57 protein-coding genes, 3 pseudogenes and 2 riboswitches (2 of these 62 only partly in view) are annotated in these 55,745 nt (G+C 61.7%); of the genes and pseudogenes, 33 read left to right on the top strand and 27 right to left on the bottom strand.

Going from position 1 to position 55,745, the window contains the following annotated elements; genetic code table 11:
• From OB2597_RS01105 to OB2597_RS21165, 3 genes are all read right to left on the bottom strand, one after another.
• Positions 1-1,587 carry the 5' portion of a ThiF family adenylyltransferase gene (locus tag OB2597_RS01105; RefSeq protein ID WP_009803660.1) on the bottom strand. 699 nt of this gene lie to the left of the window's left edge, so only the first 1,587 of its 2,286 coding nucleotides appear in the window; the start codon lies at positions 1,585-1,587; the stop codon falls past the left edge of the window.
• Positions 1,587-2,717 (bottom strand): ComEC/Rec2 family competence protein, encoded by a 1,131-nt coding sequence (locus OB2597_RS01100; RefSeq protein WP_009803659.1) that lies wholly within the window; start codon positions 2,715-2,717, stop codon positions 1,587-1,589. The genes OB2597_RS01105 and OB2597_RS01100 overlap by 1 nt, the downstream gene beginning before the upstream one ends.
• A 69-nt stretch (positions 2,718-2,786) precedes the next feature.
• Positions 2,787-3,008 (bottom strand): DUF2188 domain-containing protein, encoded by a 222-nt coding sequence (locus tag OB2597_RS21165; RefSeq protein ID WP_009803658.1) that lies wholly within the window; start codon positions 3,006-3,008, stop codon positions 2,787-2,789.
• A gap of 161 nt (positions 3,009-3,169) precedes the next feature.
• Here OB2597_RS21165 and OB2597_RS01095 point away from each other — a divergent pair, with 161 nt between their 5' ends.
• The 9 genes from OB2597_RS01095 to panC all read left to right on the top strand — a co-directional run bounded on the left by OB2597_RS01095 (position 3,170) and on the right by panC (position 11,660).
• Complete coding sequence (locus OB2597_RS01095) at positions 3,170-3,487, top strand: helix-turn-helix domain-containing protein (protein ID WP_035367104.1); 318 nt, start codon at positions 3,170-3,172, stop codon at positions 3,485-3,487.
• The gene (locus OB2597_RS20770) at positions 3,488-4,057 is read left to right on the top strand and encodes an ImmA/IrrE family metallo-endopeptidase (RefSeq protein WP_050759169.1); all 570 of its coding nucleotides are present in this window, start codon (positions 3,488-3,490) and stop codon (positions 4,055-4,057) included.
• A gap of 623 nt (positions 4,058-4,680) precedes the next feature.
• Complete coding sequence (locus OB2597_RS01085) at positions 4,681-4,998, top strand: Dabb family protein (protein WP_009803655.1); 318 nt, start codon at positions 4,681-4,683, stop codon at positions 4,996-4,998.
• Positions 4,985-6,166 (top strand): aminodeoxychorismate synthase component I, encoded by a 1,182-nt coding sequence (locus OB2597_RS01080; protein WP_009803654.1) that lies wholly within the window; start codon positions 4,985-4,987, stop codon positions 6,164-6,166. Before OB2597_RS01085 ends, OB2597_RS01080 begins: the two co-directional genes overlap by 14 nt.
• A 172-nt stretch (positions 6,167-6,338) precedes the next feature.
• On the top strand, positions 6,339-7,391 hold the full coding sequence (gene nadA, locus OB2597_RS01075; protein WP_009803653.1) for a quinolinate synthase NadA: 1,053 nt from the start codon (positions 6,339-6,341) through the stop codon (positions 7,389-7,391).
• 4 nt (positions 7,392-7,395) lie between these two features.
• A complete protein-coding gene (locus OB2597_RS01070) occupies positions 7,396-8,967 on the top strand; it encodes an L-aspartate oxidase (RefSeq protein WP_009803652.1) in 1,572 nt (523 codons plus the stop codon).
• Positions 8,964-9,824 carry a carboxylating nicotinate-nucleotide diphosphorylase gene (nadC, locus tag OB2597_RS01065; protein ID WP_009803651.1) on the top strand — a complete coding sequence of 287 codons (861 nt, stop codon included), beginning with the start codon at positions 8,964-8,966 and terminating at the stop codon, positions 9,822-9,824. Before OB2597_RS01070 ends, nadC begins: the two co-directional genes overlap by 4 nt.
• Before the next feature lie 124 nt (positions 9,825-9,948).
• Entirely contained in the window at positions 9,949-10,779 is an 831-nt protein-coding gene (gene panB / locus OB2597_RS01060) for a 3-methyl-2-oxobutanoate hydroxymethyltransferase (RefSeq protein ID WP_009803650.1), read from the top strand.
• A complete protein-coding gene (gene panC, locus OB2597_RS01055) occupies positions 10,773-11,660 on the top strand; it encodes a pantoate--beta-alanine ligase (RefSeq protein WP_009803649.1) in 888 nt (295 codons plus the stop codon). The genes panB and panC overlap by 7 nt, the downstream gene beginning before the upstream one ends.
• A gap of 15 nt (positions 11,661-11,675) precedes the next feature.
• Here the strand turns inward: panC and OB2597_RS01050 are convergent, their stop codons facing one another.
• Positions 11,676-12,827: an HPP family protein gene (locus tag OB2597_RS01050; RefSeq protein WP_009803648.1), complete on the bottom strand. Its 1,152-nt coding sequence runs from the start codon at positions 12,825-12,827 to the stop codon at positions 11,676-11,678.
• A 99-nt stretch (positions 12,828-12,926) separates the two neighbouring features.
• Positions 12,927-13,043, top strand: a riboswitch (TPP riboswitch).
• A 34-nt stretch (positions 13,044-13,077) separates the two neighbouring features.
• On the opposite strand from OB2597_RS01050, the gene OB2597_RS01045 reads away from it, so the two are divergent.
• Positions 13,078-13,527: an NUDIX hydrolase gene (locus OB2597_RS01045; RefSeq protein WP_009803647.1), complete on the top strand. Its 450-nt coding sequence runs from the start codon at positions 13,078-13,080 to the stop codon at positions 13,525-13,527.
• Positions 13,524-14,330, top strand: coding sequence for a bifunctional hydroxymethylpyrimidine kinase/phosphomethylpyrimidine kinase (thiD, locus tag OB2597_RS01040; RefSeq protein WP_009803646.1), 807 nt, complete (start codon positions 13,524-13,526; stop codon positions 14,328-14,330). Before OB2597_RS01045 ends, thiD begins: the two co-directional genes overlap by 4 nt.
• Here the strand turns inward: thiD and thiE are convergent.
• From thiE to OB2597_RS01020, 4 genes are all read right to left on the bottom strand, one after another.
• Positions 14,319-14,969: a thiamine phosphate synthase gene (gene thiE, locus OB2597_RS01035; protein ID WP_040608786.1), complete on the bottom strand. Its 651-nt coding sequence runs from the start codon at positions 14,967-14,969 to the stop codon at positions 14,319-14,321. The two genes, thiD and thiE, sit on opposite strands and share 12 nt — an antisense overlap.
• Positions 14,966-15,769 (bottom strand): hydroxyethylthiazole kinase, encoded by an 804-nt coding sequence (gene thiM, locus OB2597_RS01030; RefSeq protein WP_009803644.1) that lies wholly within the window; start codon positions 15,767-15,769, stop codon positions 14,966-14,968. The genes thiE and thiM overlap by 4 nt, the downstream gene beginning before the upstream one ends.
• Positions 15,766-17,580: a phosphomethylpyrimidine synthase ThiC gene (thiC, locus tag OB2597_RS01025; protein ID WP_040608785.1), complete on the bottom strand. Its 1,815-nt coding sequence runs from the start codon at positions 17,578-17,580 to the stop codon at positions 15,766-15,768. The genes thiM and thiC overlap by 4 nt, the downstream gene beginning before the upstream one ends.
• Before the next feature lie 106 nt (positions 17,581-17,686).
• A riboswitch (TPP riboswitch) is annotated at positions 17,687-17,805 on the bottom strand.
• Between the two features lie 199 nt (positions 17,806-18,004).
• Positions 18,005-18,415, bottom strand: coding sequence for a HipA domain-containing protein (locus tag OB2597_RS01020; RefSeq protein ID WP_009803642.1), 411 nt, complete (start codon positions 18,413-18,415; stop codon positions 18,005-18,007).
• On the opposite strand from OB2597_RS01020, the gene OB2597_RS01010 reads away from it, so the two are divergent.
• Positions 18,415-19,604 (top strand): IS3-like element ISOba1 family transposase gene (locus tag OB2597_RS01010; protein WP_086000820.1). Its coding sequence is split into 2 segments (ribosomal slippage): positions 18,415-18,667 and positions 18,667-19,604, totalling 1,191 coding nucleotides; the frame shifts between segments, so codons are not numbered across the junction. The genes OB2597_RS01020 and OB2597_RS01010 overlap by 1 nt on opposite strands.
• A gap of 4 nt (positions 19,605-19,608) precedes the next feature.
• Here the strand turns inward: OB2597_RS01010 and OB2597_RS21715 are convergent.
• From OB2597_RS21715 to OB2597_RS00990, 5 genes are all read right to left on the bottom strand, one after another.
• Complete coding sequence (locus OB2597_RS21715) at positions 19,609-20,223, bottom strand: hypothetical protein (protein WP_148234635.1); 615 nt, start codon at positions 20,221-20,223, stop codon at positions 19,609-19,611.
• A 141-nt stretch (positions 20,224-20,364) separates the two neighbouring features.
• Positions 20,365-20,841: a hypothetical protein gene (locus tag OB2597_RS01005; RefSeq protein ID WP_009803641.1), complete on the bottom strand. Its 477-nt coding sequence runs from the start codon at positions 20,839-20,841 to the stop codon at positions 20,365-20,367.
• A 5-nt stretch (positions 20,842-20,846) separates the two neighbouring features.
• Positions 20,847-22,046 carry a nucleotidyltransferase domain-containing protein gene (locus OB2597_RS01000; protein ID WP_009803640.1) on the bottom strand — a complete coding sequence of 400 codons (1,200 nt, stop codon included), beginning with the start codon at positions 22,044-22,046 and terminating at the stop codon, positions 20,847-20,849.
• A complete protein-coding gene (locus tag OB2597_RS00995) occupies positions 22,043-23,029 on the bottom strand; it encodes a CBASS cGAMP-activated phospholipase (protein ID WP_009803639.1) in 987 nt (328 codons plus the stop codon). Before OB2597_RS00995 ends, OB2597_RS01000 begins: the two co-directional genes overlap by 4 nt.
• A 7-nt stretch (positions 23,030-23,036) precedes the next feature.
• A complete protein-coding gene (locus OB2597_RS00990; RefSeq protein ID WP_040608845.1) occupies positions 23,037-23,261 on the bottom strand; it encodes a DUF2188 domain-containing protein in 225 nt (74 codons plus the stop codon).
• Positions 23,262-23,365: 104 nt separating this feature from the next.
• On the opposite strand from OB2597_RS00990, the gene OB2597_RS00985 reads away from it, so the two are divergent.
• Both OB2597_RS00985 and OB2597_RS00980 read left to right on the top strand, forming a co-directional pair.
• Positions 23,366-24,436 (top strand): helix-turn-helix domain-containing protein, encoded by a 1,071-nt coding sequence (locus OB2597_RS00985; RefSeq protein ID WP_050759168.1) that lies wholly within the window; start codon positions 23,366-23,368, stop codon positions 24,434-24,436.
• Positions 24,437-24,444: 8 nt separating this feature from the next.
• Complete coding sequence (locus OB2597_RS00980) at positions 24,445-24,948, top strand: PIN domain-containing protein (RefSeq protein WP_009803636.1); 504 nt, start codon at positions 24,445-24,447, stop codon at positions 24,946-24,948.
• A gap of 37 nt (positions 24,949-24,985) precedes the next feature.
• Here the strand turns inward: OB2597_RS00980 and OB2597_RS00975 are convergent.
• The 5 genes from OB2597_RS00975 to OB2597_RS00950 form a co-directional block, all read right to left on the bottom strand.
• Positions 24,986-26,175, bottom strand: a protein-coding gene (locus tag OB2597_RS00975; protein ID WP_086000820.1) for an IS3-like element ISOba1 family transposase whose coding sequence is annotated in 2 segments (ribosomal slippage) — positions 24,986-25,923 and positions 25,923-26,175 — 1,191 coding nt in all. Because the reading frame shifts where the segments join, the coding sequence is not laid out codon by codon here.
• 60 nt (positions 26,176-26,235) lie between these two features.
• Positions 26,236-26,658, bottom strand: coding sequence for a HEPN-associated N-terminal domain-containing protein (locus OB2597_RS22125; protein WP_009803633.1), 423 nt, complete (start codon positions 26,656-26,658; stop codon positions 26,236-26,238).
• A 59-nt stretch (positions 26,659-26,717) separates the two neighbouring features.
• Positions 26,718-27,458, bottom strand: coding sequence for a peptide arginase family protein (locus OB2597_RS00960; RefSeq protein WP_009803632.1), 741 nt, complete (start codon positions 27,456-27,458; stop codon positions 26,718-26,720).
• 23 nt (positions 27,459-27,481) lie between these two features.
• On the bottom strand, positions 27,482-28,087 hold the full coding sequence (gene scpB, locus OB2597_RS00955; RefSeq protein WP_009803631.1) for an SMC-Scp complex subunit ScpB: 606 nt from the start codon (positions 28,085-28,087) through the stop codon (positions 27,482-27,484).
• Complete coding sequence (locus OB2597_RS00950) at positions 28,084-29,037, bottom strand: DUF1403 family protein (RefSeq protein ID WP_040608778.1); 954 nt, start codon at positions 29,035-29,037, stop codon at positions 28,084-28,086. Before OB2597_RS00950 ends, scpB begins: the two co-directional genes overlap by 4 nt.
• A 432-nt stretch (positions 29,038-29,469) precedes the next feature.
• On the opposite strand from OB2597_RS00950, the pseudogene OB2597_RS00945 reads away from it, so the two are divergent.
• Positions 29,470-30,162, top strand: a pseudogene (locus OB2597_RS00945) (tyrosine-type recombinase/integrase); the annotation flags it as partial.
• Between the two features lie 176 nt (positions 30,163-30,338).
• Positions 30,339-30,895, top strand: a pseudogene (locus OB2597_RS22420) (Fic family protein); the annotation flags it as partial.
• Positions 30,896-31,067: 172 nt separating this feature from the next.
• Here OB2597_RS22420 and repC read toward each other — a convergent pair.
• The 3 genes from repC to repA all read right to left on the bottom strand — a co-directional run bounded on the left by repC (position 31,068) and on the right by repA (position 34,680).
• On the bottom strand, positions 31,068-32,303 hold the full coding sequence (gene repC / locus OB2597_RS00940) for a plasmid replication protein RepC (protein ID WP_009803628.1): 1,236 nt from the start codon (positions 32,301-32,303) through the stop codon (positions 31,068-31,070).
• A gap of 176 nt (positions 32,304-32,479) precedes the next feature.
• Positions 32,480-33,496 (bottom strand): plasmid partitioning protein RepB, encoded by a 1,017-nt coding sequence (gene repB, locus OB2597_RS00935; protein ID WP_009803627.1) that lies wholly within the window; start codon positions 33,494-33,496, stop codon positions 32,480-32,482.
• Positions 33,493-34,680: a plasmid partitioning protein RepA gene (gene repA, locus OB2597_RS00930; RefSeq protein ID WP_009803626.1), complete on the bottom strand. Its 1,188-nt coding sequence runs from the start codon at positions 34,678-34,680 to the stop codon at positions 33,493-33,495. Before repA ends, repB begins: the two co-directional genes overlap by 4 nt.
• 349 nt (positions 34,681-35,029) lie before the next feature.
• Between repA and OB2597_RS00925 the strand changes: the two genes are divergently transcribed.
• Positions 35,030-35,257, top strand: coding sequence for an AbrB/MazE/SpoVT family DNA-binding domain-containing protein (locus tag OB2597_RS00925; protein WP_009803625.1), 228 nt, complete (start codon positions 35,030-35,032; stop codon positions 35,255-35,257).
• Positions 35,247-35,642, top strand: a complete 396-nt coding sequence (locus tag OB2597_RS00920) for a PIN domain-containing protein (protein ID WP_009803624.1) — start codon at positions 35,247-35,249, stop codon at positions 35,640-35,642. Before OB2597_RS00925 ends, OB2597_RS00920 begins: the two co-directional genes overlap by 11 nt.
• Here OB2597_RS00920 and OB2597_RS00915 read toward each other — a convergent pair.
• Positions 35,612-36,298, bottom strand: a pseudogene (locus tag OB2597_RS00915) (recombinase family protein); the annotation flags it as partial. The gene OB2597_RS00920 and the pseudogene OB2597_RS00915 overlap by 31 nt on opposite strands.
• Before the next feature lie 4 nt (positions 36,299-36,302).
• Here OB2597_RS00915 and OB2597_RS00910 point away from each other — a divergent pair.
• Complete coding sequence (locus tag OB2597_RS00910; protein ID WP_238529689.1) at positions 36,303-36,824, top strand: IS1595 family transposase; 522 nt, start codon at positions 36,303-36,305, stop codon at positions 36,822-36,824.
• Here the strand turns inward: OB2597_RS00910 and OB2597_RS21155 are convergent.
• The 4 genes from OB2597_RS21155 to OB2597_RS00900 form a co-directional block, all read right to left on the bottom strand.
• On the bottom strand, positions 36,814-37,344 hold the full coding sequence (locus tag OB2597_RS21155) for an NAD(P)H-binding protein (RefSeq protein WP_084658459.1): 531 nt from the start codon (positions 37,342-37,344) through the stop codon (positions 36,814-36,816). The two genes, OB2597_RS00910 and OB2597_RS21155, sit on opposite strands and share 11 nt — an antisense overlap.
• Before the next feature lie 28 nt (positions 37,345-37,372).
• Positions 37,373-37,693, bottom strand: a complete 321-nt coding sequence (locus tag OB2597_RS22720; protein ID WP_009803620.1) for a class III extradiol ring-cleavage dioxygenase family protein — start codon at positions 37,691-37,693, stop codon at positions 37,373-37,375.
• Positions 37,687-38,037 (bottom strand): DODA-type extradiol aromatic ring-opening family dioxygenase, encoded by a 351-nt coding sequence (locus tag OB2597_RS22715; RefSeq protein ID WP_009803619.1) that lies wholly within the window; start codon positions 38,035-38,037, stop codon positions 37,687-37,689. Before OB2597_RS22715 ends, OB2597_RS22720 begins: the two co-directional genes overlap by 7 nt.
• 218 nt (positions 38,038-38,255) lie before the next feature.
• Complete coding sequence (locus OB2597_RS00900) at positions 38,256-38,663, bottom strand: DoxX family protein (RefSeq protein WP_009803618.1); 408 nt, start codon at positions 38,661-38,663, stop codon at positions 38,256-38,258.
• A 142-nt stretch (positions 38,664-38,805) separates the two neighbouring features.
• Here OB2597_RS00900 and OB2597_RS00895 point away from each other — a divergent pair, with 142 nt between their 5' ends.
• From OB2597_RS00895 to OB2597_RS00875, 5 genes are all read left to right on the top strand, one after another.
• On the top strand, positions 38,806-39,129 hold the full coding sequence (locus OB2597_RS00895) for a winged helix-turn-helix transcriptional regulator (RefSeq protein WP_009803617.1): 324 nt from the start codon (positions 38,806-38,808) through the stop codon (positions 39,127-39,129).
• 192 nt (positions 39,130-39,321) lie between these two features.
• Entirely contained in the window at positions 39,322-39,918 is a 597-nt protein-coding gene (locus OB2597_RS00890; protein WP_040608834.1) for a TetR/AcrR family transcriptional regulator, read from the top strand.
• A gap of 156 nt (positions 39,919-40,074) precedes the next feature.
• Positions 40,075-40,617: a TetR/AcrR family transcriptional regulator gene (locus OB2597_RS00885; protein ID WP_009803615.1), complete on the top strand. Its 543-nt coding sequence runs from the start codon at positions 40,075-40,077 to the stop codon at positions 40,615-40,617.
• Complete coding sequence (locus OB2597_RS00880) at positions 40,604-41,746, top strand: efflux RND transporter periplasmic adaptor subunit (protein ID WP_040608776.1); 1,143 nt, start codon at positions 40,604-40,606, stop codon at positions 41,744-41,746. Before OB2597_RS00885 ends, OB2597_RS00880 begins: the two co-directional genes overlap by 14 nt.
• Positions 41,747-41,778: 32 nt before the next feature.
• The gene (locus tag OB2597_RS00875; protein WP_009803613.1) at positions 41,779-44,868 is read left to right on the top strand and encodes an efflux RND transporter permease subunit; all 3,090 of its coding nucleotides are present in this window, start codon (positions 41,779-41,781) and stop codon (positions 44,866-44,868) included.
• An 88-nt stretch (positions 44,869-44,956) separates the two neighbouring features.
• Here OB2597_RS00875 and OB2597_RS21150 read toward each other — a convergent pair.
• A protein-coding gene (locus OB2597_RS21150; RefSeq protein ID WP_086000819.1) for an IS5 family transposase occupies positions 44,957-45,714 on the bottom strand; the annotation gives its coding sequence in 2 pieces (ribosomal slippage) (positions 44,957-45,393 and positions 45,393-45,714; 759 coding nt in all).
• A 118-nt stretch (positions 45,715-45,832) separates the two neighbouring features.
• On the opposite strand from OB2597_RS21150, the gene OB2597_RS00860 reads away from it, so the two are divergent.
• From OB2597_RS00860 to OB2597_RS00820, 9 genes are all read left to right on the top strand, one after another.
• On the top strand, positions 45,833-47,023 hold the full coding sequence (locus tag OB2597_RS00860) for a CaiB/BaiF CoA transferase family protein (protein WP_009803610.1): 1,191 nt from the start codon (positions 45,833-45,835) through the stop codon (positions 47,021-47,023).
• Between the two features lie 8 nt (positions 47,024-47,031).
• Complete coding sequence (locus tag OB2597_RS00855) at positions 47,032-48,186, top strand: acyl-CoA dehydrogenase family protein (protein ID WP_009803609.1); 1,155 nt, start codon at positions 47,032-47,034, stop codon at positions 48,184-48,186.
• A 106-nt stretch (positions 48,187-48,292) separates the two neighbouring features.
• Complete coding sequence (locus OB2597_RS00850; protein ID WP_009803608.1) at positions 48,293-49,147, top strand: SDR family oxidoreductase; 855 nt, start codon at positions 48,293-48,295, stop codon at positions 49,145-49,147.
• A gap of 38 nt (positions 49,148-49,185) precedes the next feature.
• Positions 49,186-49,992 carry an ABC transporter ATP-binding protein gene (locus OB2597_RS00845; RefSeq protein ID WP_040608773.1) on the top strand — a complete coding sequence of 269 codons (807 nt, stop codon included), beginning with the start codon at positions 49,186-49,188 and terminating at the stop codon, positions 49,990-49,992.
• Positions 49,985-51,904, top strand: coding sequence for an AMP-dependent synthetase/ligase (locus OB2597_RS00840; protein WP_009803606.1), 1,920 nt, complete (start codon positions 49,985-49,987; stop codon positions 51,902-51,904). The genes OB2597_RS00845 and OB2597_RS00840 overlap by 8 nt, the downstream gene beginning before the upstream one ends.
• Positions 51,905-52,792, top strand: coding sequence for a branched-chain amino acid ABC transporter permease (locus OB2597_RS00835; protein WP_009803605.1), 888 nt, complete (start codon positions 51,905-51,907; stop codon positions 52,790-52,792). It begins immediately after the preceding gene.
• A 3-nt stretch (positions 52,793-52,795) separates the two neighbouring features.
• Entirely contained in the window at positions 52,796-53,869 is a 1,074-nt protein-coding gene (locus OB2597_RS00830; protein ID WP_009803604.1) for a branched-chain amino acid ABC transporter permease, read from the top strand.
• 11 nt (positions 53,870-53,880) lie between these two features.
• Positions 53,881-54,693, top strand: a complete 813-nt coding sequence (locus OB2597_RS00825; protein WP_040608829.1) for an ABC transporter ATP-binding protein — start codon at positions 53,881-53,883, stop codon at positions 54,691-54,693.
• A 32-nt stretch (positions 54,694-54,725) separates the two neighbouring features.
• A protein-coding gene (locus OB2597_RS00820; protein WP_040608771.1) for an ABC transporter substrate-binding protein crosses the window boundary here: on the top strand, positions 54,726-55,745 show its 5' portion. 219 nt of this gene lie beyond the right edge of the window; the window shows 1,020 of its 1,239 coding nt (coding positions 1-1,020); its start codon is at positions 54,726-54,728; its stop codon lies off the right edge, out of view.

Raw genomic sequence — 55,745 nt, 5'->3', positions numbered from 1 at the left:
CTCCCGGACGACATGCCTCAGATACTGCGCTTCCAGATCGCGTAGCGTGACGCTGCGATCTATCGGTTCGGCCAGCAGAACGGCGGCATCCCCCGCCGGGCTAAAAAAGATGCTGAACCGCCGAGCCTTGGAATTATGGTCAGAGAGGAATCGCTCCGCCAGCAAAGAAGCGGATGCATCCACGATAATGTCGGCGCCATCGAGCGCAGCATTAACGTCGTCATTTTGCTGCCCTTCAACCCCAACCTGGGCGGTTATCGCTGTAGCCACAGAATCTTCATCGTCAAGAATGCTCGCCAACGCCCCGGCGAGCAATTCAGATTTGCGCCTGGTGACGTCGCCACCGAAGCCGACATGGCGAGCAAGGTTGTGTGGAAGCAGGACGTCATCGTCTATCACGGTCCAGCGGAAACGCCCCTCCCGGGTAAGACAAGGGGCGACATGGGCACCGATCGCGCCCCCTCCGACGATCACGGCCTTGCGTGCATCCGGGATGGCGCGGCCCGCAAGCCGGGTCGCAAGGTCTCGGTCAAAGGTTGCGTGGACTTCTACCGGCAGCACGGCCATCGCTATCAGCGCAGCCTGATCCACAGCTCCGGCGGTCAAAGCGGTAACGAAGCCGGCGGCCCCGCCCTGATCCCTGCTTTCGACCTTGTGAGCAATTCCGAGCGCGACCGCGATGTCACCAACCTTCTCAGCAGTGACGAAGGCCCGAAAATCTGTGCCCTGTTTTGTTCCGTCTGGTGAGGTAATCGGCATCTCGACGACCACGGCCAGGCAGGAATTGATCCGCGCCGCATTGGTGCGCGCGTCGTTCAACCATTCAGCGAGGCGCGTACGCAGGTCGGCAAATAGATCGATCCCACGTGCTGTGAGCAAGTCGGCAAGGCTGCCAAGGTTACCTGGCGCGAACGAAAGCCGCACCATCTGCGCCGGAGGCACTCGATATGCAGCCACCGTCAACGGCAAAGCCAGTGAGCACCCCTCCAGCTTGGAAAGCGGGATCACGCGCATCAGCGTGCCCGTGTCGTCAGGGACAGCGACGAGATCCTGTGTGTTGGCGTTATCGATCAACGCACGAGACATGATGATGTTGTAGCCGGTTCCGAACATGAGCGGGTCGACCGGCTGCCGGGCGTCATGCAATGCGCCCTCGGCAGCTCGCCGAAACCAGGCAAGGATACGCTGGACAAGCTCGGCCGGTGTCCATGTGAGGCGCGCTTCCGCCCATCCTCGGTCATCGATACAGATCGCGCGGGGTGATCCTTCGGCAGTGAGGTTTTGGTGGGCAGTGTCGGGAAAATCGCTCCGCAACACGTAGACGAATGGCATCGAATCGCCGCCAGCGAAGCGAACGCCAATTCGTTCTGTGCGCCGGATTGGCACGACGCTTTGCTGCGGCCTGCCGGTCCTGAACGCGAGTTCTACAAGCTCACCGGCCCCTCCCCTACGGAGTGCGACGATGGCAGCGAGTTCGGCGGCATGCCGGTCGACAAACCGTGCAAACGATGCCGCTGCCGAAGAGGTGAGATCATCGACCTCGATCACTTCGTCGAAGGATGCCGTGAGCCAGGCTTCGACGTCCATTAGCCAGCCCTGGGCGACGCCGCCGCGGCGGTTCCAGCAACCATCGGCGCAGCAAGCGCAAGGGCGAAACCAAATGCCGTGATCTTGTATGCGAAGGGCTTAGGGTCACTCTTCGACGGGTGCTCCATCGTCACGATGAATTCGCCGTCGTGCGCCACAGTGATCCGACGGTGATAGTTTGCAGCCTGCCGGTGCGGGGGCTGGACGTCGTCGTCGGCCTTCGACCCTTTGACGGGGATCGGCCAGGACGGAGAGATGATGTCGCTGCCGGGTTGGCGTTGATCCTCGAACAGCCACTTGACGTCGGGGTCAGGGACAGTCTCGTTCGAGCCACGCTCCGGCCCGAGCGACTTGTAGGAGCAATGGTGCGGCAGCTTCATCAGATCCCAAGCGAGCCTGTCCTCATTGCCGTGCTTCCGGCTGACCTGGACGATCGCAGCCAGCGTCTCGTAATTGACGTCTGAGGCGAGAAGCAGTCTCGTCTTCCGGCCGCCCTCGACAAAGGTGGCCTGCATGACGATTGAATCCTCGTTGCGATCAACGACAGTGTTTTCATCCTGTCGCCAGCCGAACGGGCAGTGCACAAAAAACTCTACCTTCTCTGGTCCAGTCAGTGTGTACCCAGGCACCAGTTTGCCAGCATCCACAATCAAGTGCTTGCGGCTTTCAAAGTCGATCCCTTCCGCCTCCATCCAGGCCTTCAGCCGTTCGGGGCGAGAGAACACTCGAATACCCTTGCCCTGACGCAAACGGTACCGTGCCTCCGCACGGACCAACCGCGCATCATCCTTCAAGTTCTCTTCAAGGATTGCCGCTGCAGGGACCCAAAGCTCCCTGATCTTTACGCGACCCTTGCCTTGGTAGAGCGCAGCATGATCCAGCCAGAAGAAGTCACCGAACCCCTTACAGTGATCGGTGTCAGTGTGCGTGATGCAAACCGCATCGAAGTAGTCGCGGCCCGCTTTATCCAAGTCGCGGCGAAGTGTCGTCGGCAAGTCGCAACGCTGGTCATCCTCATCGTCGTCACAACGCATTGCGGCGAAGTCGATCAGGACCTTGCGCCCATCGGCAAGGTCGAGGCGGGCGGTGTCGGCGTTGCCGAGCGGAAAGAAGTTCACCAGAGCCTGCATTTCACTGTCCTCATATTTTCTTGCCCGAGCAGATTGGGCAGTTGTTGACCTCCGGCCCCGCGTTGGAGCCTAGCCTTTCGGCGGATAGGGATCGTTCCCATAAGAATTGGCATCACGGATCTGGCCATTGGGCCGATGGATGACGACCTCGCCTCGCTCACGGATCGCCGTGGTGCGTGCGGCCGCTGTCGCCTCTGCCTGGGTTGCGTGCGTGGATCCTACCCGGGTAGCGCCCTCACGGCGTGCAGCCCAACCATCCCCGTGGGGGACCACATGAATACGCTTTGACATCGAATTCTCCTTATTTTCCTAGCTCGCCTCGATTCGAAACTGTTGACCACGGCCCTGTGGCATGATTCAAGTGTTTCACAGACTGGTATAGGCCAGAAGCCTTACCAAGTAAACAGTCTTCGCACCACTAGTACCAGTCTACGAAACACTAAGGAGGGCACATGAATATCAACGAACTCGCCCCACTAGTCTTAAGGCGACGGGGAAACATGGGGGTCAGGGCTGCCGCAAAGGAGATCGGGATCAGTCCGACCACACTCACGAGGATCGAAAAAGGGCATGTCCCAGACGTGGGCACGCTCAACAAACTCAGCGAATGGTTGGGGGAGGAGCCTTCGAAGTTCACCGGCGTTGGAGACCTTCAAATCGCATTCAAGAACAGGAAAGCCGTCCCGCAAGCGACCGCTCTCGCACTGGCAGAACTCATCACCCAGGCCTCGCGACAATTCGAACAAGACGTCGAGGCTCGAGGACACTAAGTGGCATTCAGACGAGGGTTCAAATCTCAATGTGAGCGGCGATCGGTCGAGTTTCGAAAACAGTTCGGCCTGTCCGATTACGATGCGCTGTCTGCCGACCGTTTGGCGGAGGAGCTTCGAGTCACCGTTTGGTCCACCGATGACGTCGATGGGATATCGGAAAGCGCCAGGTCGGTTCTGAGCGACGAGACAGATCAATCGTGGTCCGCCCTGACGATGAGATTAGGCGCGGCCCATCTTGTCGTCTATAAACCGGTCTCCTCAAAAGGTCGCCGCAACAACGTGGTGATGCACGAGCTGGCGCACATCATCCTGGGTCACGAACTTGCAAAAGCCTGCATCCTGGAGGACGGCTCTCTTGTTCCGGGTAATTTCGATCAAGACCAAGAAGACGAAGCCGACTGGTTGGCCGGAGCCTTGCTGCTGCCCCGGCCGGCCCTTCTGTCTATTCGTCGTCGGCGCCTGTCGGATCGCAACGCTTGCGAGGAACATCTCGTCAGTCCGGAAATGCTGAAGTGGCGGTTTCGGATGACGGGCGTGGATTACCAGCTGTCGCGCCGCCGCACGTAGCACCGACCTCAACGGAAAGGCAGCGTTCCTTGCAAGTCGAGTGGTGGACACGTGCACCCATAGACAAGTGAATGACCGCGCTAGAAGACAAAGGAGAACCCATATCCAAAGTCGAGGACGAATGAAGATTGGTATATTGGCATGGGGTTCTCTCCAGTGGGACCCACGAACTCTTCAGATCAGTGGCGATTTCTTGTCTGGCGGACCGAACTTGCCGATAGAATTTTCCCGCATCTAGGGCAGACCCGGACCGATGCGACGACAAAACCCAAACAGAACGAGCTGAAGTACGCGGACACCAAGGGGAGCAGGCCAGCGCCATTGGGACCACAAAATGTGGCCTGCAGGAACGGATCGTCCTCATATGCATCCTTGCCGAGGTCGACGTTGAAGCCGTGGTCGCGTTTGGGTGCCGTATCGTAGTCGGCACCAGTCTTCTTGAATGGCGCGACGCCGGTCAGAGAAGGACCAGAAGGCAGGCTAGGGTCAGGTGACACACTCCTTTATGACCCAGCACTATCCGGTTGAACGAAGCGATGCAGACCTTAAAACTCGGTCTGCGGACGACTCCGGGCCACGCGTCGGGAGCATCCGCATGTTCTCAGAAACCAACCGGGATTGCCATGATCCGCCACATCGTCTTTTTCACCGCCATCAACGACGACAATATCGAATCCATCCGAAAAGGGCTCCAGATGCTCACCGGCATCCCACATGCCCAGCACCTCGAAATCTCGCTCAATCGGAAGTCAGATCCGAACAGCAAGGAAATCGACGTCGTTGTCTACGGCGAATTCGCCGATGATGCGGCCCTGGCTGCCTACAAGGCGCACGAAACCTACGCGGAATCGATCCGCCGGGTGAAACCCCTGCGCGAACTGCGCTTCGCGGTAGACTACGATCAAGCCCAGGCCTTGACGGCTCCCGATGGACAGGCCTGAAGCAGCCTATCGCGCGGACGGGCCAAGCATTCTGCTGCGCGATGACCTCGCCGGTACCGAGATGCGGTTCGCCACACCACGCGAGGTGATCCGCGCCGACCATCCGGACGAAGTCCAGGCCGCGCTCGACCGGATGGAACGCACACGTGCGGCCGGGAAATGGTGTGCCGGTTACGTGAGCTACGAGGCCGGTTACGCTCTCGAGCCGAACTTGCGTGACATCATGCCCGGAGGCCGCCGCCTGCCGCTCGTGCTCATGGGGGTCTTCAACGCGCCCGAGACTGGATCGGTCGGGACACGGGCAACAGGCAAGGCGACTTTGACGGATGTCCGGCCAGAATGGTCCTTCGAGGATTACAGGTCGCGTTTCGAAAGGGTCCACCGACACCTTCGCACAGGCGATTGCTACCAGGCGAACCTGACTTTCCCGTTCTCCGCGCGATGGTCGGGAGATCCGATAGCGCTGTTCGAAGAAATGACCGCCAGGCAGCCGGTCCGCTATGCTGCCCTGGTCGACTTGGGTGGGCCAATCATCCTCTCACGGTCGCCTGAACTGTTCTTCCAGGTAGACGCGGAAGGCTGGATCGAGACCCATCCGATGAAAGGCACTATCCGGCGGGGATCGACGCCCGAGGCAGACGCCGCCCTTGCCGAGACCTTGCGACAGGACGGGAAAAACCAAGCCGAGAACCTGATGATCGTCGACCTGCTGCGCAACGATATCTCGCGCATCTGCCAACTGGGCACGCTGCATGTACCCGAGCTGTTCCGGATCGAAAGCTATCCCACAGTGCATCAGATGGTCAGCCGCGTTCGGGCTCAGCTGGCACTGGGGACGACCGTCTCCGATACTTTCACTGCGCTCTTTCCCTGCGGCTCGATCACCGGAGCTCCGAAGATCCGTGCGATGCAGATCCTGCGTGCGCTGGAAAGTCGTCCGCGTGACATCTATTGTGGGGCCATTGGGTTCATCGCTCCGTCCGGCGAGATGCGCTTCAATGTTGTCATTCGCACCCTCACACTGCACGCAGGCGGAGAGGCCGTCTTCAACGTAGGCGGCGGCATTGTGTTCGATTCCGAGGTTCGCTCGGAATACGACGAATGCCTGCTGAAAGCCCGCTTCGCCTCTGGACCGGATCCAAAGTCTTGCCTGCGCACCGACGTCTGAGCCCATAATCGTATGACGGTGGCTTTCGGCACATGTTAGCGTGCGTCATTCAAATAAGACACCCGCACACTTGCCCTAAGGTAAGCCGACCCGTAAACACCTCTTAGCCGACGCCCCCCGCGTGCGGTCGCGCCGTCCACGGCGGCCCGAAGTAACCTCAGGAACTCCGCTTTTGCTCGACCAGATCGCGTTGCGCGCCGAACTCGCCGATCACTACGATCTATCTCCGTCCACCGACATCGCCAAGGCAAATGCTGACATCTACGCCCGGATGGACCGTGTCGTGACGCCCCCCGACTGGGCGGTCTACGCGCCGTATGTCGCCGCGATCAACAAGCTGAAGAAGGAACGCAACGCGGTCATCCTGGCCCACAATTACATGACGCCGGAGATCTACCACGGCATCGCGGACGTGGTCGGCGACAGCCTGCAGCTGGCGATCGAGGCGACCAAGGTCGAAGCCGACGTGATCGTGCAATGCGGCGTTCATTTCATGGCCGAGACGTCGAAGATCCTGAACCCGTCCAAGACGGTGCTGATCCCCGACATGGACGCGGGCTGTTCGCTGGCCGAAAGCATAACCCCCGCCGGCATCGCCGAGATGCGGGCGAAATACCCCGGTGCGCCGGTCGTCACCTACGTGAACACCACCGCCGAGGTGAAGGCGGCATCCGATATCTGCTGCACCTCCTCGAACGCGGTGCAGATCGTGCGCGGGCTGGACGCGGACACGGTCATCATGACGCCGGACAAGTACCTGGCGCAGAACATCGCACAGCAGGTGCCGGAAAAGCGGATCGTCTGGTGGGACGGGTCGTGCATCGTGCACGAACAATACACCGCGCGGGACCTGAAGGATTTCCGCGAATGGAACCCCGGCACCCGGATCATCGCGCATCCCGAATGCCCCCCCGACGTGGTGGCCGAGGCCGATTTCTCGGGCTCGACCAGCGGGATCATCGATTACGTCACGCGGGAACGTCCTGAAAAGGCGATGCTGGTGACGGAATGTTCGATGGCCTCGAACATCTCGGACGCGCTGCCGGACGTGGATTTCGTGGGCCCCTGCAACATGTGCCCCTACATGAAGAAGATCACGCTGGAAAAGGTGCTGTGGTCGCTGCACACGATGCAGGGCGCGGTCGAGGTCGACCCGGCGGTGGCCGACCGGGCGCGTATCGCCGTGCAGCGCATGATCGACCTTTCCGCCAAGCTGGCCGGCTGAGGTGATGACCCCAATCGACACGTCCCGTGTCATCATCGTGGGCGCGGGGCTGGCCGCGCAATATGCCGCGCTGCGCCTGGCGCCGCGTCCGGTTCTGATGATCTCGCCCGAGGCTCTGGGCACCGGCGCGTCATCGGCCTGGGCGCAGGGCGGCGTGGCGGCGGCGATGGACCCCGCCGACAGCGCCGCGGCACATGCCCGGGACACGATCAGTGCCGGTGCGGGCACCGTCGATCCACAGGTGGCCCGTACCGTCACCGCCGAGGCCCGGGCGCATATCCTTGACCTCACCGGGCTGGGCACGCCCTTCGACCGGACCGCGGTCGGCGGCTATGTCCTGTCGCGCGAAGCCGCACACAGTTTTGCCCGCGTCGTGCGGGTCCGGGGCGACCAGGCCGGGGCCGAGATCATGCGTGCCCTGACCACGCAGGTGCGCGACGCCGACCACATCCAGGTTCTGGAAGGCGTGATGGCCACCGCGCTGGTCATGGAAAACGGCGTGGCCCGCGGGGTCGAGGTCACATGCTGCACCGACGGCATCACCCGCCCGATTGCGATCCGCGGCGCGGCCGTCCTGCTGGCGGGTGGCGGGTCCGGCGGGCTTTTTGCCCTGACGACCAACCCGCCGCGCATCCGCGGGCAGGTGATCGGCATGGCCGCCCGCGCAGGGGCGCAGATCGCCGATGCGGAATTCGTCCAGTTCCACCCCACGGCCATTGCCGTCGGACAGGACCCTGCCCCCCTGGCGACCGAGGCCCTGCGCGGCGAAGGTGCCGTCCTGGTCAACCGCCACGGCGAACGCTTCATGCTGGCGGCGCATCCCGACGCAGAGCTTGCGCCGCGCGACATCGTGGCCCGTGCCGTCTATGCCCAGACGCAGGCGGGCCTTGCCCCGGCATTGGACACGCGCGCAGCACTTGGCGCGCGCATCCTGACCGATTTCCCTGCCGTGGCCGCCGCCTGCCGGCAGGCCGGGGTCGATCCGGTGAACACCCCGATCCCCGTCGCCGCCGCCGCGCATTACCACATGGGCGGCATTGCGACGGATGCATCGGGACAAAGCAGCCTGCCCGGCCTCTGGGCCTGTGGCGAGGCCGCCTCGACCGGATTGCACGGGGCGAACCGGCTGGCGTCGAACGGGCTGCTGGAGGCGCTGGTCTATGGCCGCCGCTGTGCGCTGGCAATCGACGCGGAACTGCCGCCCGCGACCACCGAAGCCGCGGACGTCACCCTGCCCGAATTGCCTGCCGCCCCCGCCCCCGACCCGGCGCTGGTCGCCCGGCTGCGGCAAGCGATGACAGATGGCGCCGGCGTGATCCGTGATGCCAAGGGGCTGCGGGACACCCTGTCCGCCATCGCCGAAATCGAGGCCGCGCAACCCGATTGCGACGCCCTTCTCAACATGACGGCAACGGCCACGCTGATCGCCGCCGCCGCCCTGTCGCGCCGCGAAAGCCGCGGGGCGCATTTCCGGTCGGATTTTCCCGCCCCCGCGGGTGAGGCCGGTGTGCGCTCCTTCCTGACCCTTGCGCAGGCCGCGGACATCCGCGCCCAGGCCCGAAAGGAACCAGCATGACCCCGAGATCGAACCCCTCTCCCCTGCCCGACCTGATCCTGGAACCGCTGGTCCGCGCCGCGCTGATGGAGGATTTGGGCACCTATGGCGACATCACCACCCGCACGGTCATTCCGGCCGGAACCACTTATGCGGCACGGCTGAACGCCCGTGAACCCGGGGTCGTCTCGGGCCTGCAAATCGCCGCGCTGGCCTTCCGGCTGGTCGATCCCGCGCTGAAAATCACCGCGCACAAGACCGATGGCGACACCATCACACCCGGCGATCTGCTGATGGAGATCACCGGCGACGCGGCTTCGATCCTGTCGGGCGAACGGGTCGCGCTGAACTTTGCCGGGCGCATGTCCGGGATTGCCACGCTGACCGCCGCCTTCGTCGCGGAAACGCGCGGCACCGACACCCGGGTGACCTGCACCCGCAAGACCACGCCGGGGCTGCGGATCGTGGAAAAACAGGCCGTGCTGCATGGCGGCGGGTTCAACCACCGCTTCAGCCTGTCGGACGCGATCCTGATCAAGGACAACCACATCGCCGCCGCCGGCGGCATCCGCCCTGTGCTGCAGTCGGTCAAGGCACAGGCGTCCCACATGATCCGCTGCGAGATTGAGGTTGACCGGCTGGACCAGCTGGCGGAGGTGCTGGACGAGGGCGGCGCGGATGTGGTGCTGCTGGACAATATGGACACGCAAACCCTTGCGAAAGCGGTGGAAATGACCGCCGGACGCATGGTGCTGGAGGCCTCGGGCAACATGAAGCTGGACCGCATCGCCGAGGTCGCGGCGACTGGCGTGGCTTATATTTCATCCGGTGCGCTGACCCATTCGGCGCGGGTGCTGGACTTGGGACTGGACTTCTGAGCCCACAACCGGCCACGCACATATATGACTGCTTCTCATATTCAAACGCAATAATATTACGCTGCACTTGCGAAATAATGTTGAACCGGGTAACCCCACGGAAGCCTGTCTGAGGAGGACCGACATGAGCCAATCCGCCCCGCAACGCAGCCTCACCGCGTCCGACATCCGTGCGCGCAAGGGGGCTGATCCGCTGGTCTGCCTGACCGCCTATACGACCCCCGTGGCACAGCTGGCGGACGCGGACTGCGATCTGGTTCTGGTCGGTGACAGCGTCGGCATGGTGCTGCACGGGCTGCCCTCGACCCTCGGCGTGACGATGGAGATGATGGTGCTGCACGGCCGCGCCGTCGCCCGTGGCCTCAGCCGCGCGCTGATGGTCGTCGACATGCCCTTCGGCAGCTATGAGGAAAGCCCGGCCCAGGCCTTTCGCAATGCCGCCCACCTGATGGCGGAAACCGGGGCCGGCGCGATCAAGCTGGAAGGCGGCGCGCATATGGAAGAGACGGTCCGCTTTATCGTGGATCGCGGCATCCCCGTCATGGCACATATCGGCCTGACGCCACAGGCGGTGAACGCGCTAGGCGGCTATAAGGTGCAGGGGCGCGGCGCGGATGCGGACCGGATCCTGGAAGACGCCCGTGCGGTGACCCGCGCCGGGGCGTTCTCGGTCGTGCTGGAAAAGGTGCCCGCCGCTCTGGCGGATCAGATCACCGCGGGTATCGACATTCCCACGGTCGGCATCGGGGCCTCTTCAGGCTGTGACGGACAGATCCTGGTGATCGACGACATGCTGGGCCTTTTCGATGCCTTCAAGCCGAAGTTCGTCAAGCGCTATGGCGATCTTGCCAGCGACGCCCGCACCGCCATCCGCACCTACGCCCAGGAGGTCCGCGCCCGCAGCTTCCCGGCCCCCGAACATGTCTTTTCGCAGGAGGAACCAGGCACATGTTGATCATCCGCACCAAGGCCGAGCTGCGCGCCATGACCCAAGACTGGCGCCGCGCCGGAGAGAGCATCGGCGTCGTGCCGACCATGGGCGCGCTGCACGCCGGTCACCTCAGCCTTGTCGACCGCGCCTGCGCCGAAAACGACCGGGTGATCGTGACGCTGTTCGTGAACCCCAAGCAGTTCAACAACCCCGAGGATCTGGCGAAATACCCCAGGACCGAGGACAGCGATGCAGAAAAGCTGACGCCCTATGGCGCGGATATCCTCTATGTGCCCGATGGCGCGCAGATGTACCCCGAAGGCTTCGCCACGACCGTGTCGGTGACCGGCGTCAGCGAAGGCCTGTGTGGCGGGGCGCGGCCGGGGCATTTCGACGGGGTGGCCACGGTGGTGACCAAGCTGTTCCTGCAAACCGACGCCGACCGGGCATATTTCGGGGAAAAGGATTACCAGCAGCTGCAGGTGGTGACCCGCCTGGCCGAGGATCTGGACCTGAAGACCGAGATTGTCGGCTGTCCGACCATTCGCGAGGAAGACGGCCTCGCCATGTCCTCGCGCAACCTCCGGCTCGCCAAAGGGCCACGCGAAATTGCGCCGGTGATCGCCCAGGTCCTGGACGACGCCGCGCGTGTCATCTCCCGCGGCGGACAAGTTGCGCAGGCCCTCGATAATGCCAGGGCGGCGCTGCTCTCTGCAGGGTTCGACACGATCGACTACCTGGAGTTGCGCAGCGACCCCGACCTCAAGCTGATGACCAGGGCAGACCGCCCCGGTCGCCTTTTCCTGGCCGCCTGGCTCGATGGCGTGCGCCTGATCGACAATGTCCCTGTCGCGGGTCTCGCAAGCGTCCCGACTCCCGAAGATCACCCGCTCGAACCGGCCTGACCGGGCCGCCGCCTCTCAGCCCTGTGCCCGCAGCCCGGACCGCGCGAGGGCGGCGATCAGATCCGTCCTGGTGACGATGCCGACGATCCGGCCGTTTTCGAGGACCGGCACCGCATCGACATCACCATCGGCCATCATCGGCAGGAGCACCCCGACCGGAGTCGCCGGTACCGCCCGAGGCCCGGCGACGCTCATGATATCCTTGGCTCGGACCGGCTGCGTGCGATCCTGGTCGATCAGGCGCCGAAACGCCGCGAGATAGCCACGGTCGAGCCGAAGCGCATCCTCGCGCGCTCGGTCGATCAGGTGCATCTGGAAGATCACGCCAAGATAACGCCCCTCGACCCCGGTCACCGGAAGCGATGTGAAGCGATGATGTCTGAACAGGTCCGCAATCTTTGACAGCGGAGTGTCCGGGCCAATGGTCACCAGATTACGCGACATGACGTCGGTCGCCAGAAGCGGACCTGTCCGGTGCGCGGCGGCCTGCAACTCGGCCGCGCCGATCAATCGCGCCAGATCCTCGACACCCAGGTTGAACGACTGGCGATAGCGATCCAGAAGCTCCGTCAGTTCTTCTCGGGACAGCCCGATGCGCTTGGCGGGATCGGGATCTTCGGTGCGGTGGCGACTTGGCTCATCGAACTGGCGGAATGGATATCTGCGCCCCGTGAGCCGCGCGTAGATCGCAGCACAGACGACCAGCGCGAGGGTGCCCGTGGCGACGGGCGCGATCGCGAACCAGAATCCAAGTCGCTCGACCGCCTCCGGGCTCATCGCCGCTGTCATGGCGACCGCACCCGCCGGGGGATGGATCGCGCGACACAGGATGCCGACCGTAATCGTCAGCCCGACCGCAAGGGCGATCCGCAGGACAGGGTCAGCGACCACGGAACAGACCGCCACACCGACCAGTGCCGCAAGAGTGTTGCCCACCACCGCCGACCACGGCTGCGCCAACGGGCTGTTGGGCACTGCGAACAGCAGGACCGACGTCGCACCGAACGGGGCAATCAGGTAAAGGCCAAGCGTCAGGTCGACCACGGGCGACAACAGGAATGCGCCCGTCACCCCAAGCCCGATCAGGGCGCCGATCCCGGCGCGAAGGGCTTCGGCTGGCGAGGGGCGGCCAATAACCGGGCCAAGCGAACGGAACAGGGACTCCATGACTGCTGCCTTGTCTGTTTTGCCCAAAGTTTCAGCAAGCGACGGCAGGCGCAAGCACATCCGCCCGGCATTGAACCGGGCGCTCAGCCTGATAAGCTGCCCCTCACCTAGGGGTGTCCCGCCAAGGGGCTGAGATATCGCTGGCAGATGCAGCGCGGTGACCCTTTGAACCTGATCCGGATCATGCCGGCGAAGGGACAGGATCGCGCAGACCTCTTGCCCTTGCCGGCCTCAGCATGACGAGGCCGACTTGCCACATCAACCGACAGATCCGCGCCCGATCGCGGCGACCATCGCCGTTCTTGTCCGCGACAGCCAGGTGCTGCTTGTGCGCCGGGCCAATCCGCCCGATGCGGGCCTCTGGGGTTTTCCCGGCGGAAAGGTGCATCAGGGCGAACCCCTGTTCGACGCCGCCATCCGCGAGTTGGCAGAGGAAACCGGCGTCGCCGCGGACCCGCTGCGCGTGATCACCGCCCTCGACGCCTTCGACCACGACCCCGCAGGCGTGCTGCGCCGACATTTCATCCTGGTCGCCGTCCTGTGCCGCTGGACCGCCGGAGACCCGGTTGCCGCAGATGACGCGCTCGAGGCCCGCTGGATCGAGATCGCGGCGCTGAAGGAAGGTCACCTCGCGCTCAGCCGCGACGTGGCCGAGCTTGCGGGTCACGCGGCCGCCCTGATGGCAGAGGTGTCGGCATGATCGCCAATGTCCTCACCATTGCAGGCACCGACCCATCAGGCGGCGCGGGCATCCAGGCCGATATCAAGACCTTCTCTGCACTTGGCGCCTATGCCTGTTCGGTCGTCACCGCCGTGGTGGCGCAGAACACCTGCGGCGTGCGGTCCTTTCAGGCCCTGGACCCCGCCTTCGTGGCCGACCAGATCGACGCGGTCTTCGACGACGTGCGGATCGACGCCGTCAAGATCGGGATGATCGCCAACGCGGGCATCGCGCAGGCCGTGGCCGACCGGCTGTTGCATCATGGGGCGCGCAACATCGTGCTCGACCCGGTGATGGTGGCGAAAAGCGGCCATGCGCTGCTGGACCCCAAGGCCGTTTCGGCGGTGCGCGAGCGGCTTGTCCCGCTGGCCGCCGTCATCACGCCCAACCTGCCCGAGGCCGCCGTCCTGCTGGATCGCCCCGACGACTGGAGCGCCCCGACCATGCGCGCCGCCCTGCCCGCGCTGATGGCGCTCGGGTCCGGCTACGTGCTGCTCAAGGGCGGGCATCTGCCGGGCGAGGACAGCACAGATCTTCTGGCCGGCCCCGAGGGCACGCAGGCCTTCCGCGCGCCACGCATCACCACGACCAGCGATCACGGCACGGGCTGCACCCTGTCCTCGGCCATTGCGGCGCTGCTGCCACATCACCCGATGCCCGAGGCCGTGGCCCGCGCCAAGGCCTATCTCCACGCGGCGCTGGCCCATGGCGACCAGCTGGACGTCGGCCATGGCCATGGGCCGGTGCATCATTTCCACGCGCTCTGGGGCTCAGCGCCCTAGCGCGTCGATCTCCTGCCGCAACGCGCGGGCGGCGACCTCGGGGTCGGGCTGGCCGCAGATGGCCGAAACCACCGCGACGCCCCGCGCGCCCGTCTTCAGGACCGCGCCCACGTGCTGCGCCTTCAGCCCGCCGATGGCCACCGCAGGCACCGGGCTGGCCGCAACCTGCGCCGCCAGCCCCTCGAAACCCACGGGGGTCTTGTGATCCAGCTTGGAGAGCGTGGCAAAGACCGGCCCGGCCCCGATATAATCGACCTGGCCAGCGTCCACCGATGCCGCCAGTGCAGGCGTCTCGACCGAGAGGCCCAGCACCATGCCCGCACCGATCCGGGCGCGGGCCTCGGCCACCGCCATGTCACCCTGCCCGATGTGCAGCCCATCCGCGCCGATGGCGACGGCGGCCTCGACGTCATCGTTCACGATCAGCGCCGCCCCGGTGCCCGCCAGCACGGCCTTCAGCGCAAGCCCCGTCTCGATCATCCGCGCGGTGTCGGCCATCTTGTCCCGCAGTTGCACGACCATGGCGCCCCCCGCCACGGCGGCGCGGGCCGTTTCGACGATGCCGACCCCGGCGCAGAGGCCGGGATCGAGCACGAGGTAGAGCGACAGGTCAGGACAATGCCTTGTGGTGCGCCTCACGCCGGCACCGCCGCATCGTGGATCGCCCCCCGTGACAGGTCCGCCGGGGTGACCGCCGCCAGCGCGTCGAGGAACCGTGGCGCAAAGCTGCCCGGCCCCGAGGCGCCCTCATCCGCCTTCGCCCCCGCAACGGCGAAATGCGCCAGCGCAGCGACGGCGGCGTCGAAGGCGTCTTCGGCCACCGCAGCATAGGCCCCGCAGAGACAGGTGAGCGAACAGCCAAGCGCGGTGTTCATCGGCATGAAGGGCGAGCCTCCCTCAATCCGCACTGCCCGCTCTCCGTCGGTCACGTAGTCCACCTCGCCCGTCACGGCGACCACGGCACCGCTGCTGCGCGCCAGCCGACGCGCGCCCTCTTCCGCTGCCGCGACCGGATCGCGCCCGTCGACGCCCTGCCCCCTGCTCGCCTCTCCGGCCAGCGACAGGATTTCCGAGGCATTGCCCCGGATGATCGTCGGGCCTTCGGCAACCAGCGCCTGCACCACCGCGCGGCGATAGGCCGTCGCCTGGCAGGCCACCGGATCCAGCACCCAGGGCCGCCCCGCACCTCGCGCGCCCCGGATCGCAGCGTGCATTCCGGCGACGAAGGGCGGCGACAGGGTGCCGATGTTCACGGTCACGGCTCCGGCAATCCCGGCGAATTCCTCGGCCTCCTCGACGTCGGAAACCATGGCGGGGCTGGCCCCCGCAGCCAGCATCACGTTTGCCGCGATGTTCATGGCGACGTAGTTGGTGATGCACTGCACCAGCGGCGGCGTGGCGCGCAGCGCGGTCAGAAGGGTGTCCGGTGCATGGCTCATGCCTTGTCCTCCAGCGGGATGTACAGGTCTCCGCCTTGGCGGAACTTCTCGGCCATGCGGGCCATGCCGTCCTTCTGCGCCTCGGCGCGGATGTCGTGGCTGATGCGCATCGAACAGAACTTCGGCCCGCACATCGAACAGAAATGCGCGACCTTGTGGGCCTCTTTCGGCAGGGTCTCGTCGTGCATCGACCGGGCGGTTTCGGGATCGAGCGAGAGGTTGAACTGATCTTCCCAACGGAATTCGAACCGCGCGCGGCTGAGCGCATCGTCGCGGATCTGCGCCGCCGGATGGCCCTTGGCCAGATCCGCCGCATGGGCCGCGATCTTGTAGGTGATGACGCCGACCTTCACATCGTCGCGGTCGGGCAACCCGAGGTGTTCCTTGGGCGTCACGTAGCAGAGCATCGCCGTGCCGAACCAGCCGATCATCGCCGCGCCGATCCCGCTGGTGATATGGTCATAGCCCGGCGCGATGTCCGTGGTGAGCGGCCCGAGCGTATAGAACGGCGCCTCGCCGCAGGTGGCGAGTTGCTTGTCCATATTGGCCTTGATCTTGTGCATGGGCACATGGCCCGGCCCTTCGATCATGACCTGGCAGTCGCGCGCCCAGGCGATCTGCGTCAGCTCGCCCAGAGTCTCAAGTTCGGCAAACTGCGCCTTGTCATTGGCATCCGCGATTGATCCCGGCCGCAGCCCGTCACCGAGGCTGAAGGACACGTCATAGGCGCGCGCGATCTCGCAGATCTCGTCGAAATGCTCGTAGAGGAAGCTTTCGCGGTGATGGTGCAGGCACCACTTGGCCATGATAGACCCGCCGCGCGACACGATCCCGGTCACCCGGTTCACCGTCATCGGGATCATGTGCAGCCGCACACCCGCATGGATGGTAAAGTAATCCACCCCCTGCTCGGCCTGTTCGATCAGCGTGTCGCGAAAGACCTCCCAACTCAGGTCCTCGGCGATGCCGCCGACCTTTTCCAGCGCCTGATAGAGCGGCACGGTCCCGATCGGCACAGGGCTGTTGCGGATGATCCAGTCGCGGATGTTGTGGATGTTGCGGCCCGTCGACAGGTCCATGACCGTGTCGGCCCCCCATCTGGTGGCCCAGACCATCTTTTCCACTTCCTCGGCCATCGAGGAGGTCACCGCCGAATTGCCGATGTTGGCGTTGATCTTCACAAGGAAGTTCCGACCGATCGCCATCGGCTCGGCCTCGGGGTGGTTGATGTTGGCGGGGATGATCGCGCGGCCACGGGCGATTTCATCACGCACGAATTCCGGCGTGATGACATCCGGGATCGCCACGCCAAAGCTTTCGCCGTCGCGCGGCAATGTCTGTGCATGGGCCTCTGCCTGCGCCTTGCGCCCGAGGTTTTCGCGGATCGCGACGAACTCCATCTCGGGTGTGACGATGCCCGCGCGGGCATAGGCCATCTGGGTGACGGCCCGTCCTTGCGTGGCGCGGCGCGGCGCGTTGCGGACGGGGAATTCGGGCGTCAGCCGCGCGCCTTCGGCAAAGCCGTTGTCCGCGGGGGTCACATGCCGACCTGCGTAGGTTTCGGTATCGCCGCGGGCCGCAATCCAGTCCTCGCGCAGGCGCGGCAGGCCCCGGTCGATGGCGATCTGCGCATCCGGGTCCGTATAGGGACCCGAACTGTCATAGACGGTGACGGGCGGTTCCCCGGCCGTGGGGTGCAGGTCGATCTCGCGCATGGGGACGCGGATATCGGGGTGACGGGTGCCCGCGTGCCAGACGCGGCGCGAGGCGGGCAAAGGGCCCGTGGTGACGGTTGGAGTCAGGTCTTTCATCGGTCAGAGCCTCCGGTGCTCAAAGCGTAGGAGACCCAGTTCCGCGTCGAATGGGATTGCCGGTGTGGGGTATGTGCCCCCGGGCCACGGATATGTGGTCGGGGCCCGCGCGGCCAGTGCACCATCCCTACGCCAGTATGAACTGGATCAGGTTCATCGGGTCACTGCGCTGCACGGATGCCAGCAGTATCTCAGCCTCTTGTCGAGACCCCCCGGGTGAGTGCCTGCAGGCTGTTCTGGGCGCGCGCAAATGTCAACGCATGATAAGAGGGGCCATTATCGTGACCGGTACGCGGCGAGCGACGCAGTGCTCAAAACGAGCTCAGAGTGAGCCGGACACCGATGATATCGCGCGGCAACTGCGCGCGATGGACAAAAATGTCCACGACTGATCCCAATGCAAACAGTGTCAGGCAACCCTGCGCTACTTGTCACGCAAATTCATGCGAAACGTTCTCTCGATGCGGCTCACATCAGAATGCGCGACACCCGCCCGTTCAGCGAACTCGTGCCACTGCGCGACTGCGCTCACGATTTCCTCAATAGCTTGGTTCGCCCTGTTGGATTTCAACCCCACGTTCGAAGCAAAAACCATGAGGTCGCCATGGGTGAAATCGTTTCGCTTTCCGGCCAGGCTCATTTGATGGTCGCGCGTCCATGAGCCAGAGGGATTGTAGGAATAGGCCACGTCATAGGCTGGGGACAGTCGCCAAGTGCCGGACCGGTCCATGAGGAAGGAGATGTTCTTGACGTGGTCATCTTGGTTGCGAGTGACCTGCCACGGGATTTTTCCTCCACCGTCGATTAGAGTCCGGCCTATCTTGAGGACGGACAATGAAGCGAACGAGATTCACGGACGAACAGATCATCGGCATCCTGAGCGAGCACGAGGCTGGTGCGAAGTGCGCTGACCTGTGCCGCAAGCACGGCATGTCCGAAGGCACCTTCTACAACTGGAAGGCCAAGTTCGGCGGCATGACGGTGTCAGAGGCCAAGCGGCTGAAGGCGCTGGAGGATGAGAACGCGAAGCTGAAGAAGCTGCTGGCCGAGCAAATGCTGGATCTGGCTGCGATGAAGGATCTGGTTTCAAAAAAGTGGTAGGGCCCGCCGTGAAGCGTGAAGCCGTCGCGTATCTTCGGGCCGAGCATGGCCTGTCGGAGCGGCGGGCCTGCCATATCGTCGGCGCGGATCGAACGATGATACGCTACCGATCTCGGCGTGCCCCGGACACGGTTCTGCGCGGTCGGTTGCGGGACCTGGCCCACGAGCGGCGGCGGTTCGGTTACCGACGCCTGTTCGTCCTGCTGCGCCGCGAGGGTGAGCCCTCGGGGATCAACCGGATCTATCGGCTCTACCGCGAGGAGGGGCTGACGGTGCGCAAGCGGAAGGCCCGGCGCAAGGCTGTCGGGACGCGAGCCCCGATCCTGGTCGAGGCGCGGCCCAATGCGCGCTGGTCGCTGGATTTCGTCCATGACCAATTCGCCAATGGCCAGCGCTTCCGGGTTCTCAACGTGGTCGACGACGTCACCCGTGAATGTCTCGCGGCAATACCGGACACCTCGATATCGGGGCGCCGCGTGGCACGTGAACTGACGGCCCTGATCGAACGCCGTGGCAAACCAGGAATGATTGTCAGCGACAACGGCACGGAACTGACCTCCAACGCCATCCTGCGGTGGTGTTCCGAGCACCGGATCGAATGGCACTACATCGCGCCAGGCAAGCCGATGCAGAACGGCTTCGTAGAGAGTTTCAACGGCCGGATGCGGGATGAACTGCTCAACGAGACCATGTTCCGGAACTTGGCCCACGCGCGGATCGTGATTGCCGCTTGGGCTGCCGACTACAATACAGAACGCCCGCATTCGGCCTTGGACTACCAGACCCCGGCTGACTACGCACGGGCCCTGACCACCGCAATCGCCCGCCCCGCTGCGCGAGATGAAAGCTCCGCGCGTCGGGCGATTGCTAAACCTGCGCCGATCGGCGTAAACACCAACCGGGCTCCGGTCGCGGCTGGATGAAAGTTCAGTGGCAGGTCAAAAAGTCCTCGGAAACACCATAGTATCCAAATGGGAACTCCTCGTAGCGACCCACTCGCTTTCCCCCGATTGCCGGATACTCAATCAAACAAAGAACGTAGTCATCTGTGTCATCAGCGAGCGGTCGCGACATGAGCGACTTGATCATGTCTCTTTGCAATTGACTTAGTGCAGGTTCTCGCTTGGGGTAAACAAATGCCTGGTAGATAACTCCTTCGCGCTTACAGGCAAAGTCTGGAGCGATCGTAGCTTTAGTATTCGCATCCACTTGAAAATGCCGTGGGCCGGACTCGACAAACTCCGACCCTCTCAAATCCATATGCTTGTCAATGAACGCAAGAAGGCTTGTCTTTGCAGCGGCCTCTCCAACGCCTTCCAAGCTTCTGAGATGAGACATTGCCTGGTCGAATGAAGCACCTTTCAAAACATGCACAACTACACGGTAGAAGTCGTCATAGTTCCAACGCCCTCCATCGGCGGCGTCATAGTCTGCGATCTTTCCCGCAATGAGATCTCTGTTTTGGGGTGTATTGGGCGGGTGAATTCTAGGATTGAATAGCACCAGTCCCCTCAGAAAATCTGTCTTTTGTTTCTGGGGCACAATTCGGACCTTTCCTAGCTCTGTTCCATCATGGTGTCGGCTGAAGTAAATTGAAATGGGCATCATGCACCCAAGAAGGCTGCGTCGATACTTTACTCGGGGTGTCTCCGAACCGACCCGAGAACGATGATCATACGAAACTCAATGCATTCGGCGCAGGCTGCGGCGCAACGCGCGGTTGCCCTCGTCCGGGTCATCCTCTCCAGGGTGTTTTCCCCCGCCCTTCCAGTCGTCCGACACGAGCCATTCCTCAAAATAGATCAGCCATAGGTAGGTCCAGGGGATGATGGTGAGGTCCAGACGCTTACCGGCGTCCCATTGTCCGGTCCCGGGCAGATAGAGACAGAGCCGATCCGGGTCATGGTAGATATGAGGCAGGTCGCGCCCACCGGCGAGCAACCTCAAATCAGGATCTACGACCCGAACTTCCGGCGTCCCGTCCCTCTCCAGGACAAGAGTGACCTGATACGACCGGGAAAGGGGCGTTGGTTGAGCCCGAAATCGCCACTCCAAACGGCCGGGCCCGAGCACACCTTCGCCGGAGATCGTCTTCGACCTCTGAAGGAACAGGTACTGCTGGGGCAGTGACAGTCGGTTTCTCGTGATCGATCCCGCCATCGCACCTAGTCCCCGAAAAACTCGTTCCTGGGAACGGGCGTCGACGCGGCCGATTTTTGGGTGGTCAGGCCAACACCTGCGCCAAGCACGAGTGCCCCCGTCTTTCGCCCCTCGTTCAGCGCATCCATCCGCCGGTTCATGGTCCGGGCAACAAGTTTGTCGCCCAGGCTGTCCTTCATGGAACCTACAATCGCGTCGAGGCCAACGAGGTCACGCAGGGATTCGAAATCCGCAAGCGCCTTGCCGTGCCATTTGTAGAAAGCCTCTACCCGCGCGGGTTCTTCATTCCAACGCTCGGCAAAATTTTCGCCTTCGGTGGTTTCGTTCCAGACCGCGTAGATCTGGCGGCCGTTGACGAGGGGGCGCTCGATGAAGATCGGCATCAGGCGGATCGTGTCGATCAACACCTGGAGCTCGTCTGCGAAAACGTGGCGCCTGACGCACATTTCATAGGATCGCATGGCCAGGGTCGTGATGATGATCGAGATCGGCGCGATTTCTTCCTGAACATGCAGGAATTCCAGATCCCGGTGACGCTTCAGGAGCTGCACGGTCCGCCGCAGAATGCCCTTGACGGACTGACGGACTGGGAAGGGCTCGGTCGTGGCCGCATCGCGCTGCGCCGCGATGATCGACTGCGTCATCCTCGGAATCAGGGCCGCCCGTTCGTCGAAGAGGGCCCGATAGGCCCGGGGATTCGTCGCGTGCCAATCCCGTAGCTTGCGATCGGGCACCAGCTCACCGCCGTTCACGCAGTTCGGATTGGCAATGGTCGGGGAGATGTCGAGGTGAAAGTCACCGGCGTAGTTCAGGCGCCAGCAGCGCTTCTTTTCTTCCAGGATCGACGCGTAGTAGGCATGTTCGCGCAAGCGCTTGCCGATTGAAGCCTTCAGGCGCGCCGGTGCGATTTCCGGGCCGAGGCCGAGGATGAAGCTGATCAGGTCGACATCGAACTCATCGCGTCCGATCGGTTTGATCGAGGTGCCGAGTGCGCCAGAGCCGTGCAGGTAGACATGAAGGGAAGCAAGCATCGGGTCACTCGATCCGGCCAACCAGTCCGCGACCGCTTCGTAGCTGGTGCGGGCCTTCTCGAACTGGGTCTGGGTCCATTCCAGCTCCTGGCAGATTTCATCAAGGATCGTGAAGACCTGCGCCCGCCGCTGAATGGCGGTATCGGTGAGAGGGTGCGAGAAGATCTGGTTCATGCCGCGTTCCGTTCGAGTTGATGCACGGGCACGAACGGCTCGGCAGGTTGCTGGAAGAAGATAGGGGTCAGTGTGGGGCTCGCGTGCCGGGCACTCGAGGCGCCAAGCCCCTTGAGTCTCTGAATCTTGGTGGTGTCATCGAGGGAAAAGAAACCCTCCGGCACGCTCGGCGAGTACCGGTAAACAGCCGTCCGGTCGTGCGGATCGCCTGTCAGATGACGGGCAATGCCGAGCGCTCCGCGGGATTGACCGTCCATGAGAAGGCTGAGGGCCTTCAACCCGAGTCCGGCTTTGCCGGGAGACTCGGGGAGCATGTAGACCTCGTCGACACAGCCGAGGCTCAGAATGTGCAGGTCCTGCGGAGACCAGCCGAGCATCGAGATCGCTTCGACGGTCGCGACGCCCACCGGATTGTTGCACCAGGTGCCGCCATCGAGAAGCCCGACATCATCCACTGTCTTGTGGCGCGCGAAATAGGTCGGTGCGGCCGACGTCGCCATCGCGGCATCGAGGGCCGGCTTCCTGTAATCCTTGGTGAGCCGCGGATGATGTGACGTCTTGTAGATGTAGACGCTGCGCTGATCGGCATCCCAGGCCGGGATGAGCAACCGGGTCTCCGCTTCGCCGATGAGCTTGTCACCGAGGACGGCGCGGAGCTCGTCCCGAAGCGTGGATGCCTCGTGCTTGGGCTTGACCAAGTGACGCAGGGCGGCACGCACGTCCCGAGCTTTTTGTCCCAGCCAACTCTTGTCTCCGGCTTGCCCGAAGATCGTCGGCCCGCGATTTTCGTAGAGTTCGAGGAGGGTTTTGGCCGGGATGCCGAGGGCAAGGCCGATCGCGAGAATACCCCCGGTTGACGTTCCCGCAATCAGGTCGAAGTAGCGGCCAATCGGTTCATCAAGGTCTTCCTCCAAACCCGCCAGAAATGCCGCCGGCTGGGTGCCTTTGATGCCGCCACCATCGATGCACAGGATACGTCTCATGATCCACTTAGCCTTCCGGGGGATAGGGGTCTTTGCCGTAGGTGTTGCGCTCACGGATGCGACCGTTGGTTCCGTGGACGAGCATTTCCGAGCCCTGATTGCGGGCGATGTCACGCGCCTGGGTAATCGCGGATTGTTGCGTCGGGTGGATGGCCGTTGCCTTCGCGTTTCCGGCGCCTTTCACGGCCCAACCGTCCTTGTGGGGAACAACATGCTGATTTTTCTTGGTCATTTTGATCTCCAAGTGCCCTTTTTTCTTGACGATTCGTCAATCATGTGTTGACATATACAGCAAGAAATGTCGTGCATCAACCGACGTTTTCACGGGAGCAGACCATGTTTGGACAACGGTTGCGACTGGCCCGCAAGAAGGCGGGCTTGTCGATGCAGGGGCTTGCCGACCGCACCTCGCCAAGGATCACCGCACAGGCCATCAGCAAGTACGAGGCGGGCAAGATGAATCCGTCCTCCTCGGTGTTGGTCGGTCTGAGCAAGGCTCTGGGCGTGTCGCTCGATTTCCTGATGGGAGGTCAGGTCGAAGAGCTTGTCGGCGTCGAATTCCGCAAGCATTCCAGCACCTCTGCGAGGGACCGCGCCCATGCGGAAGCCATCGTCATAGAGAGGCTGGAAGACTACCTGGCGATCGAGGACATCCTGGAGATCGCGCCGCCGGATGACCCGTTCGGCGATCTGGTTAGGGATGTCGTCGAGAGCTACGAAGAGCTGGACCTGTTGGCACGAGAGCTGCGAAGGCATTGGAAGCTCGGAAACGATCCAATTCCCAGCATGTCGCGGCTGCTCGAGGACAAGGGCATCAAGGTCATCGAAGCCGATTTCGCCGAGCGCTTCGATGGGTTGGCCTGCGAGGTGCGGCGCAGCGAGGGCCGAAGTTCCACCGATGTCGTGGTGGTTTCAAGCCGCACCAATGTCGAGCGCAGGCGGTTCAATCTGGCCCATGAACTGGCGCACCGTGTCATTCGGGCGACCGGAAACTCGGCGATCAAGCTCGAGAAGGCGATGAACCGTTTCGCCGGTGCGTTCCTGATACCCACCGATCACCTGATCGAGGAGGCCGGTCCCTCGCGCAGCGGCATGACCTATATGGAGATCATGCGACTGAAGCGGCTCTATGGCGTGTCGGCAGCCGCGATGCTGATGCGTCTCGGACAGGTTGGCATCTTGCCCCAGTCGATGATCGACTACGCGTTTCGGACTTATGCACGGCGCTGGCGCACCAGCGAGCCGGACGAGATACGGGATGATGAGGGGTTCGGTGCTTTCGAGCATCCGCAGCGTTTTGAGCGCCTGGTCTGGCGTGCGCTAGGAGAAGAACTGATCTCGCCGGTGCGCGCCGCTCAGATGCTGCACCTATCGCTGTCCACCGTTGAAGAGAATATCAGGGGATAGTCCGTCTCGTGGCCCGCGTGATCGTCAACGATGCCAGCTGTTTGATCGATCTTCGAAAGGGTCGGTTGCTGCACGTCCTGTGCGCCCTACCCTACGAGTTCATCGTACCGCTTCCCGTGCGCGCGAGCGAGATCCTAGATTTCTCACCTCAGGAATGGGCGATCCTCGACGGCAGCGGCATGGCGACATACGACCTGCCGCCAGCCCAAGTTGGCCAGGCATTCGACATCAAGAAGCGGCACGGGCGACTGTCAGCGAACGATTGCTTCTGTCTCGTGACGGCACGGGTGCATGCGGAAGCCATCTTGCTCACCGGGGACCGTTTGCTGCGGCGCGTGGCCGAGGACAACGGGATCGCCGCGCATGGCGTTCTATGGGTGGTCGATCAACTGCTGAGGGAGGGCCTTTGCGATCCCAAGCTGCTTGAAACGGCATTGACGCTTTGGCGGGACGACAAGGCGGTCTTCTTGCCAAATCAGCTCATCGATAACCTGCTGCGTCGGGTGCGATAGCGGCGGCATGGCGTTCCACTGACCTGCCACTGAACTTTCATCCAGCCGCGACCGGAGCCCGGTTGGTGTTTACGCCGATCGGCGCAGGTTTAGCAATCGCCCGACGCGCGGAGCTTTCATCTCGCGCAGCGGGGCGGGCGATTGCGGTGGTCAGGGCCCGTGCGTAGTCAGCCGGGGTCTGGTAGTCCAAGGCCGAATGCGGGCGTTCTGTATTGTAGTCGGCAGCCCAAGCGGCAATCACGATCCGCGCGTGGGCCAAGTTCCGGAACATGGTCTCGTTGAGCAGTTCATCCCGCATCCGGCCGTTGAAACTCTCTACGAAGCCGTTCTGCATCGGCTTGCCTGGCGCGATGTAGTGCCATTCGATCCGGTGCTCGGAACACCACCGCAGGATGGCGTTGGAGGTCAGTTCCGTGCCGTTGTCGCTGACAATCATTCCTGGTTTGCCACGGCGTTCGATCAGGGCCGTCAGTTCACGTGCCACGCGGCGCCCCGATATCGAGGTGTCCGGTATTGCCGCGAGACATTCACGGGTGACGTCGTCGACCACGTTGAGAACCCGGAAGCGCTGGCCATTGGCGAATTGGTCATGGACGAAATCCAGCGACCAGCGCGCATTGGGCCGCGCCTCGACCAGGATCGGGGCTCGCGTCCCGACAGCCTTGCGCCGGGCCTTCCGCTTGCGCACCGTCAGCCCCTCCTCGCGGTAGAGCCGATAGATCCGGTTGATCCCCGAGGGCTCACCCTCGCGGCGCAGCAGGACGAACAGGCGTCGGTAACCGAACCGCCGCCGCTCGTGGGCCAGGTCCCGCAACCGACCGCGCAGAACCGTGTCCGGGGCACGCCGAGATCGGTAGCGTATCATCGTTCGATCCGCGCCGACGATATGGCAGGCCCGCCGCTCCGACAGGCCATGCTCGGCCCGAAGATACGCGACGGCTTCACGCTTCACGGCGGGCCCTACCACTTTTTTGAAACCAGATCCTTCATCGCAGCCAGATCCAGCATTTGCTCGGCCAGCAGCTTCTTCAGCTTCGCGTTCTCATCCTCCAGCGCCTTCAGCCGCTTGGCCTCTGACACCGTCATGCCGCCGAACTTGGCCTTCCAGTTGTAGAAGGTGCCTTCGGACATGCCGTGCTTGCGGCACAGGTCAGCGCACTTCGCACCAGCCTCGTGCTCGCTCAGGATGCCGATGATCTGTTCGTCCGTGAATCTCGTTCGCTTCATTGTCCGTCCTCAAGATAGGCCGGACTCTAATCGACGGTGGAGGAAAAATCCCGTGGCAGGTCAGATGCTGTCGTCGAATTCGAGGGAAAGCCAGTCGTACTCGCACCAGACGTCGTCCTCGATCTCGCAGAGCAGATCGTCCATCAGCCGGTCATGATCTCGAGCTTCGATAGTCAGACCAATCTCGTCGAAGAGCAGTTCTTGCGTATCCCAATGCGACCCCAGGTAACCACCTTCACGGGAATTGTAGGGCAACTGGTCGACCGCGGTGCCGTAGAATGTTCCCATCCTGCGCTCGATGAACTCCGCGATTACTTCAAGGGGCAAAACCTTCCGGCGACGTGCGTGGCAATAGCTGCACCGACCGGGGCCCCCATCATTCCGGATGACGTCCTTGAGATCTTCGTCGCCAAAGCACTTTGTGCAGACGTATCTGTCGGAAATGCTGTCCTGTCGGAAGTTGGCGGGGTCGATGCGGCTCATGTTGTAAGTTATCAAAGGATTGGGGGATCGATAAACTCTGGCTGTAGGTATCTGTCTCGCTACATGTGTTCATTAACATCCGGAAGCTGGATTGCCAGATCGAGTCGCTCCAGAATCCGAGCAGCCAGTGCCTCGGTCGCCGCCCAGCCTGGTGTATAGCTATCCGGCGTCAGGCAAAGCGTAAGAACGGTGATCGTGCCACGATCCATCGCATCCTTGAGGCCTGAAGCGACGGCATCAATGTAGTCATCGGAGACCATCATGCGAATGTCAGACTCAAACTGGCAGTAGAAGTAGTCCAGGTCGATGTTGACGATCCATGGCGCTTCCCGTTCGGCAAGCCAATTCGAGAGGTTCTCGGGTAGTTCCCATGGCGAACTGTACATCGGATGGCCAAAGTTCGGTGAGTCCCCATCTTCATGGGTTAGGCATCGGAAGGTCGTGAGGTTGTCCCCGAACTCCCGCAGGTAGATGGAGAGATAGTTGTCCCAGCGGATGACAGGACAATCGAAGCCGTCGCTCCGGTAGGTCTTTCCGAGGTAAGCGTCGATCTCAGCCGCCCAACTTGGCAAATGCTTAAGCCACTCGTCCAAACGGCTCTGAAGCGCGTCGGGATGACGGTCGATGTGTATGAGGGAATGGGGTGCGGTGAGATCGAGTTCCTGCAGCCAGCACCACAGGGCTGCACGATGATTGTCCATCACGTAGACATTGCCTGCTCTGCAGAGAAAGTTCTGTTCGACGGACCCTGAATGGTTTCGTCCCTTGAAGGGGACGATCCACTCCCATTCGGTTGTCATTCGTGTTCGCCTTTCAATGCTACTCAACCCTCATTTCTTTGGAGTTCCAGCTCCGGCAGATCCCGCACGCTCTGCAGATCGAACGTCACCAGGAAGGTCTCGGTCGTCACGAAGGTATGCGGTGCACCGGGTCGCGGCGACCGCGGCCCGCTTGCGATCAGGTCCTTGTAGCGCAGCCGGGCCAAAAGATCGCGGCTGACCTCTTTGCCGAAGATGTCGGCCAGCCCCGCCCGGTCGATCGGTTGGTGATAGGCGATCGCGCAGAGCACCCCCATCTCCATCTCGGTAAAAGCCAGGGACCGATCGCCCAGATCAGCGGCGGCCTTGATGGCATCGGCGAACTGCGTCCGCGTCCGGAACATCCAACCGCCGGTCACTTGGGCCAGTTCGTAAGGGCGGCCGGTCAACTCGGCCTGGATGTCCTCGATCAGCATCTCCACCGAGGCCCCCTGCCCCACCACCCGCGCCAGGTCTTCTCGGCCGACCGGCGAGGCACTGGCGAACAGCACCGCCTCGATCCGCCCCATCCATTCGCGCCACCGCAGCTCCTGCGGCAGATCGTCGAGCTCCCGGTCAAAGGGGGCGCCGCCCTCGTCCGCCGGTTTGCGCTTCCTGGTCGCAACCGTCATGGCGCGATCCCATACAGCCGGAACGTTGACCGCCCGGTCAGCTCCCGCGCGACACCCAACTCGACCAGCCGATCGCAGAACCGCCGCGCGGCGCGATCGGTCATGGGGATCGTTGTTCCGCGGATACGCGGCGACAGCATCGACGCTGGCGCCACGGCATCCTCGGTCAGAAACAGCTCGACCGCGGCATCCGATCCCTTCGCCCGGAGCTTCGGCGCGACTGCCCGAAGTGCCTCGGCGCGGCAGGCGAGATCCCGCGCCAGCCGGATCACGGCCTCGATGGACTCGAGGATCCGGGCCTGAACCGCCAGTTCGGCCTCCTGCCCGTTCGCGGTCAAGTCGCGCAGCATCCCCTTGGGGAGCCGCTGCGCCGTAACCGACAGCACCGCTCTCCAGTTCAGCGTCCGCGCCAGGACGACGTCCGAGAGCATGCAGGCCACCCGCTCCGCGCGGTCATCAGTTTCCAAAACGGCACGCAGGACGGCCATGCATCCCGCCAGGGCCCCATGGGTCCGGGCCCGATCTTGCCCGGCGACCAACCAACCGGCCACATCCTCCGCGCGGTCGGGCCCGATCAGGTCTGCGATCTCGCCGGGTCGGTTCAGCCGAAGCCGCACCGCCTCGCGCCAGAAGGCCAGCAGATCGCCATCGGGACCGCGCGCCTCGCCCGGCGGCGCCAAGTGGTAAGCGTCGCGGATATCCGCCTCCCGCGCCATCCGTCCTTCCAGTTTCGAAGTGGCCGTCGCCGCGCTCAGTGCCAGCCGGTTGGCGAGCAGTCTCACGGGCACGCCATGCCGAGCATCGCTGACCAGCTGATCGAGCACCGTCAGCGCGGCTCCCGACCGAAAGGCCACAGTTTCAAGGGTTTCCGCACACCCGGAGGTGACCCAGCTCGGTAGTTGAGGTAGGTTGCCTAGGTCGTCGGAGATCGTGGCGGGCTGATATGTCATGCCACAAGACTATCCACTCGCGGCGCTTTCGTCCACAAAATGATGCGCAAACCGCCCCACCCTACATCTTTCTGTTATGTCCAATAAGTTTGCATTATCGGACACGAAGGGATATGTCGCGAAGCAGCCCAGTTGTCGTTTTAGTTTCATGGGTGGATTCGGCCGAAATCGCCTCTCTCGTCGAGGAAATTTCCATTTAACCGGTGGACTGGCCTCTTGCTCAATCTGTGGACTCGTTCCGCTCCAGCGTCAATCGTGCGCTTTCCTTTGCCGTCCCTTAGATCCCGCCCATCTGTGAGCCACGGCAATGGGGCGGCACGCCGGAACAGGACGAGGGCGGCCTCCGGGAGGACCGCGCCGGGCACCAGATCTGCTCCGAAGAGATCATGCAAGATCACCAGCGTCAGAGCCCGCCAGCGCACTGAAAGGTGCAAGGACCGGCACATCGCAACTGTGCTGGCCGGGATCAAGCGCAAACACGCCCGCCCACCGGTGCAGAAGGAAGCGATCCTGCCCGAAGACATCCTCGCGATGGTCGCCACCCTGCCCTACGATCTGCGCGGACTGCGCGACAGAGCCATTCTGCTTCTGGGGTTCGCGGGTGGTCTCCGCCGTTCCGAAATCGTCAGCCTGGATCACGGCAAGGACGACACGCCCGACAGCGGCGGTTGGATCGAGATTCTCGACGATGGTGCGGTGCTGACCCTGAACGCCAAGACTGGCTGGCGCGAGGTCGAAATCGGACGTGGTTCGTCTGAGCGGACCTGCCCGGTTCATGCCCTCGAGCAATGGCTGCATTTCGCGCGGATCGACTTCGGGCCGGTCTTCGTGCGGACCTCCCGCGATGGTAAAAAGGCCCTGGAAGCTCGCCTGTCAGACAAGCACATCGCCCGTCTCATCAAGAGCACCGTCCTGAAGTCCGGCATCCGCGCGGAGCTGCCTGAAAAAGACCGCCTCGCGCTCTTCTCCGGCCACAGCTTGCGTGCGGGGCTCGCATCATCGGCAGAGGTCGACGAGCGTCACGTCCAGAAACAGCTCGGGCATGCCTCGGCGGAGATGACCCGCCGCTATCAGCGCCGACGCGACAGATTCCGGGTGAACCTGACCAAGGCCGCAGGTCTCTGACAGCCTGCCTCATCATGCCGGCTGACGGATCGATAGACTCTGGCAATTTCCGTTGCAATAAGAGCCCTCGGCTCGGCACTTCCGAAAAAGTGCATCAGCTGAGGTGGTCTCCATCCAACCGCTTTACTCCTTGATGGTCTCGTGTGCTGCCGAGAGCGGACAGGCCCGCTCAGACCCGCCCCACCTCCGTCGACTTCCTGACTTGGGTACATAGGAGCTTCTACGAGGAGATGCCCAACGAGTTTCGGGTGGTCGAACGCCCGGATGGAGCGCAGGAGCCTATCATTCCGGAGCGTATGCGACAGGCAGAAGACCCAGGACTCGCGGTCGGCAGCCACCTGCCCCCTCATCCTCGCAGGTTGCGGCCTTCGCGGAACGTTTAGGCAAATGGTTTCAGGTAGCGGCACGGCCTTCCAGCGGAAAGATAATTGCGATTGCGTCTGCACATAATCGGCTAACTACATCCACCCCTTCCCTGATGGCACTGGTCGCGTTGATGTTGCACACTAGGGCGCTTGCCGCGAGAATCATTGACAGAAAGCGTGTACCTGATCTGATTTCCGCTGTCCTTCGTCATGGCGCGCTAGATCGCAGGGACGCGCAGGTCGTGCTCACGACGTCAGAGCGCACGGCACGCAATACACTGAGCAAACTGAGCACCGCCAGATATCTGGCCCTCGCCGCGCTGAAAACGCCAGTGTGGTTAACGTTTCCATTGGATTACCGAGAATGACTCTTTCGGAACCTGTATGGAGATGGGGATCTGCCGGAGTGACAGCTAGCATCGCCACACTGCTTCCGACAGGGCCCGAGTACTCAGGGTTTGGCCGTGTGAGGGGAAAGTTCACAGCTGTGAACCGTGCAACCAGGGAGAAACCTCTGGACAGTTCACAACTGTGAACTCCTCAAGCCGCATCCCGTCGCATCAGCGCCATGATCATCGGCCCACAAGAGAATTCCCCGATGGCGGCTTTGGCTGACAAAGACCTCAAATACCCACCCGGTGATCGGATTTCCCCGAACCGTTCAAGCATCGCAACAACGACGACAGACGCTTCTTCGGGACCCATGTAGCGTTTGGCCTCGTCCCAAGCAGACGGTGAGATTCCCATCATGGGCCTGATAATATCAGCGACCCGGACCAAGTCGTGCCAATGTCGTACGGTCTCTTCAGCATATGATTTGAATTCCTGGCAAGATGCGAGAACAAGTCCAAGTGGAATGTTCGGCATGAGTTGGTCTTCCGGCTCTCCCGGCGAATTACCTTTATCCAAAAGACGATTTACATTTACTTCAACGTCTGTATCTCCAAGCGCCTCGCCCTCGCCCCGCGCTTTTTCTACGCGAGGTTCAAGATCATAAAGGTCTTTATTTGAATTCTGATGGTGGTGCTCAGAAATGGCATCATTGATGCTCATATTCTCTGCAACATTGCCCTCAAGAAGGTCACGTGCCTGATCTAAAGCAGCGCCCAGGGCCTCTTCGATCCGCTTGAGATCGGCCATCTCAAGCTTTCTGCGAAGGTCTCGGCCCGTGAGAACGGCAAGATCGGAGAATTGATCCCAGACGCCCAGCTCCGGGCGCAGCGAGCTACCGTACTCTGCCAGGCCCGCCAAGTCGCGCCTCATGAGGCTTACAGTGGCGCGGAGGCGCTTGTAACGTTCCTCTGCAGCCCGGACGGCCTCAGCGACCTCGCAGATCTCCTGAAAGCGCCGCACAAGGGGCGAGAGGTCGAACCCGAAAGCTATCTTCTCGCCACCATAGCGGCGCGCATAGCGCTTGCCGTTCGGGCTATCGCGTCGGACGACAAAACCGGCCTGCACGAGATTGGAGAGGTGCCGCCGCATCGTGGAGCAGGGCATGCCATTCAAGCGCTCACAAATCGCCTTGTTGGACGGATGTACGATGAACTCGCTGTCGTTGTCTCCGAGTATCGTCGCCTGGTGGAAGCTGACCAGTACCTGAAGAACTGTCAGATCACGATCGGACAAGCCGAATGCCACTCGGGCGGCAGCGAGCTCTCTCAAAATCTCCCACTTGTTGGCGCCGGTTGGGGGCAGTTCTTCCTGGGTCGCTGCCTGATGCTTCAGAATGGCAGCATCTATCGTTCGCCGAAACGGCGTTACGGGCGTGTAGTCCATTTTGTCATTCACAAAGACAAAAATCTCCGGCCCGCGAATCACTTTGGACTTGCGGAAAACGGCTCCAGACACTAGCTTGGAGGTGCTAGAAACAAGTTAGGGTCTCGTAGAGCGGTCGCTTTGCGGGGCCTTTTCTTTTGCCTGCTTGTGCCTCCTTTGTTAGTTTCTGCTCTTCCTCAGTCTTCCGAACGCTGTTGCCAGCGCTCGTGAAGTTCTTCAATCAGGTCATGCACTTCAGCCTCGATCCAGTCGGCGAAGGCTCCGCTTGCCAGTTCGATCGATACGCCCTTGGCGGTGCGTTTCACGCTTCCGCCACGCTTGCCGCCGATCTTCAGCGGGACGCTGGAGGACGGGGCAGGGGAGGGGACCTTTGCAGGTTTGACTGCCTTCGCTACGGCCTTGGCGACCGCTTCGAACGCCTGGACAGATGGATCGTCCGCGGATACGGCATCATCCACAACTATGGAATCCACAATCTTTCCATGTGCTTCTTCCGCGATCTGGATGAGGCTCTCGCGATCGAGGGCGTTCTCGTCGATAGCGCGGCCCAGAGCCTCCCATCGGGGCCGACCAATGCCGTGGGCCGGGCCGATGGCGCGAACCAAATCAGTACCGACGATGTCCACGATGGCAATGGCCATTGAGATCGCGGACTTCGTGACGGTCAAGATTTCTGCAACCTGTGATTGCGTTCCGAAGCCGGATGCCACGAGATCCCGGGCAAAAAGCGCCTTCTCGATGTAGGACAGATCACGCCGAGCCATATTCTCGGAAATCTGCGCACGCAAAGCGCTGTCATCATCCAGATTGGCGACAAGAGCACGGATCTTGGTAACCTTGTCGGACTGGCGGATCGCCTCCAACCGCCTGCGTCCATAGACCAGCAGGTAGCGGTCGGGATCATCGGGAACCCGACGAACAAGAATCGGAACGGTCTGACCGTTCGCCTCGATCGCATCGCGCAGGTCCATCACATCAGCCGGGTCGAGCCGGTCGGCCATGCGATCATCCACGATGTTCGCCGGGTCCAGCTCCCAGACGTGATGACCATCGACAGCGTCGCGCGCTGACCGTAGGGCGCGGTTCGAACTCATCATTGGCGTCACGGCACTGGACTGCGGGGCAGGGGAGGGTGTCCCGGCCGACGCGAGACTGTCAAGCATGGACATCCGTTTCTTCTTGCTGCTGCTCATGGGCGCCCCCAAGTCTTCTGGATCAGGTCGGCGATCTCGTCATTCAGCGTGTTCAGGCTCTCAAGCGCGCGGTCATAGGTGGAACGGGTGAACGCGCTGCGTTCCACTTCGTAGAGCGTCTGCTTGGTCAGGCCTGCATCGGAGATCGCCGTGGATTTCAACATGGGCGAATTCAGCACTGCTTCCCCGTACATCGTTCGCAAGAAAGCCACGATCCGGTTCTGCGGAGCGTCCTGCGGCTCGTAGCGAGTCAACACGTAGCGCATCCAGTCATGAGACATGTCGGCGCCGCTTTCGGCAATCACGTCCATAAGGTCGGCGGTCATACGTAGAAACTGCGACATAGACATCACGTCGAGCATTTCCGGGTGAATCGTCACCAATACGCCGGTAGCCGCAGAAAGTGCTGACATCGTCAGGAACCCCAACTGCGGTGGGCAGTCGATGACGACCAAGTCGTAGTCCTGATCCACTTGAGCGAGGGCTTCTTTCACGCGGAAAAAGAAAAGTCCGGCATTGCCCTGCGCCAAGGCACGGGGGGTATCGTGCTCGAACTCCATTAGTTCGAGGTTGCCAGGGATGAGGTCGAGATTGGGGATATAGGTCTTGCGGATGACCTGCCGGATCGGCTCAGGGTCTTCATAGCGGATCGCATCGTAGAGCGTCCCGCCATCTTCGAGGTCCAATTCCGGCTGAACGCCGTGCAGCGCTGTGAAGGAGGCTTGTGGGTCCAGGTCGATGCCCAGCACGCGATATCCGCGCAGGGCAAGCCGTTGGGCGAGATGGGCCGAGGTTGTCGTTTTCCCGGAGCCTCCCTTGAAGTTCATCACGCCGATGACCTGAAGGTGATCGCCCTCCCGCCGTCCGGGAACGTAATCACCCGGCTTGCGGGCGGTTTTTTCAAGGAGCACGCGCAGCGCCTGAATGTCCTGCGCTGAGTAGAGACGACGGTTGCCAGCGGTCAGCTCGGGAGACGGCCCCTTGCCATCGAGGTTGAGCTTGCGGAGATAGGAATCATTGACGCCGAGCAGTGCAGCAGCCTCACCAGAGGTGAATTTTCGCATGGCCTTCTCGGCATCGGGTGGAAACAGGCTCTCACGTTGCGAATGCAACTGGTTGGCCAGCCTTTCCGAATGCTGGCGGATCACCGCGTTGAGATCCTCATGCACGAAGGTCCTGTTCATCTGCCCTCTCGTTTCCGAGACACTGCGCCTTTGGCGTGTTCACGGAAATTGACGTTTTTTGCCTCGTTTCCGTGACTATTGGCGCAAGAGTCGGATTCGCGCAAGGATTTTCCACATCTAGTGGGCGAGCCCCGCTGAAACACAAGCCCACTTGGCCCCTCACGGAGTGGTCGCCGCGAACTCCAAGATGAGCCGCCGATGCAGATGGCCGTCCTTGTTCCACATTCCGGGCTGGTCAATTTGTCTGCCGCAGGCGGATGGACGTAGCGCATTGGGCGCGTTGCCCTTGCATGTTGATCGCTTTGGATATACATTTCTCCGATGTTTATCCGCCTCCTGGGAGGAGAAGATGCAAGTTGCCAAATGGGGAAATTCTCTCGCGGTCCGGCTGCCCGCCGATCTTGTGCGGGAACTGGGCCTGAAGGAGGGCGACCAGATCGACCTGATCAAGGACGATGGGACCGTGCTTGTCCGGCGCCAGCCTCGCGCCGATGAAGTCCTGCAAGAACTGCGGCGGTTTCGGGGCAAACTGCCCAAGGCCGCGCGCCTGAGCCGCGATGCTGTGCATGAGCGCTGAGTTCGCAGACACGAATGTCATTCTCTACTTGCTTGACGACGGTCCGAAGGCGGATCGGGCCGAGGAAATCCTGGGGCAGGGGCCCCGGATCAGTGTTCAGGTCCTGAACGAAGCGCTGGTCAATTGTCGGAGGAAGGCAGGGCTCAACTGGGTGGACACCGGAGCTTTTCTCGCCGGCATCCAGTCCTTGTGCACGGTCGAGGACTTGACGGTCCAAACCCATCAGCTGGGCCGCGCCTTGGCGGAAAAGTTCCAGCTCTCGGTCTATGACGCGATGATCGTATCTGCCGCACTGATCGCGGGGTGCACGACATTGTGGAGCGAGGACATGCACGACGGACTGTTGGTGGAAGATCAGTTGCGCGTCGTCAATCCTTTCTCCTGAAACGTCGTAGCTGGGCTGTTTTCCAACAACCCAAGCCTCTCGGCCCGTTCCAGCAACATCTTCACGGAAGACGGCTGCCAGCTTGTACGTCCCCGAGGTGTGCGCTCACGCATGGATTCCAGCCGGTCGCAGATCGCCTGCAGCGTGATGTCGGGATCCGCGCCCTTGATAGCACCGACGATCGCCGGCAGGCGGTCGTCGGTGTCACGGCGTCCGGCGCGGGCCAGCACCTCAGCTGGCAGAAACCCGTCGCGCACATAGGCTTTCACGGCGCGCAGAAGACGGCTTTGGGTCCAGTGCCGGTAATGGGGCAGGGGCCCGTTGATGATCCGTAACACGTCTTCCCAAGCCATATCGGGCCGCAGGCGGCGCACATGGGGCACCCAATCTTGCGCGGTCTCGTTCAAGCGCTCCATGTAACCGTCCTGTCGTGCTAGCCGCACCTTGCGCAGCGCGGCCGGATCCTTGGCGCGAAGCCCGGGGTTGCCGCCGACACGTCCCTTTGAGCGCGCCGAGGCAAGCCCGGCCTTGGTGCGTTCGCGGATCAGTGCGCGTTCGAACTCGGCCGCGGCGCCCAGCACCTGCAGCGTGAACTTGCCCTGGGGGGAGGCCGTATCGATCGGGTCTTGCAGGGACCGGAAGAAGGCGCCCTTGGCGGCGCTGGCCGAGGCGGACTGTCCGTTCCGTGGCCAGGTCGAGCTGGACGAAAGCTATTTCGGTCCGACCCGCACGCGCGGCCATCGCGGGCGGGGTAACCCGCGCAAGGTGCCTGTGTTCGGCATTCTCGAGCGCGGCGGCCGGGTGCATTGCCAGATCGTGAAAAACTGTTCGAAAGCAACGCTCCTGGCAATAATCGAGGGGCGCGTAGAGCTGTCGGCCGAGGTCGTCACCGATGGCTTCCGCTCTTATGACGGGCTGGTCGAGGCCGGCTTCGCACGCCACCACAGGATCAACAAATACTGGGACAGGGAGCATCCCGTCTATGCTGAGAACGGGGTCCACATCAACGGCATCGAGAGCTTCTGGAGCTACGCAAAGCGCCGCCACGCCAAGTTCAACGGCTTGCGACGATCCAGCTTCCCAACCTTCCTCAAGGAAACCGAATTCCGATTCAATACACGCGATCAGGACCTCTACAAGTTCCTCCTCAGATCGTGCAGAATGAAACCTCTCAGACACTGAGCTGTGGTAGACCCGTCCTTAAATATGAGATTTTGCCTTTAATTCCGATATTTTTGCCCTTGAACCTCAGACAGGAATCACAGACTTTTGCGGTAAATATCGATGGATGGTGATGGCGAAGACTGCGTGGCCATTGGTGCTGAGACGACCTTGATATCCAGCAAGGTCGAAGCGGTGATCGAAGAGCACCTTCGCCGTTATTTCTTGCGCCGGGAGCGTTCAAGCCCGTCGCGCGTCGTGGCAGAAATCCGCAGCGCGTGCTGGCAACAGGGCGTGCATCCGTCGAGATGATCAGCAGCCGTCCGCCGCCGGTGAAGGCCGGGACAAGCGAGGCGGCATCGTTGAAATCGGCCGCCCTGACCTCGACCCCGCGCGCCTGCAATGTCGAGAGTTTCTCGGGCGCCCGGGTGATTGCCACAATGGGCGCGGCACCCTGTGCCAGCAGGGCATCGACGACCTGACTGCCAAGTTGACCGGACGCGCCGGTCACGATGAAAGGGCCTGCGATGGGGTTGGACATAATGTGTTTCTCCAGTTTGCGTGTGATTTCAACCGAACCGAAAGGCGCTTTCGACGGCGCCGAGAACGTGATCTTGCAGTGTCCTGGTGCCGATATCGGCGCCCGCCGCGCCCGCCACGACATGCAGCGGGATCAGGTGTTCTTCGCGCGGATGGGCCTCGCGGCCGCCCGGGGCCGCTGCCCATTGCGTCAGCAGGCGGTTGCGTTCATCGGGATCGGGGCAGGTCACAGCCCCGGTCAGCCAGGTGTCGAATTCACCACCCACGGTGTCGCCGCGCGGCCCGCCGCGCAGGCTCTGCATCATCACACCCATGTTGTGGTAGGTGTTGCCGCTGCCGATGATCAGCACACCTTCGTCCCGCAGCGGCGCGAGCGCCTGGCCAGCGCGATATGACGCGCGGGGTCGAGATCACTGGCAAGAGACAGCTGAACGCAGGGAATGTCGGCCTCGGGAAAGGCGATCTTGAGCGGCACGAATGTGCCGTGGTCAAAGCCGCGCGCGTCATCCTTCGCAGCCGGAAGGCCGATGGCGCGGATCAGGTCATGGACGCGCCTGGCCAGCGCCGGATCGCCGGGGGCGGGCCAGGTCAGTTCATAGGTATGCGGCGGAAATCCGCCATAGTCGAACAGAAGCGGCGGCGCGGGGTTGGTCTGTACGGTGAAGGCGGGTTCTTCCCAGTGACCCGAGATCACCAGAATTGCCTTTGGCCGCGCGGGAAGGTGCCCGGCAGATCTGCCAGAAACTGGCGGTGCCGGTCCCATTCATCCGGTGGGTTCCAGTCCATGAAGAAGCATGGGCCGCCCCCGTGGGGGATGAACACTGTTGGCATGCGAGTCATATCCGATTGGCCTCTCCGACCTGATCGAAATGCTGAAATTTGAGGTTCAAGACTGCGCGGTCGGAGCGCCCGTCAGGCCTGCTGTCCGCTCCTCACATTGCCATGCGGCGATTTGACCGCGCGGACGCGGTTTTGTGTCAGGAAGGAAACCGCCAGCGCGACCAGAGCCAGAAGAGCGGGCGGCCAGCCAGGATCGCCCGCGTTCAAATGCGCGGATATCGCTAGAAGAAGGTGCCAGAACATCGCGGCATAAGCGAAGTCAGTCAGAAAAGCCGAAGGACGCCAGAGTATCACGATCGCGCCTATGATCTTCACGCCGGCAAGCGGCCAGATCAGGTATGTTGGGTAGTGGAGCACGGTCTCGTACATCCCCGTCACCATCTCATTTGCCGAAATGTAGAAGATCGCCCCTCCCAGATAGACAAGGGCAACGAACCCGGTTGCAATCCAATAAATGATACGTACCGCCTTGTCGCTCATGTCATCTTCTCCTGGCCTGCAATGAATGTTGTCGGTTTTGTATTGAATAGTTGAGTTATAGCGTAAACTAAAGTAGGCACGGAAAAGTAACTGTATGGAAAGGGAGCACCCGGCAATGGTCAGAACGCCGCCACAATGCCCGATGGACTCGATTTTGCGTCTGCTCATGGGGCCGTGGACGACCTATATCATCTGGGTCCTCAGCGATCAGGGGCCGCAGAGGTTCGGGGCGCTGAAGCGCGCCGTACCGGGAATATCGACCCGAATGCTGACAGAACGCCTGCGAATGCTGCAAGGTGCCGGGGTCATCTGGCGCGAGCAGGCCGAGACGATCCCGCCCGCAGTGACCTATGGCCTGACGCCGCGAGGTGACGACCTGCGGAACGTTCTGGACGCACTGGGAGATATCGCGGAAAGATGGAAGGCTGACGGGGTCTTTGATGACGATGACGTGGGCGCGGCCTGACTGCGCCAGCGCAAAGAATTTCCGGGTGAGAGCTTTCAGCGAGGTCGGGGCGCCTCGGTTGTGTGTATGAGTTACACAGCGAAAGCTCGGTTCTTGCGGAATACAGGTGATGGGACCGCCGGATGCCATTTAGCGCGGGCAGATACGTCGAGCTATGCGTTCGATATCACGTTCAGGAATCAGGTGATCGACATGAGGGAAAACAAAGCGGTCGATGTGCTGAGAGGCGCCAAAGACGTCTTCTTGAAGTTCGGCTATGATGGCGCCAGCGTCGATGCGATTGCCGAAGAGGCCAGAGTGTCGAAGGCAACGCTCTATGTGCATTCCCCAAGCAAGGCCAAACTCTTCTTAAGCGTGATAGAGGCTGAATGTGACAGGCTTTCAGAGGAAATCTGCCAACCGCTCTCAAGCCGGGACGATGCACGAGCCGTCCTGGAAGAACTCTCTCGGCGGATGATCGGGCTAGTCATGGATGATGACTACATTCGCCTCCTGCGTATTTGCCTCGGCGCGGCCTCGGTTCTGCCGGAGGCAGGCGAAATATACATGGACGCTGGCCCAAGACGCGCCACCAGGATCGTCGCACAAATACTCGAACGCTTGCACAAGGCCAAATCGCTGAACGTGCAGGACGTTCAAAGCGCCGCCAGTCAGTTTATTCATCTGGCCATCTCCGGCGTTGTCATTCCGCGCTTGCTGGCCGTCGACGAGCCCGTCGATGCATCCGAGCACTCGAAGAGGGCGGTTGACGCGTTTCTGAGGGTCTATGCCGGACGAAATGACTTGTAGAGCGGGGGCGCTCAGCCGTTTGCCTTCTCATGGTTCTGCGGGCGTCAGGGTGAGCCGATCCAGGTTGGATTTAATCGAAAGCTTGACCTTGATGGAATTCCAGATTACCCGAGAGCCGACCTGAACCGACCGGACGGTACAGTTTGGAGTGAGCACATGCCTCTTGCAAAATCCAGGAATTCGTCCCGCAGGATACTTTCTGCGGCGCGTGCGGTAGCCGCGCGTGAGGGAGCGGGCAGGATCACGATCGACGCGGTCGCAAAAGAGTCGGGCCTCAGCAAGGGCGGCTTGCTTTATAATTTCCCGACGAAGAAGGCCCTGCTTTCCGGGCTGTTGGATCAGATGTTGGCCGAACATCGGGAACTGCTGGGGAGTGTGCCGGAGCGGCACCCGTCACGCACTTTACGTGGTCACCTGGAAACGGTTCTGCGGTCAAAAGACGAAGACGATGACCTGTCGATGGCGGTTCTCGCGGCCAGCGCATTGGACCCGACGTTGCTGGATCCGCTGCGAGTTGAACTGGCCGGTGACATTGAGTGTATCGTGTCCGAGACGCAGGACGCTCCGGGTGCTATGGTCGCTGTCCTGGCAATCCAGGGACTGCGGTTCCAGAAACTCCTGAATCTTCCCGACGGCGGCGCAGTTCTCAGAGAACGCGCCATCGAACGCTTGAGAACCATGATCGATGAACTCGAATAGAAAGCGAAGTTGGAAACGGGTCGCTTCCGTGCTTGCGGCCGCAGTCGCGGTGGCTCTGGCCATTCCGTTCCTTCCGGCGCCTCTGAGCGATGTGTTGGCCCAAGCGAGGAAAGATACCAAAGAAACGGCCGAAGCGGCGGTCGCGCCCGAACTCGACCAACCGGTCGTGGTAGAGGTAACCCGAGCACTCACCCGGGCTGTCAATCGGTCCCGCACTGTTGCCGGCCGCGTCGAGCCCGCACGCACGGTGGATATTGCGTTTCAGGTGCCGGGACAGATTATTCAACTCCATGTCGAACCGGGCGACAGGATACGCGAGGGCGAGGTGATCGCCAAGCTCGATCAGGTCGATTTCGAACTCGCGGTCGCTCGGACTCAGGCGTCCTTCGAGCTTGCGGAGTCCGAATTCGAACGCGCGTCGAGTCTCGCCGAACGGGGAGTCGCGGCCGACGCCCGTCTCGACACTGCACGCGCTCAATTGGCACAGGCAGACGTTGCGCTTCGCGAGGCCGAGCGGCGCTTCGAACAAACCGAGCTCGTCGCGCCCTTCTATGCGATCGTCGCGCGCACCTTCATCGAAGAGTATGTCAACGTTACCTCGGCTGCGCCGGTCGTGCGGCTGCAGGATATCAGCGAGATGCGGATCGTGAGCTCGCTGCCCGAGGAACTGGCCGCCATCGCGCGGGCGTCCCCCGACGCCTTCGACGTTGTTGCGACCTTCCCGGCGGTGCCGGGCTACACGGCGCCGCTGGTGCTGCGGTCCTTCGCCACGGATGTGGATCGCATGGCGCAGACCTACGACGTGGAATTCGCAATCACTGGCAAGATCGACCCACGCCTGCTTCCGGGAATGACAGCGGATGTGCGCATCTCGATCGCGGCGGAGGAAGATCGCCCGCACTCCGTCATCGTTCCGGTATCGGCGGTGGACACGACGAGCCGGACCGAGCCGTCTATTTGGATCTATGACCCGTCCTCGGGCCAGGTCACCCGAAGAACTGTTAGCCTGGGCCTTCCGGTGAATGACGAGATTGCCATTCCGGAAGGCCTGGACGGCGACGAACTGGTCGTCTCCGGCGGCTGGTGGCGGCTTAGCGACAACCAGAAAGTGACGGCCAAAGGGCTCTAACCCTTGTTCCCGGGATAGGCAGAAGCAGATCAATGGCAATCAGTATTTCACGCGCAAGCATCCGGCGGCCGGTGGCGGTCTGGCTCGCCATCATCTTCTGCCTCGTTGGCGGCTATTGGGGCCTCAATACGGTCGGCCGCCTCGAAGACCCCAGCTTCACCCTCAAGACGGCGCTTGTCTTCGTGGCCTATCCCGGCGCGACGGCTGTGGAGGTCGAAGAGGAGGTCGCCGACGTCGTCGAAAACGCGTTGCAGCAGATGAAGCAACTCGACCGGGTGGAATCGAAGTCCATGCCGGGCATGGCCCAGATCACTGTCGAGATCGAGATGACCTATGGGCCGGACGAAATTCCGCAGGTCTGGGACGAGATGCGCCGCCGCATACGCGACGTGGAGGGGGATCTTCCGGCAGGTGCGCGCCCGCCGATCATCAACGACGATTTCGGCGACGTCTATGGCATGTTCTATGCGGTGACGACGGAAGGTTTGAGCCCGAAGGAACAGCGCGACCTGGCCAAGACCCTGCGGCTCGGGTTGGTCACTGTCGATGGCGTCGCGAAAGTCGAGGTTCAGGGCCTTGCCGAAGAGGTGATCAACATCTCGATCCCGTCCGCACGGCTCACCAAACTGGGTCTTCCGCCGAACCAAATCCTGGGTATTCTGGCGGACGAGAACCAGGTGTTCTTGAACGGCGAGATCACCGAGGGCCCCGCCCGGATCAACCTATCGGTTCCGCCAGGCTATGTAAGTCCCGAAGGTATAGAGGCGCTGCGGCTGGGCACGGCCGGAAACGTCGGCCAGGTCGCGGTCCAAGACATCGCCCGCGTGACCCGCGAGGCGGCCGAACAGCCCAGCCAGATCATCCGGCAAAACGGCGCCCCAGCCTTCACCCTCGGCGTTTCGGCGTTGGCGGACCGAAACGTGGTCGAGGTCGGCAAGGCGGTGTCGGCACGGCTGGAGCGCCTTGAGGCGGAGCTTCCGGAAGGCGCAGAGATCATTCCGATCTACGAACAGCACGTCGTCGTGGATGAAGCGGTTTCAAGCTTTCTCGTCAGCCTCGGACAATCGGTCACCATCGTCATCGGGGCGCTGATGCTGACCATGGGCTGGCGCGCAGGGCTCGTGGTTGGCGCGACCCTCGGCCTGACCGTATTCTCGACACTGTTCTTCATGTCGGTCTTCGGGATCGCTATGGAACGGATCAGCCTCGGTGCACTGATTATCGCGATGGGGATGCTCGTTGACAACGCCATCGTGATTGCCGAGGGCATGGTGATCGGCATGGCGCGCGGCAAATCTGCCGAGGACGCCGCGGCAGAAACGGAAAGCGCTACGTCGATCCCGCTGCTTGGTGCGACCGTGATCGGGATCATGGCCTTTTCCGGAATCGGCCTGTCGCCGGATGCGACGGGCGAGTTTCTGTTCTCGCTCTTTGCGGTGATTGCGATCTCGCTGCTGATGAGTTGGGCGCTTGCCGTTACGGTTACGCCCTACCTCGGCAAGCTGCTGCTCCGAGCGCCGAAGGACACGTCGGCCGATCCTTACAAGGGCGCATTCTACGGGCTCTACCGCGCGTTTCTGTGGCTGGCGCTGCGAACCCGTGTGCTTGTCGTCCTGACGATTGTGGGGGTGACCGTCTGGTCCGTCATGGCCTTCGGGCAGGTCAAGCAGGCCTTCTTTCCCGCTTCGAACACACCGATTTTCTATGTCGAGTTCCAAATGCCGCAGGGAACCGACATCAACGTCACCGACGGTGAGATGCGGCGGCTCGAGCGGATTCTCATGGATGAGGATGCCGTAACCGGGCTAACCGCTCTCGTCGGGCGCGGGGCGAGCCGTTTCATGCTGACATACAGTCCAGAACAGGCGGATCCCAGCTATGGGCAGCTTATCGTCCGGGTTGCCGACGCCGAGGCGATCCCGTCAATCGCGGGGCGGCTCAACCGGGATCTGCCAGCCGAATTCCCACACGCGCTGGTCCGCGTCGAAGAGCTCGTATTCGGTCCGCCCGCCGGCGCCGATGTGGCTGTCCGTTTTGCGGGACCCGATCCGGCCATTTTGCGCCAACTCGCGGATGATGTGATGAAGATTTACGAGGAAGCAGGTACAATCACCAATCCGCGCACCGATTGGCGGCAGCGAGAGATCCTGATTGAACCCATTGTCGACGAGTCACGCATGCGCATTGCCGGCGCGACACGCAGCGCGATCGCGGATACCGTCCGCTATGGAACGTCCGGTCTGCGTGTTGGCGAGCTGCGCGAAGATGACACGATCATCCCGATCCATCTCCGTCTTCCCGAGCGTGACCGTGACGGTGTTGACCGTCTTCTTGATTTGTCGGTTTGGTCCGATGGGGCCGGGTCATACGTTCCGATGTCCAACCTTGTCGAGCGGTTCGAGCCACGCCTCGTCGAGGCGCTCATCCACCGGCGCAACCGGGAACGGACGATCACCGCCCTGGGCGGAGCGCGCAGCGACCTGACTGCGGATGAGGCCTTCCGAAGTGTCCGGCCCGGGATCGAGGCGATCTGGCTTCCTGAAGGCTATACCATGGAATGGGGCGGCGAGTTTGAAAGCGCGGGGGATGCGCAGGCAAGCCTGGGCAAGCAGCTCCCCCTAGGCTTTCTGGTCATGCTGACGATTTCGATCCTGATGTTCAACAAGGTCCGCCAGCCACTCATCCTGTGGCTGGTCGTGCCGATGTCCGTCACCGGCATGGTGCTGGGGCTGCTGTTCACCGGATTGCCCTTTACTTTCACGGCGTTGCTTGGCTTCCTGTCACTTTCGGGCATGTTGATGAAAAACGCCATCGTTCTGGTCGAAGAGATCGATTTGCAGCGCGCTGAGGGTGTGCCGGATTACAAGGCCGTGGTGGACGGATCGGTCAGCCGTCTGCGCCCGGTCGTGCTTGCGGCCGGAACGACGATCTTCGGGATGGTCCCTCTTTTGCCGGACGCGTTCTTTGCGTCGATGGCAGTGACGATAATGGGTGGTCTGGCATTTGCATCGGTGCTGACGCTTGTTGCGGTACCGGTGCTCTATGCGCTCTTCTTCCGGATCCGTCCGCCGAAGCGGGAAAAGGGGCCGACCGGGCCGCGAGGCGAATTGGCGTCTGCTTGACCAGAGCAGCATTCGAGATCTCATGATCACGTGGCTTGAGTTTTTACTTTTTTCAAGTTAAGAATCTAGGCTCCAGACTCATTGACTTTCAGAGCCAGAAGATGACGGTTGCGGCTAGGGCAATGGCTGAGAGGAAGACCTTCGGGCATCGGTCGTAGCGGGTTGCGACGCGGCGCCAGTCCTTGAGCCTGCCGAACATGATCTCGATGCGGTTGCGCCGCTTGTAGCGACGGCGATCATATCGAACCGTGGTCTTTCGACCTTTCCGGCCCGGGATGCAAACCTTCAATCCCTTGTCTTTCAGCCCTTCTCTGAACCAGTCTGCATCATAGCCACGGTCGCCAAGGAGCCATTGTGCTTTTGGCAGGCTGTTCAGCAGGGCCCTTGCGCCGGTGTAGTCGCTGACCTGGCCCGCGGTCATGAACAGCCGCAACGGCCGCCCCTCGGCATCGGCGATGGCGTGCAGCTTGGTGTTCATGCCACCCTTGGTCCGTCCGATCAGGCGACCGCGCCCCCCTTTTTCACCCGCAGGCTCGACGCCGTGCGGTGGGCTTTGAGATAGGTGGCGTCGATCATGATCGTCGTCGTTTCGGATGTCTCCGCCGCGAGCCCCTCGAACATTCGAGCAAACACACCCATCTCGCTCCACCGCTTCCAGCGATTGTAGAGCGTCTTGTGCGGACCATAGGCTGCCGGCGCGTCGCACCACCGCAAGCCATTGCGGTTGATGAAGATAATGCCACTCAGGACGCGCCGATCATCGACGCGCGGCCTGCCGTGGCTCTTCGGGAAGAAAGGTCTCAGGCGCTCCAACTGCTCTTCGGTAAGCCAGAAAAGGTTACTCATGTTCAACGTCTCCTTACGGAGGCTGAATCATGACAACTGCCCGAAATCAATGGGTCCTGAGCCTAACACACGTTAGATTCTTTGGCTTGGATAGCAGATGACAACCCCACTTCATCACTTGAAGATCATCGAGCTCGGTCACGTTATCGCCGGGCCTCTGTCGGCGGCTCTGCTCTCTGATTTCGGGGCGGATGTCATCAAGATCGAAGCGCCCAACCGCACGGACATGATGCGAGAACTCGGACCCAAGGCCGATGACGGGACAGGGGTCTGGTGGAAGACACTGGGCCGCAACAAGAAAACCCTGAGTCTGAACTGGAAGTCCGGGAAAGGGCGGGACATTCTGCGCAAGCTGGTGGAAGGCGCTGACTTGCTGGTCGAAAACTTCCGGCCGGGCGTGCTTGAGCGGGCGGGGGTCGGGCCGGACGCCCTGCATGAGTGGAACCCGGATCTGATCATCCTTCGGGTCTCGGGTTACGGTCAGGACGGTCCGATGCGGGACGTGCCCGCTTTTGGGCGCGCGGCAGAGGCGATGAGCGGTCTGGCCCATCTGACCGGCTATCCCGACGGGCCGCCGATGCACCCCGGATTTCCGGCGGCCGACAGTACGACAGGGCTGATGGGTGCCTTGGGGATCATGATCGCGGTTTTTGCCCGCGAGAAGGGGATTGCGCGCGGTCAGGTCGTCGATCTTGCGGTGTTCGAGACGCTGCTGCGGCTGATGGAGTATCCCGTGCCCGCATTGACGGGCGCGAATCTGTCGCCGCAGCGCAACGGGCTGCGCCAGCCGATGGATTTTGCGCCGGGGGGCATGTTTCGCACCGCTGACGGGGTCTGGCTGACCGTTTCGGCAGGCGGCGCGGAAACGGCGCAACGCCTGTTGCGGGCGGTGGGCGGCGATGCGTTGGCCGATGACCCGCGATTCGCGACCCTTGCCGAGATGTCGCAGCATATGACAGTGGTTTTCGACGCCATGAACGATTTCGTCGCGCAACGCACACTCGCCGAGGTCGAGGCCGAGTTCGCCCGCCATGACGCGGTTGCCTCGCGTGTTCTGAGCGTCGAAGAGATCGCGACGAATGAGCAGATACGCCATCGCGGCGACATCGTGTCGGTCGAAGGCGAGCAAACGCAGGTGATCGGGCCGGTCCCGCATCTCAGCGTCACGCCTGGCGCGTTTCGCTGGCTGGGGCGACCGCCGGGTGCGGACAGCCGAAGCATTCTGCGCGATCTCGGATATGACGATGACCGGATCACGGCCCTATGCGAGGCGGGGTTTGTTGGTCTGGATGGGAGCGAGGCGAATTGACATTGCGAATGACCGATGAACAACAGGAAATCCGCGACCATATCCTGCGCATATGTGCGCAATTCGATGACGACTACTGGCTGGAGCGCGATCGCAAGGGCGGTTTTCCGCATGATCTGCACCGGGCGATGGCCGATGGCGGCTGGCTTGGTATCGCCATGTCCCAAGAGGTCGGCGGTGCTGGTCTGGGGATCACCGAAGCGACCATCATGATGCAGGCGATTGCCGAATCGGGGGCTGGTGCCAGCGGGGCTTCGGCCATCCACATGAACATATTCGGCCTAAATCCTGTGGTGAAGTTCGGGACCGATGAACAGCGCGCGCGGATGCTGACCCCCCTGATCGCCGGTGATGAAAAGGCCTGTTTCGCCGTGACCGAGCCAACAACCGGGCTGGACACCACCAAGTTGAAGACGATGGCGGTGCAGCAGGGGGACAGGTATGTCGTGCATGGGCAGAAGGTCTGGATTTCAACAGCGCAGGTGGCGGACAAGATGCTGCTTCTGGCGAGAACAACACGTCTTGAGGATGTGTCCAGCCCGACCGATGGTCTGAGCCTGTTCTATACCGATCTCAACCGCGATTTCGTTGATGTGCGAGAGATCGAGAAGATGGGGCGCAAGGCGGTCGATTCGAACGAGGTCTTCATCGACGGGCTGCCGATACCTGCTGAAGACCTGATCGGAGAAGAGGGCAAGGGCTTTCGGCAGATTCTGCACGGGCTGAACCCGGAGCGCATCCTTGTGGCCGGCGAGTGCATCGGCATCGCCCGAAACGCTCTGGCGCGCGCGGTGCAATATGCCAGGGAACGGGTGGTTTTCGACCGGCCAATCGGCCAGAATCAGGGCGTTCAGCATCCGCTGGCCAAGGCGTGGGCGCAGGTGGAGGCCGCGAACCTCATGGTGATGCACGCCGCCGCCCTTTACGACGCCGGAGAGCCCTGCGGCGTCGAGGCGAACGCGGCCAAGTTATTGGCGGCAGACGCCGCGGTCGAGGCGACCGAAGTCGCGCAGATGACGTTTGGCGGATTCGGATACGCCAAGGAATATCATGTGGAGCGGCTGGTGCGCGAGGCGCTGCTGTTCCGAATCGTACCGGTGACGCCACAGATGCTTTTGTCGTTCATAGCAGAAAAAGCTCTTGGGCTTCCAAAGTCTTACTGAACGGAGGGGACGGGCGGGAACACCTGCGAAATGTTTTCTTGATATTTTTTCTAACACGCGTTAGATTTGCATCAACTGCCCTGAATGGGGAATGGGAGGAGGCGTCATGAGTGAGACGCAGTTCGGGTCTTCGAAAGAAGACCTCGCAACACGCTCGACTGTATATGCTGGCGACCTGTTCGCAGGCAAAACCGTCGTTGTCACCGGCGCAGGTGGCGGTTTGGGGCTGGCAATTGCGGCCCTGTTCGCCAAACTGGGTGCCAACTTGGCGATCAATGGACGCAACGAGGAAAAGCTGGCTTCGGCCAAGGCGTTCCTCGAAAGCTTGGGCGCGAAGGTCTTCGCGATGCCCATGACCATCCGCGACCCCGAACAGGTTGGGGAGTTTATCGCCGGGACAAATCAGGAATTCGGCTCGATCGACGTGCTGGTGAACAATGCCGGGGGGCAGTTCCCCCAGGCGGCGCTGGACTTCAGCCCGAACGGCTGGAACGCGGTCATTGACACCAACCTCAACGGCACCTGGTGGATGATGCAAGCCATGGCGCGCTACTGGGTCGAGAACAAGCAGCCGGGCTCCATCGTGAACATCGTGGCCGATATCTGGCGCGGCATGCCCGGGATCGCGCATACCTGTGCGGCCCGCGCAGGGGTGATTTACCTGTCCAAGTCGGTGGCGGTGGAATGGGCACCGCATGATATCCGCGTGAACTGCGTGGCGCCGGGGTGCTGCGAAAGCAACGGTTTCGGGAACTACCCAGCCGAGGGCTCTGCGACCTTTCAGGACTCCAATCCGATGCGGCATGCCGGAGATGAATGGGATGTCGCCGAAGGCGTTGTCTATATGGCGGCCAACTCAGGAAAATTTGTAACCGGCGAAGTTCTTAACATCGACGGCGGGCAACAATTGTGGGGGGATCCATGGCCAACGGGGCGACCGGACTACTTCCGGATTTCCTGATGAAAGCCATGAACCTAAGTGGGGACAATGGGACTTAAATGACGACGAAGAGCAAAACAGCAATTGGTGCCGGTGACGGGACGATACTGGAATGCAGAGGGATCGAACGCCGGTTTGGCGGCATTGTCGCTGTCACCGGTGTAGATCTTACTATTCGCCAGGGCGAAATTTTCGGTCTTGTCGGCCCGAATGGCAGTGGCAAGACAACACTTACCAACGCAATCACCGGGTTTTACCCGCCAAATGTTGGCACTGTCCGGCTGGGGGGGGAGGACATCACGGGCACGGCGCCTCATAAGGTTGCCAAACTCGGGGTTGCCCGGACGTTCCAGAACCTTGCCCTGTTCAACGGGATGAGCGTGCTGGACAACATTCTGCTCGGGCGGCACATCCACATGAAGCCGGGCGTCTTGCGCACCGCGCTTTATTGGTGGGCCGCACAGCGCGAAGAGATCGAGAACCGCAAGATCGTCGAAGAGGTGATCGAGTTTCTACAACTCGAGAGCATCCGGCATGAGTTGGTCGATGGTCTTCCGATCGGGTTGAAAAAACGGGTCGAGCTGGCGCGGGCATTGGTGGCAGAACCGGAAATGCTGATTCTGGATGAGCCGATGGCAGGCATGAACCAGGAAGAGAAGGGGTATATGTCCCGCTTCATTCTGGATGCCCGTGCCGAACGGGGCGTCAGCGTCCTGTTGATCGAGCACCATATGGATGTCATTACCGGCATTTGTGACCGGATGCTGGCCCTGAACTATGGCGAAATGATCGCCAGCGGCATTCCGAAAGAAGTCGTAAAGGACCCGCGGGTCGTCGAGGCATATATCGGAGGGTCGCATGACTGATTTTACGAAGAACCAGTCTTCGGACGGCGATACGATCGGTGCCTTGCTGGCGCATAACGCGTCGCGCCACGGAAGCGAAATCGCGCTTCGTGAAAAGGAACGCGGGATCTGGAAGGAAACCACCTGGGCGGAATATGCCGAAGAGGTGCTTGCCTGTGCCGCCGGGCTGGAGAAGATCGGCGTCGGCCCAGGCAAAGCCGTGCTTATTCTGGGCGACAACCGGGCACGTCTGTATGGTGGGATGCTGGCCGTCGCATTGCTGGGGGCCTATGCAATGCCTGCCTATGCGGGCGCGACGCTTGCGGAACTCCAGCACTTTCTCGGCGAAGTCGAGATTGTCGCGGCCATTGCCGAGGATCAGGAACAGGTCGACAAGATCCTTGAACTGAAGGACGCCGGCGCAACGGGCATCGACCACATCATCTATGATGAAACGCGCGGTCTTGGGTTCTATGAGGTCGAAGGCCTGATGTCCTGGGATCACCTGATCGAGGTTGGTCTGCACGACCTGAACGAGGCACCGGGGTTGCGTGACGCGCTTTTGCAGCGGGCAAAGCCCGGCGATCCGGCGATTTTCATGCATTCGTCCGGCACCACGGGCGCGCCCAAAGGGATCGTTCTAAGCCAAAAAAACGTGCTTGCCGCGGCCCGCAACGGCCATGCGGCGGGGGCCTTTGACAAAAACGAGGATGTGCTTGCCTATCTGCCCATGGCCTGGGTGGGGGATTACGCCATTACCGTCGCGGCGGCGTTGCTGCTGAGGTTCACCGTGAATGTGCCTGAACGCCAGGAAACGGTGATCCGCGACATGCGTGAAATCGCACCCACCTTCTATCTGGCGGCGCCAAGAAGCTGGGATCAAATGCTGACGACAATCCAGGTCGGTATCGAAAATTCGACCCCTCTCAAGAAATGGCTGTACCATTTCTTCATGAACCGGGCCGTTGCGGCCGAGACGGCCAAGCTGAATGGCAAGAGCGGCGGCGCGCTGGAACCTTTGGGGCGTCTGCTGGGCGAGGCGATCGTGTTCGGTCCGATCAAAGACCAGTTTGGCATGAGCCGTCTGAAGAACGCCTTCACCGGCGGCGAAGCGATCGGTGAAGACACGTTTGTGTTCTACCGCGCCCTGGGGATCAAGCTGCGCCAGCTCTACGGTCAGACCGAAAACAGCGCGATCAATGCGATCCAGGCACCGGGCGAGGTGCGGCTGCATACCGTTGGCAAACCCGCGCCGGGTGTCGAGCTGAGCATCGCCGAGGACGGCGAGATCCTGGTGCGTTCGGACAGCGTGTTTGAAGGCTACTTCAACAAGCCCGAAGCGACCGCCGAAGCCCTTGCGGACGGCTGGCTGCATACGGGCGATGCCGGGTATCTGGAGGATGACGGACACCTGGTTGTTCTGGGCCGTGTCTCCGAGGTCATGCATACGGCTGGCGGTGAACGTTATGTGCCAAACTACATCGAGAACCGGCTGAAATTCAGCCCGTATATCAAGGACGCGGCGGTGATCGGCGCGGGCCTTGATGAATTGACGGCGATGGTCTGTGTGGATTTCGAGGCTGTGGGGCACTGGGCCGAGGTGAATGGCGTGCCTTATGTGTCTTATGCCGATCTGTCGCAGCGCGAAGAGGTCGCGGCATTGCTGGGCGAGGCGTTTGAGCGGGTCAACAAGGCCGTCACCAAACCATTGCGCCTGAAGCGCTTTGTCAGTCTGCCGAAAGAGTTCGACCCCGACGATGGCGAGATCACGCGAACCCGAAAACTGCGGCGCAAGGTCGTTCAGGAACGCTACGCTGACGTGATCGCGGCACTCTACGACGGTTCAAAAGAGGTCCATGTAAGCGCGCAGGTGACTTACGAGACCGGGGAAGTAGGGAAGGTTGAAAGAATCCTTCCCGTCAGGGAGGTATAAATGGACTGGATATTTCTAGCCGAGCTTGCGATCAACGGGGCCCTGACGGGCCTGTTGTATTCGCTGTTCGCCATTGGACTTGTGCTGATCTACAAGGCGTCCTCGGTGCCCAATCTGGCGCAGGGCGGGCTGACGATGGTGGGGGCCTACGTGGTTCTTGCCCTGTCGTACGATGCGGGTCTGCCTTTGTGGCTGGCCATTCCGCTGGCTGCGGTCATCATGTTCGGCCTGGGTTTTGGCATCGAGCGGGTGGCGCTGCGGCGTCTTGCCGGACGCCCGGTCGTCATGATCCTGATGCTGACACTTGGCCTCGATATTTTCCTGCGGGGCACAACGCTTGCAATCTGGGGCGGGACGTCGCGTTCGATGGAACTGGGCGTCAGCTATGAGCCGCTGTTCCTGGGCGACATCTTCGTTAGCCGCATCCATCTTGTCGGTGCAGGCGTCGCGCTGGCTCTGTTCGTCGCGTTCATGCTGTTCTTCCGGACCCGCACCGGGATCAAGCTGCGGGCGATCGCGGATGATTACATGGCGTCGTGGTCGGTTGGTGTCTCGGTCGAGCGCGGTGTCGGGCTATCCTGGGCGCTGGCGTCTGTGGTGGCCGTGGCGGCAGGTGTGATCTGGGGCGAAATCCAGGGTGTCGATCAGGCGCTGTCGCTGTTGCTGCTCAAGGGGCTGACGGTGGCCGTTCTTGGCGGTCTCGATTCCATCCTTGGCGCCGTGGTCGCGGGCATCATTCTGGGCGTGGTCGAAAACGTCGGCGCCGATTTCCTCGATCCGCTGGTCGGAGGCGGGAGCCGCGAGCTTATCGTCGCCGCCGTGCTCATTCTTACGGTGATGATCCGTCCGCACGGTCTGTTCGGCCGTCACGACATCGAAAGGGTGTAAGGGATGTTTTATAGACTTTCCGGTGTCCACCACGCGAACTATGTCTCGGACAGCCGTATCTTCAAGGTCCCTGCCGACCGGAACCTGGCCGCGTTCATCCTCCTGTTGGGCCTTGCTGCGCCATTCATCATACCTTCGCTCTACCTGAACAGTTACATGCTCCCGTGGCTGATCTGGACGGCAGCCGCACTCGGGCTGAACCTGGTGACAGGTTGGGCTGGGCAGCTGCACCTGGGCTATGCCGCGGTGATGGCGGTCGGGGCGTACTCGGCGATCCACGCCGCTCGATTTGGGGTGCCGTGGGAATTTGCCCTGATCATCGGCGGGCTGATGTCATCCGTGATTGGCAGCCTGTTCGCCTTTGCCGCATTGCGGGTCAAGGGTCTCTACCTCGCCCTCACGACTCTTGCGATGCAGTTTGTGATGGATTGGGTTCTGACCCATTCGCCAATGATCTCAGGGGGCTCGCACGCATCGCTGCAATCGCCGACACTTGCGCTGCTCGGGCAGGACATCACGTCGGATACCGGGTATTACTATGTCGCTTTTGGATGGTGTGTGTTGGTCACGATCTTCATGCTCAACCTCAAGCGCTGCGGGCTTGGACGTGCCCTGGTCGCCGTGCGGGAAAAGGATTTTGCCGCCGCGATCCTGGGTGTGAACAGCTTCTACTACAAGATCCTGGCCTTCGCGACATCGTCGTTTATCGCCGGCGTCAGCGGTGCGTTGCTTGTTGCCACCTTCTTCTTTCTTGCCGCGCCAGAGCAGTTCTCGGTTGCCGTTTCGATCCAGGTTCTTGCGATGGTGATCGTTGGCGGGCTTGGCAGCATCATCGGATCCTATTTCGGTGTTGCCCTGATCCTGCTGGTTCCCGGTCTTGTGAACGGTCTTGTCGTTTCGATAAGCGAAGGGCTGGGCATGCAAGTGAACATCGAAACGCTCGCCCATATCCCGAACGCGGTCTATGGCGCGCTGATCGTCGTTATCCTTCTGATCGAACCGCTTGGTCTGGGGAAACTCTACGGCAACATCAGGGACTACCTGATGGTCTGGCCCTTCGATCAGTTCAAGAAATGAGGGAAATGTCGATGCAAGAAAAAGCTGAGGCCCAGCCCATCCTGTCCATGAACAGTGTCGAGGTGCTGTATGACAATGTAATGCTGGCGATCAAAGGTGTTTCAGTCCAGGTGCCAACGGGCGCGATGATCGCGCTGCTGGGCTCGAACGGCGCGGGGAAAAGCACCACGCTGAAAGCGATCAGCGGTCTACTGAAGGCCGAGCGCGGACGTATCAGCCGGGGCGAAGTGATGTTCCAGGGAACGGACATCACCGAGATGCTTGCCCAGAAGCGCGTCGAGATGGGCATCTGTCACGTCATCGAAGGGCGACGGGTCTTTGAACATCTGACGCCGGACGAGAACCTGACCGCCGCCGCGCCACGCGGCATGTCCCGGTCGGCGCTGAATGCGGAAAAGGAGAAAATCTACGCCTATTTCCCACGGCTTGCAGAACGCCGTAATTCGCAAGCGGGATACTTGTCGGGTGGCGAGCAACAGATGCTCGCCATCGGCAGAGCCCTGGTGACCCAACCGAAACTGCTGATGCTGGATGAACCAAGTCTTGGCCTTGCCCCGTTCCTGGTCGAAGAGATCTTTGGCATCCTGCAAAAGATCAATCAGGAGGAGGGCATGTCTGTCCTGCTGGTGGAACAGAACGCCCTGGCCGCACTGGAGATCGTTTCCGAAGGCTATCTGATCGAAAACGGTCGCGTTGTCATGCACGGCACGGCCGAGGCGCTCAAATCCAACTCAGATATTCAGGAGTTTTATCTCGGCGGCGGGGAAGCCACCGATTTTCACAATGTCAAACACTACAGCCGCCGCAAACGCTGGCTGAGTTGAGGTTTTAACCAAGACTGTTCAGGGAGGACACGATGAAGACACTTACAAAGGCGTTAGCCGCGATATCGCTGATGACCGGCATGGCAGCCGGAACGCAGGGCCAGACCGAACCATTCAAGGTCGGCGTCTGCTACGACCTCAGCAAGGCCTATACCTTTGCCACACCACAAGTGGCCCAGGCGGCGCAGGATCTGGCGAAGCTGATCAACATGAAGGGCGGGATTGGCGGCGAGCCGGTCGAAGTCATCGTGCGCGATCATGGGAACGAGCCGCAGCGCGGGATCGAGTGCTACTCCAAGCTCAGCCGCGAGGGCGTCTTTGTCTTTGACACGCTGTCCACGCCTGTATCCCTGGCAGTCCTGCCGCGGGCTATGGAAGATGAGAACATTCTGATGCAGTCGCTTGTGGGCCGCGGAGATGCCGTGGACGGCACGGTGTTTGACTGGGTCTATCCGATCGGGCCGACTTACTGGGGGCAGGCCGCCAACGACGTTGCCTATATCAAGCAATTGCATGACGGCGATATGTCGGATGTGAAGGTGGGCTTTGTCTATTTCGATTACCCGTTCGGGCAGGAGCCTATCGAGATCCTGGGAACCTTGTCCGAAAAAGAGGGTTTCGAGCTTCAACTCTATCCCGTGCCGCTTCCGGGCAGCGATCAAGCCGGTGTGTGGTCCAAGGTGCGCCGCGAAAAGCCTGACCACGTGATCGTCTGGATGCTGGGAGGCGCGCATGTGGTCGCCTCGAAAGAGATGAAGAGAAATGGCATCCCGATGGAGAAGTACATATCGGTCAACTGGCTGAACGAGGTGGACATTGCCAATATCGGCAACGAAGCAGCCATCGGTATCAAGCGCGGCACCAATGTCGTGGGTGGTCAGGATGTTGCCCTGTACCAGGAAATCATGACCGAGCTCTATGACAAGGGACAAGGTTCCGGCCCGATGGAAAAGACGCAGGACGTTTTCTACAACACCGGACTGGCCATGTATTCGATCATGTTCGAGGCGGCGCGCCGAGCGGCAGAGACCGATGGCCTTCCGATCACCGCC

This window comes from Pseudooceanicola batsensis HTCC2597 (assembly GCF_000152725.1).
GTDB classification, from domain to species: Bacteria; Pseudomonadota; Alphaproteobacteria; order Rhodobacterales; family Rhodobacteraceae; genus Pseudooceanicola; species Pseudooceanicola batsensis.
This window is presented reverse-complemented; position numbering and strand designations above follow the sequence as displayed.

Bases quoted from the DNA above. Each gene is read 5' to 3' on its own strand.
- OB2597_RS01100 (WP_009803659.1), bottom strand. From the start codon at position 2,717: ATGCAGGCTCTGGTGAACTTCTTTCCGCTCGGCAACGCCGACACCGCC.
- OB2597_RS21165 (WP_009803658.1), bottom strand. From the start codon at position 3,008: ATGTCAAAGCGTATTCATGTGGTCCCCCACGGGGATGGTTGGGCTGCA.
- OB2597_RS01095 (WP_035367104.1), top strand. From the start codon at position 3,170: ATGAATATCAACGAACTCGCCCCACTAGTCTTAAGGCGACGGGGAAAC.
- OB2597_RS01085 (WP_009803655.1), top strand. From the start codon at position 4,681: ATGATCCGCCACATCGTCTTTTTCACCGCCATCAACGACGACAATATC.
- OB2597_RS01080 (WP_009803654.1), top strand. From the start codon at position 4,985: ATGGACAGGCCTGAAGCAGCCTATCGCGCGGACGGGCCAAGCATTCTG.
- OB2597_RS01070 (WP_009803652.1), top strand. From the start codon at position 7,396: ATGACCCCAATCGACACGTCCCGTGTCATCATCGTGGGCGCGGGGCTG.
- nadC (WP_009803651.1), top strand. From the start codon at position 8,964: ATGACCCCGAGATCGAACCCCTCTCCCCTGCCCGACCTGATCCTGGAA.
- panB (WP_009803650.1), top strand. From the start codon at position 9,949: ATGAGCCAATCCGCCCCGCAACGCAGCCTCACCGCGTCCGACATCCGT.
- panC (WP_009803649.1), top strand. From the start codon at position 10,773: ATGTTGATCATCCGCACCAAGGCCGAGCTGCGCGCCATGACCCAAGAC.
- OB2597_RS01050 (WP_009803648.1), bottom strand. From the start codon at position 12,827: ATGGAGTCCCTGTTCCGTTCGCTTGGCCCGGTTATTGGCCGCCCCTCG.
- thiD (WP_009803646.1), top strand. From the start codon at position 13,524: ATGATCGCCAATGTCCTCACCATTGCAGGCACCGACCCATCAGGCGGC.
- thiM (WP_009803644.1), bottom strand. From the start codon at position 15,769: ATGAGCCATGCACCGGACACCCTTCTGACCGCGCTGCGCGCCACGCCG.
- thiC (WP_040608785.1), bottom strand. From the start codon at position 17,580: ATGAAAGACCTGACTCCAACCGTCACCACGGGCCCTTTGCCCGCCTCG.
- OB2597_RS01005 (WP_009803641.1), bottom strand. From the start codon at position 20,841: ATGGCGGGATCGATCACGAGAAACCGACTGTCACTGCCCCAGCAGTAC.
- OB2597_RS01000 (WP_009803640.1), bottom strand. From the start codon at position 22,046: ATGAACCAGATCTTCTCGCACCCTCTCACCGATACCGCCATTCAGCGG.
- OB2597_RS00995 (WP_009803639.1), bottom strand. From the start codon at position 23,029: ATGAGACGTATCCTGTGCATCGATGGTGGCGGCATCAAAGGCACCCAG.
- OB2597_RS00990 (WP_040608845.1), bottom strand. From the start codon at position 23,261: ATGACCAAGAAAAATCAGCATGTTGTTCCCCACAAGGACGGTTGGGCC.
- OB2597_RS00985 (WP_050759168.1), top strand. From the start codon at position 23,366: ATGTTTGGACAACGGTTGCGACTGGCCCGCAAGAAGGCGGGCTTGTCG.
- OB2597_RS22125 (WP_009803633.1), bottom strand. From the start codon at position 26,658: ATGAGCCGCATCGACCCCGCCAACTTCCGACAGGACAGCATTTCCGAC.
- OB2597_RS00960 (WP_009803632.1), bottom strand. From the start codon at position 27,458: ATGACAACCGAATGGGAGTGGATCGTCCCCTTCAAGGGACGAAACCAT.
- scpB (WP_009803631.1), bottom strand. From the start codon at position 28,087: ATGACGGTTGCGACCAGGAAGCGCAAACCGGCGGACGAGGGCGGCGCC.
- OB2597_RS00950 (WP_040608778.1), bottom strand. From the start codon at position 29,037: ATGACATATCAGCCCGCCACGATCTCCGACGACCTAGGCAACCTACCT.
- repC (WP_009803628.1), bottom strand. From the start codon at position 32,303: ATGGACTACACGCCCGTAACGCCGTTTCGGCGAACGATAGATGCTGCC.
- repB (WP_009803627.1), bottom strand. From the start codon at position 33,496: ATGAGCAGCAGCAAGAAGAAACGGATGTCCATGCTTGACAGTCTCGCG.
- repA (WP_009803626.1), bottom strand. From the start codon at position 34,680: ATGAACAGGACCTTCGTGCATGAGGATCTCAACGCGGTGATCCGCCAG.
- OB2597_RS00925 (WP_009803625.1), top strand. From the start codon at position 35,030: ATGCAAGTTGCCAAATGGGGAAATTCTCTCGCGGTCCGGCTGCCCGCC.
- OB2597_RS00920 (WP_009803624.1), top strand. From the start codon at position 35,247: ATGAGCGCTGAGTTCGCAGACACGAATGTCATTCTCTACTTGCTTGAC.
- OB2597_RS21155 (WP_084658459.1), bottom strand. From the start codon at position 37,344: ATGTCCAACCCCATCGCAGGCCCTTTCATCGTGACCGGCGCGTCCGGT.
- OB2597_RS00900 (WP_009803618.1), bottom strand. From the start codon at position 38,663: ATGAGCGACAAGGCGGTACGTATCATTTATTGGATTGCAACCGGGTTC.
- OB2597_RS00895 (WP_009803617.1), top strand. From the start codon at position 38,806: ATGGACTCGATTTTGCGTCTGCTCATGGGGCCGTGGACGACCTATATC.
- OB2597_RS00890 (WP_040608834.1), top strand. From the start codon at position 39,322: ATGAGGGAAAACAAAGCGGTCGATGTGCTGAGAGGCGCCAAAGACGTC.
- OB2597_RS00885 (WP_009803615.1), top strand. From the start codon at position 40,075: ATGCCTCTTGCAAAATCCAGGAATTCGTCCCGCAGGATACTTTCTGCG.
- OB2597_RS00880 (WP_040608776.1), top strand. From the start codon at position 40,604: ATGAACTCGAATAGAAAGCGAAGTTGGAAACGGGTCGCTTCCGTGCTT.
- OB2597_RS00875 (WP_009803613.1), top strand. From the start codon at position 41,779: ATGGCAATCAGTATTTCACGCGCAAGCATCCGGCGGCCGGTGGCGGTC.
- OB2597_RS00855 (WP_009803609.1), top strand. From the start codon at position 47,032: ATGACCGATGAACAACAGGAAATCCGCGACCATATCCTGCGCATATGT.
- OB2597_RS00850 (WP_009803608.1), top strand. From the start codon at position 48,293: ATGAGTGAGACGCAGTTCGGGTCTTCGAAAGAAGACCTCGCAACACGC.
- OB2597_RS00845 (WP_040608773.1), top strand. From the start codon at position 49,186: ATGACGACGAAGAGCAAAACAGCAATTGGTGCCGGTGACGGGACGATA.
- OB2597_RS00840 (WP_009803606.1), top strand. From the start codon at position 49,985: ATGACTGATTTTACGAAGAACCAGTCTTCGGACGGCGATACGATCGGT.
- OB2597_RS00835 (WP_009803605.1), top strand. From the start codon at position 51,905: ATGGACTGGATATTTCTAGCCGAGCTTGCGATCAACGGGGCCCTGACG.
- OB2597_RS00830 (WP_009803604.1), top strand. From the start codon at position 52,796: ATGTTTTATAGACTTTCCGGTGTCCACCACGCGAACTATGTCTCGGAC.
- OB2597_RS00825 (WP_040608829.1), top strand. From the start codon at position 53,881: ATGCAAGAAAAAGCTGAGGCCCAGCCCATCCTGTCCATGAACAGTGTC.